The 55,292-nt window shown below is 64.6% G+C and carries 56 protein-coding genes, 1 other RNA gene and 3 pseudogenes (1 of these 60 running past the window's edge); 25 read left to right on the forward strand and 35 right to left on the reverse strand.

All coding sequences use genetic code 11. From position 1 onward, the window contains the following. Window positions 1-60: 60 nt before the first annotated feature. A complete protein-coding gene (locus tag AC54T3_RS08110; protein WP_496623864.1) occupies window positions 61-435 on the forward strand; it encodes a hypothetical protein in 375 nt (124 codons plus the stop codon). Between the two features lie 106 nt (window positions 436-541). After that, window positions 542-901, forward strand: coding sequence for a hypothetical protein (locus tag AC54T3_RS08115; RefSeq protein ID WP_496623866.1), 360 nt, complete (start codon window positions 542-544; stop codon window positions 899-901). Here AC54T3_RS08115 and AC54T3_RS08120 read toward each other — a convergent pair. Together AC54T3_RS08120 and AC54T3_RS08125 are read right to left on the reverse strand one after the other, a co-directional pair. Continuing rightward, window positions 854-1,516 carry a L,D-transpeptidase gene (locus tag AC54T3_RS08120; RefSeq protein WP_496623867.1) on the reverse strand — a complete coding sequence of 221 codons (663 nt, stop codon included), beginning with the start codon at window positions 1,514-1,516 and terminating at the stop codon, window positions 854-856. The genes AC54T3_RS08115 and AC54T3_RS08120 overlap by 48 nt on opposite strands. A 175-nt stretch (window positions 1,517-1,691) precedes the next feature. Further along, complete coding sequence (locus AC54T3_RS08125) at window positions 1,692-2,771, reverse strand: phospholipase A (protein WP_496623868.1); 1,080 nt, start codon at window positions 2,769-2,771, stop codon at window positions 1,692-1,694. Between the two features lie 285 nt (window positions 2,772-3,056). Here AC54T3_RS08125 and AC54T3_RS08130 point away from each other — a divergent pair, with 285 nt between their 5' ends. After that, on the forward strand, window positions 3,057-3,188 hold the full coding sequence (locus AC54T3_RS08130; RefSeq protein WP_496623869.1) for a hypothetical protein: 132 nt from the start codon (window positions 3,057-3,059) through the stop codon (window positions 3,186-3,188). Between the two features lie 10 nt (window positions 3,189-3,198). Next, window positions 3,199-4,098: a 5-bromo-4-chloroindolyl phosphate hydrolysis family protein gene (locus AC54T3_RS08135; protein ID WP_496623871.1), complete on the forward strand. Its 900-nt coding sequence runs from the start codon at window positions 3,199-3,201 to the stop codon at window positions 4,096-4,098. A 43-nt stretch (window positions 4,099-4,141) separates the two neighbouring features. On the opposite strand, the gene ssrA is transcribed toward AC54T3_RS08135, so the two are convergent. The 4 genes from ssrA to modA form a co-directional block, all read right to left on the reverse strand. Then, window positions 4,142-4,501: a transfer-messenger RNA gene (gene ssrA, locus AC54T3_RS08140) on the reverse strand. Between the two features lie 111 nt (window positions 4,502-4,612). Next, window positions 4,613-5,866 carry a molybdenum ABC transporter ATP-binding protein gene (gene modC, locus AC54T3_RS08145; protein WP_496623872.1) on the reverse strand — a complete coding sequence of 418 codons (1,254 nt, stop codon included), beginning with the start codon at window positions 5,864-5,866 and terminating at the stop codon, window positions 4,613-4,615. Then, complete coding sequence (gene modB, locus AC54T3_RS08150; RefSeq protein WP_496623874.1) at window positions 5,863-6,540, reverse strand: molybdate ABC transporter permease subunit; 678 nt, start codon at window positions 6,538-6,540, stop codon at window positions 5,863-5,865. The genes modC and modB overlap by 4 nt, the downstream gene beginning before the upstream one ends. Window positions 6,541-6,575: 35 nt before the next feature. Beyond that, on the reverse strand, window positions 6,576-7,328 hold the full coding sequence (gene modA / locus AC54T3_RS08155) for a molybdate ABC transporter substrate-binding protein (protein ID WP_496623875.1): 753 nt from the start codon (window positions 7,326-7,328) through the stop codon (window positions 6,576-6,578). Between the two features lie 131 nt (window positions 7,329-7,459). On the opposite strand from modA, the gene AC54T3_RS08160 reads away from it, so the two are divergent. The 3 genes from AC54T3_RS08160 (at window position 7,460) to AC54T3_RS08170 (ending at window position 12,797) form a co-directional block, all read left to right on the forward strand. Next, the gene (locus tag AC54T3_RS08160) at window positions 7,460-8,002 is read left to right on the forward strand and encodes a TOBE domain-containing protein (protein WP_496623876.1); all 543 of its coding nucleotides are present in this window, start codon (window positions 7,460-7,462) and stop codon (window positions 8,000-8,002) included. A 179-nt stretch (window positions 8,003-8,181) separates the two neighbouring features. Continuing rightward, on the forward strand, window positions 8,182-9,030 hold the full coding sequence (modD, locus tag AC54T3_RS08165; protein ID WP_496623877.1) for a ModD protein: 849 nt from the start codon (window positions 8,182-8,184) through the stop codon (window positions 9,028-9,030). Between the two features lie 239 nt (window positions 9,031-9,269). Beyond that, window positions 9,270-12,797 (forward strand): PPi-type phosphoenolpyruvate carboxykinase family protein, encoded by a 3,528-nt coding sequence (locus AC54T3_RS08170; RefSeq protein ID WP_496623878.1) that lies wholly within the window; start codon window positions 9,270-9,272, stop codon window positions 12,795-12,797. A 152-nt stretch (window positions 12,798-12,949) separates the two neighbouring features. On the opposite strand, the gene AC54T3_RS08175 is transcribed toward AC54T3_RS08170, so the two are convergent. The 11 genes and pseudogenes from AC54T3_RS08175 to AC54T3_RS08225 form a co-directional block, all read right to left on the reverse strand. Continuing rightward, entirely contained in the window at window positions 12,950-15,205 is a 2,256-nt protein-coding gene (locus AC54T3_RS08175) for a nitric oxide reductase activation protein NorD (protein WP_496623880.1), read from the reverse strand. Between the two features lie 6 nt (window positions 15,206-15,211). Beyond that, on the reverse strand, window positions 15,212-16,093 hold the full coding sequence (locus AC54T3_RS08180) for a CbbQ/NirQ/NorQ/GpvN family protein (RefSeq protein WP_496623881.1): 882 nt from the start codon (window positions 16,091-16,093) through the stop codon (window positions 15,212-15,214). Between the two features lie 61 nt (window positions 16,094-16,154). After that, complete coding sequence (locus AC54T3_RS08185; protein WP_496623883.1) at window positions 16,155-17,546, reverse strand: ribulose-bisphosphate carboxylase; 1,392 nt, start codon at window positions 17,544-17,546, stop codon at window positions 16,155-16,157. A gap of 236 nt (window positions 17,547-17,782) precedes the next feature. Then, entirely contained in the window at window positions 17,783-18,412 is a 630-nt protein-coding gene (locus AC54T3_RS08190) for a class I SAM-dependent methyltransferase (RefSeq protein ID WP_496623884.1), read from the reverse strand. Between the two features lie 5 nt (window positions 18,413-18,417). Continuing rightward, on the reverse strand, window positions 18,418-19,299 hold the full coding sequence (locus tag AC54T3_RS08195; RefSeq protein ID WP_496623886.1) for a TOBE domain-containing protein: 882 nt from the start codon (window positions 19,297-19,299) through the stop codon (window positions 18,418-18,420). 22 nt (window positions 19,300-19,321) lie between these two features. Further along, on the reverse strand, window positions 19,322-19,993 hold the full coding sequence (locus AC54T3_RS08200; RefSeq protein WP_496623887.1) for a histidine phosphatase family protein: 672 nt from the start codon (window positions 19,991-19,993) through the stop codon (window positions 19,322-19,324). A 456-nt stretch (window positions 19,994-20,449) separates the two neighbouring features. Then, window positions 20,450-20,881: a hypothetical protein gene (locus tag AC54T3_RS08205; RefSeq protein WP_496623889.1), complete on the reverse strand. Its 432-nt coding sequence runs from the start codon at window positions 20,879-20,881 to the stop codon at window positions 20,450-20,452. Further along, a complete protein-coding gene (locus AC54T3_RS08210; RefSeq protein WP_496623973.1) occupies window positions 20,874-21,116 on the reverse strand; it encodes a nucleotidyltransferase family protein in 243 nt (80 codons plus the stop codon). The genes AC54T3_RS08205 and AC54T3_RS08210 overlap by 8 nt, the downstream gene beginning before the upstream one ends. Window positions 21,117-21,133: 17 nt before the next feature. After that, window positions 21,134-21,679 (reverse strand): Uma2 family endonuclease, encoded by a 546-nt coding sequence (locus AC54T3_RS08215; protein ID WP_496623890.1) that lies wholly within the window; start codon window positions 21,677-21,679, stop codon window positions 21,134-21,136. A 119-nt stretch (window positions 21,680-21,798) separates the two neighbouring features. Continuing rightward, a pseudogene (locus AC54T3_RS08220) lies at window positions 21,799-22,170 on the reverse strand (class I SAM-dependent methyltransferase); the annotation flags it as partial. A gap of 81 nt (window positions 22,171-22,251) precedes the next feature. Continuing rightward, window positions 22,252-23,247 carry an aldo/keto reductase gene (locus tag AC54T3_RS08225; RefSeq protein WP_496623892.1) on the reverse strand — a complete coding sequence of 332 codons (996 nt, stop codon included), beginning with the start codon at window positions 23,245-23,247 and terminating at the stop codon, window positions 22,252-22,254. Window positions 23,248-23,584: 337 nt separating this feature from the next. Here AC54T3_RS08225 and AC54T3_RS08230 point away from each other — a divergent pair, with 337 nt between their 5' ends. From AC54T3_RS08230 to AC54T3_RS08250, 5 genes and pseudogenes are all read left to right on the forward strand, one after another. Further along, on the forward strand, window positions 23,585-23,914 hold the full coding sequence (locus AC54T3_RS08230) for a hypothetical protein (protein ID WP_496623894.1): 330 nt from the start codon (window positions 23,585-23,587) through the stop codon (window positions 23,912-23,914). Between the two features lie 171 nt (window positions 23,915-24,085). Continuing rightward, window positions 24,086-25,093, forward strand: a complete 1,008-nt coding sequence (locus AC54T3_RS08235; protein ID WP_496623896.1) for a YihY/virulence factor BrkB family protein — start codon at window positions 24,086-24,088, stop codon at window positions 25,091-25,093. Between the two features lie 135 nt (window positions 25,094-25,228). Further along, complete coding sequence (locus tag AC54T3_RS08240) at window positions 25,229-25,927, forward strand: META domain-containing protein (protein WP_496623897.1); 699 nt, start codon at window positions 25,229-25,231, stop codon at window positions 25,925-25,927. A 193-nt stretch (window positions 25,928-26,120) separates the two neighbouring features. Further along, window positions 26,121-26,564: pseudogene (locus AC54T3_RS08245) on the forward strand (protein adenylyltransferase SelO family protein); the annotation flags it as partial. Beyond that, the gene (locus tag AC54T3_RS08250) at window positions 26,545-26,700 is read left to right on the forward strand and encodes a hypothetical protein (RefSeq protein WP_496623898.1); all 156 of its coding nucleotides are present in this window, start codon (window positions 26,545-26,547) and stop codon (window positions 26,698-26,700) included. The pseudogene AC54T3_RS08245 and the gene AC54T3_RS08250, both read left to right, overlap by 20 nt. Window positions 26,701-26,787: 87 nt before the next feature. On the opposite strand, the gene AC54T3_RS08255 is transcribed toward AC54T3_RS08250, so the two are convergent. From AC54T3_RS08255 to AC54T3_RS08275, 5 genes and pseudogenes are all read right to left on the reverse strand, one after another. Further along, the gene (locus tag AC54T3_RS08255; RefSeq protein WP_496623900.1) at window positions 26,788-27,021 is read right to left on the reverse strand and encodes a hypothetical protein; all 234 of its coding nucleotides are present in this window, start codon (window positions 27,019-27,021) and stop codon (window positions 26,788-26,790) included. 72 nt (window positions 27,022-27,093) lie between these two features. Beyond that, window positions 27,094-27,609: a cobalamin biosynthesis protein gene (locus AC54T3_RS08260; RefSeq protein WP_496623902.1), complete on the reverse strand. Its 516-nt coding sequence runs from the start codon at window positions 27,607-27,609 to the stop codon at window positions 27,094-27,096. A gap of 132 nt (window positions 27,610-27,741) precedes the next feature. After that, the gene (locus AC54T3_RS08265) at window positions 27,742-27,993 is read right to left on the reverse strand and encodes a type II toxin-antitoxin system Phd/YefM family antitoxin (RefSeq protein ID WP_496623904.1); all 252 of its coding nucleotides are present in this window, start codon (window positions 27,991-27,993) and stop codon (window positions 27,742-27,744) included. An 89-nt stretch (window positions 27,994-28,082) separates the two neighbouring features. Next, window positions 28,083-28,205, reverse strand: a pseudogene (locus tag AC54T3_RS08270) (hypothetical protein); the annotation flags it as partial. 5 nt (window positions 28,206-28,210) lie between these two features. Next, entirely contained in the window at window positions 28,211-28,450 is a 240-nt protein-coding gene (locus AC54T3_RS08275) for a hypothetical protein (protein WP_496623977.1), read from the reverse strand. 13 nt (window positions 28,451-28,463) lie between these two features. On the opposite strand from AC54T3_RS08275, the gene AC54T3_RS08280 reads away from it, so the two are divergent. After that, window positions 28,464-29,894, forward strand: a complete 1,431-nt coding sequence (locus tag AC54T3_RS08280; RefSeq protein WP_496623906.1) for a cobyrinic acid a,c-diamide synthase CobB — start codon at window positions 28,464-28,466, stop codon at window positions 29,892-29,894. 5 nt (window positions 29,895-29,899) lie between these two features. Here AC54T3_RS08280 and cbiE read toward each other — a convergent pair whose 3' ends face one another. Then, window positions 29,900-31,156 carry a precorrin-6y C5,15-methyltransferase (decarboxylating) subunit CbiE gene (gene cbiE, locus AC54T3_RS08285; RefSeq protein WP_496623907.1) on the reverse strand — a complete coding sequence of 419 codons (1,257 nt, stop codon included), beginning with the start codon at window positions 31,154-31,156 and terminating at the stop codon, window positions 29,900-29,902. A gap of 62 nt (window positions 31,157-31,218) precedes the next feature. Further along, window positions 31,219-31,440 (reverse strand): putative motility protein, encoded by a 222-nt coding sequence (locus AC54T3_RS08290; RefSeq protein ID WP_496623909.1) that lies wholly within the window; start codon window positions 31,438-31,440, stop codon window positions 31,219-31,221. A gap of 176 nt (window positions 31,441-31,616) precedes the next feature. On the opposite strand from AC54T3_RS08290, the gene AC54T3_RS08295 reads away from it, so the two are divergent. Then, a complete protein-coding gene (locus tag AC54T3_RS08295) occupies window positions 31,617-32,009 on the forward strand; it encodes an aromatic amino acid lyase (protein WP_496623911.1) in 393 nt (130 codons plus the stop codon). On the opposite strand, the gene AC54T3_RS08300 is transcribed toward AC54T3_RS08295, so the two are convergent. The 3 genes from AC54T3_RS08300 to AC54T3_RS08310 are packed head-to-tail and all read right to left on the reverse strand — an operon-like array spanning window position 32,010 to window position 34,363. After that, window positions 32,010-32,819 (reverse strand): metal ABC transporter permease, encoded by an 810-nt coding sequence (locus AC54T3_RS08300; protein ID WP_496623913.1) that lies wholly within the window; start codon window positions 32,817-32,819, stop codon window positions 32,010-32,012. A gap of 12 nt (window positions 32,820-32,831) precedes the next feature. After that, entirely contained in the window at window positions 32,832-33,464 is a 633-nt protein-coding gene (locus tag AC54T3_RS08305; protein ID WP_496623915.1) for an ATP-binding cassette domain-containing protein, read from the reverse strand. Window positions 33,465-33,478: 14 nt separating this feature from the next. Further along, entirely contained in the window at window positions 33,479-34,363 is an 885-nt protein-coding gene (locus AC54T3_RS08310) for a metal ABC transporter substrate-binding protein (RefSeq protein WP_496623917.1), read from the reverse strand. A gap of 937 nt (window positions 34,364-35,300) precedes the next feature. On the opposite strand from AC54T3_RS08310, the gene AC54T3_RS08315 reads away from it, so the two are divergent. The 4 genes from AC54T3_RS08315 (at window position 35,301) to cobJ (ending at window position 38,926) form a co-directional block, all read left to right on the forward strand. Next, complete coding sequence (locus tag AC54T3_RS08315; RefSeq protein ID WP_496623919.1) at window positions 35,301-36,440, forward strand: OmpA family protein; 1,140 nt, start codon at window positions 35,301-35,303, stop codon at window positions 36,438-36,440. Window positions 36,441-36,637: 197 nt separating this feature from the next. Further along, the gene (locus tag AC54T3_RS08320) at window positions 36,638-37,261 is read left to right on the forward strand and encodes a precorrin-8X methylmutase (protein WP_496623975.1); all 624 of its coding nucleotides are present in this window, start codon (window positions 36,638-36,640) and stop codon (window positions 37,259-37,261) included. Beyond that, window positions 37,261-38,010 carry a precorrin-2 C(20)-methyltransferase gene (locus AC54T3_RS08325; RefSeq protein WP_496623920.1) on the forward strand — a complete coding sequence of 250 codons (750 nt, stop codon included), beginning with the start codon at window positions 37,261-37,263 and terminating at the stop codon, window positions 38,008-38,010. The genes AC54T3_RS08320 and AC54T3_RS08325 overlap by 1 nt, the downstream gene beginning before the upstream one ends. A 106-nt stretch (window positions 38,011-38,116) precedes the next feature. After that, entirely contained in the window at window positions 38,117-38,926 is an 810-nt protein-coding gene (gene cobJ, locus AC54T3_RS08330) for a precorrin-3B C(17)-methyltransferase (protein ID WP_496623922.1), read from the forward strand. 276 nt (window positions 38,927-39,202) lie between these two features. On the opposite strand, the gene AC54T3_RS08335 is transcribed toward cobJ, so the two are convergent. From AC54T3_RS08335 to tcuA, 3 genes are read right to left on the reverse strand one after another with little or no spacing between them, the layout of a single operon-like run. Continuing rightward, on the reverse strand, window positions 39,203-39,970 hold the full coding sequence (locus AC54T3_RS08335; RefSeq protein ID WP_496623924.1) for a cobalt-precorrin-6A reductase: 768 nt from the start codon (window positions 39,968-39,970) through the stop codon (window positions 39,203-39,205). Beyond that, entirely contained in the window at window positions 39,970-41,487 is a 1,518-nt protein-coding gene (locus AC54T3_RS08340) for a tricarballylate utilization 4Fe-4S protein TcuB (RefSeq protein ID WP_496623925.1), read from the reverse strand. The genes AC54T3_RS08335 and AC54T3_RS08340 overlap by 1 nt, the downstream gene beginning before the upstream one ends. After that, window positions 41,474-42,790, reverse strand: a complete 1,317-nt coding sequence (gene tcuA, locus AC54T3_RS08345) for an FAD-dependent tricarballylate dehydrogenase TcuA (RefSeq protein ID WP_496623927.1) — start codon at window positions 42,788-42,790, stop codon at window positions 41,474-41,476. Before tcuA ends, AC54T3_RS08340 begins: the two co-directional genes overlap by 14 nt. A gap of 257 nt (window positions 42,791-43,047) precedes the next feature. On the opposite strand from tcuA, the gene cobM reads away from it, so the two are divergent. Continuing rightward, window positions 43,048-43,833: a precorrin-4 C(11)-methyltransferase gene (gene cobM, locus AC54T3_RS08350; protein WP_496623928.1), complete on the forward strand. Its 786-nt coding sequence runs from the start codon at window positions 43,048-43,050 to the stop codon at window positions 43,831-43,833. A 29-nt stretch (window positions 43,834-43,862) separates the two neighbouring features. Here the strand turns inward: cobM and cobF are convergent, their stop codons facing one another. Further along, window positions 43,863-44,630, reverse strand: a complete 768-nt coding sequence (cobF, locus tag AC54T3_RS08355) for a precorrin-6A synthase (deacetylating) (RefSeq protein WP_496623930.1) — start codon at window positions 44,628-44,630, stop codon at window positions 43,863-43,865. Window positions 44,631-44,781: 151 nt separating this feature from the next. On the opposite strand from cobF, the gene hemP reads away from it, so the two are divergent. Further along, a complete protein-coding gene (gene hemP / locus AC54T3_RS08360; protein ID WP_496623931.1) occupies window positions 44,782-44,964 on the forward strand; it encodes a hemin uptake protein HemP in 183 nt (60 codons plus the stop codon). A 35-nt stretch (window positions 44,965-44,999) separates the two neighbouring features. On the opposite strand, the gene pssA is transcribed toward hemP, so the two are convergent. After that, entirely contained in the window at window positions 45,000-45,797 is a 798-nt protein-coding gene (pssA, locus tag AC54T3_RS08365; RefSeq protein ID WP_496623932.1) for a CDP-diacylglycerol--serine O-phosphatidyltransferase, read from the reverse strand. 248 nt (window positions 45,798-46,045) lie between these two features. On the opposite strand from pssA, the gene hoxE reads away from it, so the two are divergent. Next, complete coding sequence (gene hoxE / locus AC54T3_RS08370; RefSeq protein WP_496623933.1) at window positions 46,046-46,540, forward strand: bidirectional hydrogenase complex protein HoxE; 495 nt, start codon at window positions 46,046-46,048, stop codon at window positions 46,538-46,540. Further along, entirely contained in the window at window positions 46,537-48,165 is a 1,629-nt protein-coding gene (locus AC54T3_RS08375; RefSeq protein ID WP_496623934.1) for a NuoF family protein, read from the forward strand. The genes hoxE and AC54T3_RS08375 overlap by 4 nt, the downstream gene beginning before the upstream one ends. 1 nt (window position 48,166) lies before the next feature. On the opposite strand, the gene AC54T3_RS08380 is transcribed toward AC54T3_RS08375, so the two are convergent. Then, window positions 48,167-48,901: a lytic transglycosylase domain-containing protein gene (locus AC54T3_RS08380; protein ID WP_496623936.1), complete on the reverse strand. Its 735-nt coding sequence runs from the start codon at window positions 48,899-48,901 to the stop codon at window positions 48,167-48,169. 248 nt (window positions 48,902-49,149) lie between these two features. Here AC54T3_RS08380 and AC54T3_RS08385 point away from each other — a divergent pair, with 248 nt between their 5' ends. From AC54T3_RS08385 to AC54T3_RS08395, 3 genes are all read left to right on the forward strand, one after another. Then, window positions 49,150-50,091, forward strand: a complete 942-nt coding sequence (locus tag AC54T3_RS08385; RefSeq protein WP_496623938.1) for a hypothetical protein — start codon at window positions 49,150-49,152, stop codon at window positions 50,089-50,091. Window positions 50,092-50,254: 163 nt separating this feature from the next. Further along, window positions 50,255-51,352 carry an ATP-grasp domain-containing protein gene (locus AC54T3_RS08390; protein WP_496623939.1) on the forward strand — a complete coding sequence of 366 codons (1,098 nt, stop codon included), beginning with the start codon at window positions 50,255-50,257 and terminating at the stop codon, window positions 51,350-51,352. A gap of 13 nt (window positions 51,353-51,365) precedes the next feature. Beyond that, window positions 51,366-52,295 (forward strand): isoaspartyl peptidase/L-asparaginase family protein, encoded by a 930-nt coding sequence (locus AC54T3_RS08395; RefSeq protein WP_496623941.1) that lies wholly within the window; start codon window positions 51,366-51,368, stop codon window positions 52,293-52,295. A 14-nt stretch (window positions 52,296-52,309) separates the two neighbouring features. Here AC54T3_RS08395 and AC54T3_RS08400 read toward each other — a convergent pair whose 3' ends face one another. After that, complete coding sequence (locus AC54T3_RS08400; protein ID WP_496623943.1) at window positions 52,310-53,557, reverse strand: glucose-1-phosphate adenylyltransferase family protein; 1,248 nt, start codon at window positions 53,555-53,557, stop codon at window positions 52,310-52,312. Window positions 53,558-53,962: 405 nt separating this feature from the next. After that, window positions 53,963-55,292, reverse strand: the 3' portion of a protein-coding gene (gene gpmI / locus AC54T3_RS08405) for a 2,3-bisphosphoglycerate-independent phosphoglycerate mutase (RefSeq protein WP_496623945.1). Its footprint extends 266 nt past the window's final position; the window shows 1,330 of its 1,596 coding nt (coding positions 267-1,596); its start codon lies beyond the right edge, outside the window — the gene reads right to left on this strand; it ends in the stop codon at window positions 53,963-53,965.

Raw genomic sequence — 55,292 nt, forward strand, 5'->3', positions numbered from 1 at the left:
GCCTTTCCTCGGCGGAAAAGGGGCTTGGCTGAAGAAGCTTGCTAATCAGGTGCCGGCTTGATGGGTTCCGCCTCCTCGCAGCCGAGTGTTGATGACGCTCAGGGGTCAGTGTCGAGTCCACTTCCGCCTGAGTATGTGATCGACCAGGACGGATCCGTCACGCTGCGCATCTGCTATAACTGGTCCTGTGCGCACAGGCAGACCATGACCTTCACTCCGGATGACATGGCCCGCCTAGAACGGCGTATGGCGGCTTGTACGGGCACAAGTCTTCACGATCGATTACAGCGTGTGCGTATCGGCATCTGGCAAATGGAGTTGCTGGCACAACAGTATCAGCCATCGTTGGCCAACGACCTGGCCATTAACGAGTTCGAGGCGGGCGTTGAGGGGCGCATGGATTGCGTCGATAACGCCAGCCCTTTTAAGGTCTAGTTCTCGCCCTGTCGCAACTGTTTGATTACACAAACGTGTATCCTGGCTGAGCACCCACGTCAGTTCGTTGCTGCACACGGCAACGTTCGTAAACAACTGATCTTGAATGTTGTTTTTATGCACCTTAAAAGGGCTGGTCGATAACGCCAGCAATACCACGACTTATCTGCATATTCTCCGGGATATCCGGGAATTGTCCGGCTGGACGATCGCATCGCCCAAGGTACGCGCTCGTTTCGATCTCATTTCGGTTCACTGGACGGCGGTCATCATCGATACGAACAGCGGCGCCCCCTGGAGTGTTGACTCCTGGTATCGTCCAAATGGCCATCTGCCAATGGTCATGCCCTTGCCGAGCTGGAGCGACATGAAAAAGGCCTGGGAACCGCCTTTCGGCCGGCTCAATGCGACCCCGCACTCAATCAATGAACTCTGTCAGACGCAGCGTATCGCGAATTCCGGATGATGGTCTGACCGGCCTGGTTTCCGGCAAAACATAGACAAGGCCAGCCGTCCCGGAGAACGTGCTCTGTATCACGTTCTCGAAGAATGGCACTGGAACATTGATGCAGCCATAGGAAATACGGTTATCAAGCGGCGATGGCGTGGCCAAGCGGTGCGCTCGGCGCTGTTCGGGTCTGCTCGTGATGACCGGATGCAAGGAGATGGCATTTTCGTAGTCCACCCAGAGTATCTCCTTGCCACGGGCATTGCGGCCCATGGTCGCCAGGAAACGACCCGCCGGCGTTGTACGATCCGCAGGAGGGATCTGTGACATCGGCAGGTGACCAACGCCGGGGGCTGTGTCATCCCCTTGCGCTAGGCCCAGCAGCACGGGGGCTGCTCCTTGCAGCGTTCCATCAACGTCAAACACATACACCTTGGCGTTGACTTTATCGACAATCGCGAATGGCATGTTGAGATTGTCTCTTGAACCGACAACCCAATCGGCCATCTCCCGTGTCCTGCGCGATGCCCTCTTTGCCGCAAAGTTGGCCTGCCTGGAACCCTTTGCCATGGTCGTTTTGGATTCCACAGCGAACAAGATATCCGCGTCATCAGCATCATTTGCACGAAACATCGGGCTAGGCCCATGAGCGACAGTGTCCACCCGCGTTGCCAGGTCCGGGCTGCAACCGGAAACTAACGCAACAACGCACAGGGAGAGTGCCATGCTGATGATGTGGGTGTTCTGGCGGCTTCGCACTGGTTCAACTCGGTTTACGCAGCGGGGTCCAGTTCACTGGGATAGCGCTCTACAGCAGATCGTTCAAAACGAAACCGATGCCGACCGACGTCTGTTTCCAGTTGTAATCGATCAGACTGTCTCCGTAGCCGGTAAAGGCATGAACATAACCGCGCAGTGGGCCGAGGATCGGACGCGAGGTCCAGGTGAATTGGGCCGCGCCTTTATCGGTCGCTGGATTGCCACGCCCCATGAGCGCGAAGCTCTGCCCGCGCCATTTGTAGATAGCGGTGATGTCGCCGTAGCCGTAATAATCGAGGATGTCAGGATTGTCATCGTCGTCGGCGTCGACATCGATGCGATACCAGGGCCGGACCAGCAGGGCGACGTTGTCCCGTTCGATCCCGATCTCGGCGATGACACGGTTCCAGCCCCGCGAGATGGGGTCGGAGCGGCCGTTGGACTGGTGATTGATGCCGACATTCAACAGGTTCCAATTGAATCCGCCGAACGAGAGCCCGGGCCGATAGCTCAACATCAGCTCTGGCATATAGTTGGTCTCGCGAAACGGACGTGAAAGCTCTCCGTTGTAGACCTGCCACTGACTCTGCTGCGTGTAGCCCGCCCAGAGCCCCCACCGTCGATCGTCGGTGGTCCAGAGTCGCGCCTTGAAGCTGATCTGAAAACGCGCCTCGACCGGATCAAGATCCTGATGCTCAACCGCAGACGAATCGAACACGGAAGAGGACGGCTGCTCGTTGACCGAGTTGGTATAGCGCCCGAACAGCAGATAATTCGGGCGGTACAGAGTGATCGTATAACGGGTCGAGGCAGGGTCGAAGCCCCAGGCGGCGTCGATCAGTGACACCGGGGCGGCGACCGTCGCCGCCGACGGGTCGGACGGCTCAGGCACGGGCTGTGGAGGCGCCAGGGAGGCGCGCGCGGGCGCCGGCTTTGCGACGGTGCCCTGTCTGCTCGCCTGGTCGTAACAGGCCAGCCGCGCCCGGTCGGCCTTGATCGCCGAACAGTCGGCACCGCCCGACGGCGTCGCGTGCGCAAGCAGGGGGACACCGATGACGGAACCGATAACGATCGCGGCTGCGATCAATGGGGGCCGAGGCCAAGCATCTCGACGGACTTGAGTCAACATTGGTCGCTTTTCTCCGTTGGCGAACGCGTCTCAAAGCGGGTGCCAAGGCGCAGACATCCGCGAAGGCATCCCGGTCGACCGGGATGATGCAACGCAGCTCAAGCTACGCTTCCACTCAGGTCGATGTCCGTACGCTAACGCACAGAGCGAGCGGCCACCATGGAGGATCATCCAGGTATCCACCGATTCAGTCATCCCAGGTACACTCGCCAAGCCCACGCGACCAATGGCTGACGCGCTGCGGCTGAACCGACCACTTCGTCATCAACCCGGGAGATGTCCGCCATGTCGGATCGCCAGCGTCGCCTCGTCGGCTTATTGCTCTTGATCGTGGGGCTTGGTATCGCCTCTTCGCAGGCGCTGCTGGCCTCATGCAGTGGCTCGGCGGTGGCCGCTTCGGTCACGACGACGCGTTGAGGAGGCTAAGATGAAGCGCTTGCTACTGCTCGTCGTGTTCCTGGTCGTCGCCGTCACGATCCTTGTGTTGCTTTGGCGGCGACTGAGCGGACAGGGCAAGGCCGGGGACGACCTGGCTCGACTGACCGCTGCCCAACCGGACTGGCCGCTGTTCGTGTTGCCGCTGCCAGCAGCCGTCGCGGCGCTCGTGGCGCTCCTCGGCGGACAGCTCGGGATGCTGCTCGGCGACCTCATGGGCTACGGCTTGATGCTGGGTGGTGCATTGCTGGTCCGGCTGGGGTTAGGCGACGGACGGGCGGCGATCGGCGCCGCGCGCTGGCGGCACCTTCCGCCGAAGACCTTAGGCGCCCTGCTTCTCGCGCTCGGCAGCGGCATCACGGCCTGGCTCGGTGCCGGACATCATCCGGGCATTGCCCTAGCCTTCGCGCTGCTGACGCTGCTGGGCTTGCATCTCGCTTATGGTCTCGATCTCTCCTTCCAGCACCGGCGTCCGCCCGGCCTGGGCGCGCAGGGCGCGGCGTCGCTGCGGGAGGCCGCGCGTGCGATTGCCGCCATCGAGCAGGCGCGTCTGGAGATCCGCCAGCCGGAGCTGGACACAAGGCTCGCCAACATCTCGGCGTTGGCGCAACAGATCCTCGAACGCCTCGAGGATGATCCGCGCGATCTGTGGCAGGCGCGCAAGTTCCTGACGGTCTATCTGGAAGGCGTACAGCGAGTCGTCGAAGGCTACGCCAAGACCCACGACCGCGTCGCCGCCCCCGAGCTGGACCAACGCTTCCGCCATGCCCTGGAGACCGTGGAGGCTGCCTTCCGCAAACAACACCAGGTGTTGCTGGAGCGGGATGTCGAAGACCTCGACGTCCAGATCGAGGTACTGACCCAGCAGTTGGAGCGGGAGGGTATCCTTTAGGATACGGGCCTAGGGATGTTCTTGGTGTTGCTGAACAGTGTGTTGGTGGAGGCGGCGGGAATCGAACCCGCGTCCGCAAGCCCTCCGCCGTCGGTACTACATGCTTAGCCCGGTCTATTGTTTTTAACCTTCCAACGCCCGACGGGCAGGGCGATTGGTCGGCGATCCCGAATTAGGTTTTAGCGATCTCGGTCCAGGCCCCCGCGATCGCGATCCTGTGTGATGTTACCCCACGAATCCGCCGCCCACAGGCAAGAGACGGTGTGAGGCCCGCTGGGTTTAAGCAGCGAGAGCGTAGTTGTCGTCGTTGGCAACTATAGATTTGCGGATGGATTTACGAGGTAGCCCGCACCTCGGCATGCACCTAGGGTTTTGTGACCCACGTCGAAGCCATGTCGCCCCCAAGAGAACAGAGTAGACACGCTATCACCAGATTGGTTCCGTGGCAATCTCGGCGATCTAGCCGACTTCATCTACTGTCTTGAGAAGCACTGTCAACTGGTGCTGTCAACTGTCACAGCAGCGCGACCGCCTTGATCTGGGCATAGACCGATTGCGCAGGCGCCAGCGCCAACTGCTCGGCCGCGCGCCGGGTGACACGCGCTAGGATCGGCGAGCCGCTGACTTCGAGCTTGACCAGCCGTAGCGCCGGATGGCTGTCGTCGCCGAGCGACAGGACCCTGGCCGGTAGCGTGTTTTGGATGCTGCTCTCATGGGATGGCTCGCGGGTGATGCTGACATCGCGCGCGAGGATGCGCAGCCGCACATGGGCGCCGATCTCGGCACCGGTATCGCGCGTCCAAAGGCTGGCGCCGCAGCAGGCGACGCGCAGCAGATGCCACTGCTCATCGCGTTCGGCGACCTGGCCATCGAGCACCACGCCGGCATCCTCGCCGAGGCGGATCGGCAGATCGAGCCGCGATAGGGTCGCATTGAGTGGTCCGCTCGCCAGCACCCGGCCGTCGTCCATCACCAGGATGTGATCGGCCAGCCGCGCGACCTCGTCCGGCGAGTGACTGACATAGAGCACCGGAATCTCAAGCTCATCGTGCAGCCGCTCCAGATACGGCAGGATCTCCTGCTTGCGCTTGAGATCCAGCGCCGCCAGCGGCTCGTCCATCAACAACAGGCGCGGGTTCACCGCCAGCGCCCGCGCGATGCCGACCCGCTGGCGCTCGCCGCCGGAGAGCGCCGCCGGCTTGCGTTGCAGCAGATGACCAATGCCGAGCAACTCGATCGCCTGCTCAAGGCTGAAGCGGTCAGTGTCTCCCTGTCCCGGCGAGTTATCGCTGATGCCGGTGCTTGCATCCACGTTGGCGAAGAAGCGACGCCAGCGCCCAGATGGCTGCTGCTGCGCTTGAATGCGTCGCTGCCCATAGCGCAGATTGCCAAGCACGCTGAGATGCTCGAACAGGCTGGCTTCTTGGAACACGTAGCCGATCGGTCGGCGATGCGTTGGCACCCAGGTCTTGGCATCCTGCCACCTCTCACCCTTGAAGCTGAGCCTGCCAACCGCCGCCCGCTCCAGACCGGCGATGCAGCGCAGCAACGTCGTCTTGCCGGAGCCGGAATGGCCAAACAACGCCGTGACGCCGCGCGCTGGCAGCCGTTCATCCACATCCAGCGTGAAGCCGGGCCAGGCAACCTGAAAACGGGCTTCGATCAGTGATGGCGGCGGCGGCTCGGCTTGCGGGTTCTGAGCCTGCCGCGCAACCGGTCGGCCACCCTGCTGACCTGCTTCTGTCATCGTCGCTTGCCGATCGTTCATCGCTTCTTCGCTCCTGGATTCCAGACATACAGCACCAGCAACACCAGAAACGAGAACACCAACATGACGGCAGCGAGTCGGTGCGCGTTGCCGTATTCCAGCGCCTCGACATAGTCGTAGATCTGCACCGAGGCGACGCGCGTCACGCCCGGGATGTTGCCGCCGATCATCAGCACCACGCCGAACTCGCCGACAGTGTGCGCGAAGGTCAGGATGCCGGCGGTGACAAAGCCGGGCAGCGCCAGCGGCAGCGCGACGCTGAAGAAGCGATCCAAGGGCGATGCGCGTAAGGTCGCGGCGGCCTCCAGCGGGCGGTCACCGATGCCCTCGAAGGCGTTTTGCACCGGCTGCACCATGAACGGGAAGGAATAGAACACCGAGGCCACCACCAGCCCCCAAAAGGTGAACGGCAGAAGGCCGATGCCCAGGCGCTCGGTGAACTGCCCGACCGGCCCATTCGGCCCCATCGCTACCAGTAGATAAAAGCCCAGCACCGAGGGCGGTAGCACTAGTGGCAGCGCGACCACGGCGCCGATCGGTCCTTTCCAGCGCGAGCGGGTGCGCGCCAGCCACCAGGCGACCGGCGTGCCGACCACGAGCAGGATCAAGGTGGTGACGCCAGCCAGGCGCAGCGTCAGCCAGATGGCCTCGAGATCGGTGTCAGTGAGTCCCATGGGCGAACTCCGGGATGGCGTGTTGAGAGACCATGTCACTCGGTCTCATAGCCGAAGTCGTGGATGATCGCCCGAGCCGTTTCACCTTGCAGATAGGCGAACAGCTCGATCACCGCCGGGTTGTCCTGACCCCGCTTCAGAATCAGCGCATCCTGACGAATCGGCGTGTGCATCTCGCTCGGCACGATCCAGCCCGAGCCCTTGATGATCTTCCCGTCCTGCATGACCTGGGACAGAGCGACGAAGCCGATCTCCGCGTTGCCGGTATCGACGAACTGATAGGTCTGGGCGATGTTCTCGCCCATCACCAACTTAGACTCCACAGCGGTCTTCACGCCAAGCGCCTCCAGCGTCTCGATAGCGGCCTCGCCATAGGGCGCCAGCTTCGGGTTGGCGATCGACAGCCGATTGAAGTCGCCCGATCTCAGCAGCGCTGGGCCATCGCTCACCTTGTCGGCATCGGCGGACCAGAGCACCAGTGCGCCGATCGAATAGGTGAAGCGCGAGCCGGGTAGGCCCTTGCCCTCCTCCTCCAACCGCGCGGGGCGCGTCTGATCGGCGGCGAGCAAGACATCGAACGGGGCGCCGTTCTTGATCTGGGCATAGAGCTTGCCCGTAGAGCCGTAGGAGGCCTTGATGCGGTGATCGGTGTCTTCCTCGAAGCGCTCGATGATCACTTTCATCGGCGACGTAAAGTTACCGGCCACGGCGATCTGAGCATCCTCGGCGGAGACGCTGCTGGCGACCATGAAACTGAAGGCGACGAGGACTGGGCGGACAGGCTGCATTGAGTTCTCTCCTGAGACGATTGAAGAACCGGATGGGCTGCCGGGTCAGCGTTGTGCCAGATCGCTGAGCATACGATATCGCAATATACAAAACGACATAACGATAAGCGATCGTGCGAATGGTATGCAGAATGCATGCCGGCTTCGCGTCGCGCGATCCATCGGATGCGGATGCTCGCTGCTCCAGCCATCCGCATCTGCGGCGCGGCACACTCCGATTCCTTAAGCTCAGTGAGAAAAATGCTATGAAGATCAGTGCTCGAAATCAGTTCCACGGCAAGGTGGCGCAGGTCACCATGGGGGCCGTCAACGCGCAGGTTCTGGTGACGCTCGCCGGTGGTGAGCAGATTGTTGCCATCGTCACCAATGAGAGCGTCAAGTCGCTCGATCTGAAGGCTGACGCCGACGTCATTGCCCTAATCAAGGCCTCCTCCGTGCTCGTGATGACCGACGACACAGGCATCCGCCTATCGGCTCGTAACAGCCTGAGCGGCAAGGTAAACGCGCTGGAAAAAGGGCCGATCCATGCCGAGGTCAGCATCGGCCTGCCCTCCGGTGAAAGCGTCCATGCCACCATCACCCACGCCGCCTGCGATGCGCTCGGGCTCGCTGAAGGCGTCGACGCCACCGCCGTGATCAAGGCGCCGTCGGTCATCCTCGGTGTGCCCGAGTAGGCAGGCTTAGCCAATGCGCAGTATGCACTAGCATATACCGCTATCCTCGTTTCAGGGGTGACCGTTGCTCGACGACGGTGCGCCCCGTTTAGGCGGCCTTGGCTGTCGTCTTTCAAACAATCCTGAACAGGGGCAACGATGTTGTCCGGTTCTCAACCCGCTAGCGATCGATTCCGACCATGCCTAACCTCTACCCGCCGGTCCTCAGCGACCACGCGCTGCAGCAACTTCTGACCGAGGACGTGCCCTTTGGTGATCTCACCACCGAATCCCTTGCCATCAACCCCAAGCCCGGCAGCATCCGCTTCTTCGCCCGCGACGCGATGACCGTCTGCGGCGTCGAGGAGGCGGTGCGCCTGTTCCAGCTCTGCGGCGCCGAGGCCGAGGCACGGATCAGCTCCGGCACCGAGGCCGCGCCGGAGACGCTCCTGCTCGAGGCGCATGGCAGCGCCGGCGCACTGCATCAAGGCTGGAAGACGGCGCAGACGCTGATGGAATGGTGTGGTGGCATCGCCAGCAGTGCTGCCGCCATCGTCGCCGCCGCGCGACGCGGTGATCCGAACGCGATGATCGCTGGCACGCGCAAGAACGTTCCCGGCAACCGCCGGCTCGCGGTCAAGGCATTCAAGGCCGGTGGCGCGGTGATGCACCGCAATGGGCTCTCGGAGACGCTATTGATCTTTGCCGAGCATCGGCTGTTCCTCGCTGATGAGGCGCCCGCTGAAACGCTCGCGCGCTTGCGCCGGCAGTGTCCCGAGAAGCGGGTCGTGGTCGAGGTGGCAACACCCGAGGAGGCGCTGATCTGGGCCGACGCCGACGTGCTGCAGTTTGAGAAATTCAGCGCTGAGAAGGTGGCCGAGACCGTCGCGGCGCTCACCGCACGCGGCTCGCAGGCCGTGGTTGGTGCCGCAGGTGGCATCAACGCCAAGAATGCCGAAGCCTATGCTCGCGCCGGTGCGCGGCTGTTGGTGACGACAGCGCCGCACCTGGCGCCGCCAAGGGATGTGCAGGTGCGGTTCTACTGCTGAGCAAACCCCCTGGCGTGGCATGCTCTAGGTTTGAGAAGTTCAGGTCCGAGCTGGTGCCAAGGAGCCATTGTGCAGGTTAAGGTTACTTGAGGCACGAGCCTTTGTGACAGCAAGCGGTGGCGCGCACTTGGCGTGGATTGTGCAAGCCACGCGCTCAGAACGCCGCCTCGCGTGCTTATCGCACCAATCTGGGTCATGCCGTCGCGGCAAGGCCCCGCCCAACACTGCAGGTCACCACCATGATCGATCCCATTCGCGAGCTTGGCCTCCATACCGGGGCATCCGCCGATCAGCCCGACGGGTCCCGCGCACCGCTGTCGCCCGAAGACCGCCAGAAGCTGCATCTCTACATCAACTTCAAGCTGATCTCCTCCGGCCAGCCCCCCTGCGGCACGGCGGCGACGGCGGACTTCATGGAGATCGCCCATGATTTGCTGCTGAGCTATCGCGAGAAGAACCGGCTGCTGGCGTCCTACCATTGCCCGGTGGATCGACGCATCCAGGATTTCCTCGGGCGCTATTTCGAGGATCTGGAGCTGGATCGAGTCCCGACCCTGCCCTTCCAATCCTTCATCCTCGATCGTCACGGACTAGCCCGCGAACTCTCCGTCCCCGTCGATAGCGACGTCTTCACCTCGGACATCATCTCCAGCTATCGGGTGGCGCAAGGCGTGCTGCACAATCCGGCGAGCGACCGACGTACCACTGCGGGGTCGTTCCATGTCGCCGAGGGCGGGCTGCCCATCCCCGGCGACAAGAAGGCGGTGCCCAAGGCGGTCTTCGCCAAGCTGCTCGGCGCCGCGCTTGCTCCCCCCGAGGATCTGCTGACCATCCCTTTTACCGCCAATCACAGCGAGCCAGCACGGATGTTTGTCTCGCTCCTGTTGCGGCCCTTGGTCTGCCCAGAGGTGCCCGGTTTTCAGGCCGAGAAGAACATGGAGGTTCGCTTCTTCGCGCCGGGCAATCTGGTCTCCAACCTGGATTTCGTCGAGAGCATCTTCGGCAACGGCGGCAACCCCTATCTGGCCGACTTCGACGCCGCCTTGGATGTCGATCACTGGACCGGCCATACCGGCTGCGTGCTGCTCGCCCCGCACCTGACGCAGCTCACCAAGCAGGCGCTGGGTCTGCCGCACATCGACCAGGCCACTGAGCGCCAGCGCGCCGAGGGCATGTGCTGGACGGACCCGGAGGAACGCTACAACGACGGCAATGCCTTCAAGATCACCGCGCGCGATGCCTCGGGGGTCATCATCACCATCCTGGCGGACAACTATTTCGGCTACTGCAAGAAAGAGGTCAAGACCCAGATCAGCTTCGCCGCCAACCTCTTCGGCCTGGCCGAGGAGGAGCACTCGGGCGGCGCGCTCGCGTTCGCGCGCTTCAACCACGGCGAGGAATTCGGCGTCGATCCGGCCACGCGCGAGCCCGGTTACGACTTCGCCGAGGTCGCCGCGCGTTACGGCGCGATCATGGACCTGCAGCCAGAGGGCTATGGCATCGACAAGCGCTTCCCTCAGGTCGTCTATGTGCCGCAGAAGCTGCGCATGGATTTGCTCGCCCAGCGCATCACCTGGGAGCACGCCGGCGCAACCCGCTCCATCCGGCTGCGGCCGGACAGGATCTACATCCAGCCCAACGGCTACAAGGTCGAGATGCAGAAGCACCCGGGCGCGCCGTCCTGGCGGCTCATCGGCACCAAGCCGGAAGGCACCTTCTGTCACAAGCCCTGCACCGTCTCCGGCGGCGGCAAGTCGGAGATCTCCAAGTCGATGGAGGACGCGGTCCTCTATGGCCCGATCTTCGTCGACGATCTGAATCAAGATCTGGACCGGGTGCAGGAGATTTTCGATCGCGACTACCAGCACCGCTTCCGCCCCGGTTTCGAGCACGAGGACCACGACGCCGGGCGTAAACCCTTGTCGCCGGAGCGCAGTCTCGGCTCGCTGATCAAGCTGCTGACGCCCTCGCCCAGCCACACCCGCGAGTACAACACCTGGCTCAAGCTGATCCCGCCACGCTTGCTGGCGCTGACCTTCATGATCAAGCGCCTCTACCGGCCGAGCTGGGGCGAGGCCTGGCGCGAGCATTTCTCGGTCGACGAGATCGACGGCGCGCCCGGGCACGAGCTGAAGGCCTTCGGGCGGCGCATCGTCGCCACCTACCTGCGCGTCGGCTTTGATCTCGACAGCAAGTGGCGGACCTTCAAGCTGCGCCAGGACTTTATCGCCGCCGAGAAGATCCAGATGGAAGACGACATCACCGCCTCGGTGGTGGTGCCGCCGGCGGCGGTCAGCGGCTGCCGGGACTCGGCCTGCGCCGGCGAGCACAGCCTCAAGCTCGCCCGCAACTGCGAATACCGGCTGTTCCAACGCCCGGACGACGCCATCCTGCCCGGCTTCGATAAGCAAACCGAACGCGAGATGGCCCAAGATGGCAACTTCCTGGCCAACTACGAACCGCTGCGGGGACCGACACTGGATGCGGTGATCGACGACGTGATGACCTTCTCGACCTTCACTGCACCGATGCGCGAGCGTCTCGCGCAGGCGGCGCGCGACGGCGTCGCCGTGGTCTCCTCCGCACATCCGCGGCTGGTCGACGGCAAGCCATCGAAGAACCCGCGCTACCTGCAAGTGCGCCCGGATCTGGTCAACCCGGTGCGCCGCCATGTCGCCGAGATGGGCACGCGCCTGCACCGCAAGCTGCCCCTGGAAGTTCCGGTCTGCCACCCGGTCGATGCAGTGCTGACCGGACGCCGCAACAACCCGCCGGAGCCGGGCATCCGGGCGCTCGCGGTCTACAACCCGATCCACTATCAAGAGCTGCCCGAGCTGTTCATGGACTTCATCTGCTCGCTCACCGGCAAGTCGCCCTCGACCACCGGGGCCGGCAGCGAAGGGGCACTGACCAAGGCGCCGTTCAACGCCGTGCGCCCGACCGTGGATCTCAACAACGCCCTGGTCTCCTACATCCTCACCGGCTTCGCCGGGTTCTCCAGCTCCGCTGGTCATATCGGCCCGGATGTGAAGGTCGCGCATGACGTGTCCCTGTTGATCCCGGAGATCTGGGCGCGTCTCACCGAGCAGGAGCGCGATCCAGCGTATCTGATCGCCAACGACTATCTGGAGCCACTCGACGACTTTGAGCACCAGGGCCGCACGGTGCTCGCCAGCCGGCTTGGCTATCGCATCACCGAGCGCTTCGTCGCCCACTTCATGGGCAAGATCTTCGACAACCCGCACGCGGTCTTCACCTCAGCGATCCTGCGCCCGGAATCGCAGAGCCTGGAGGTCTTCGTCGACGGCATCGAGAACATCTGCGAGGCCCAAGAGCGCGTCGCCCGGCGCTATGTCGAGGACGGAAGCATTGAGGACGCCTGCCCGCCGCTTGAGGCCCTGCTGCACATCATGGCGTATGGCCACTATCAGGGCCGCTCGATCAATGATCCCGCGATCCGCAACCTGTTCACCCGCGAGTCGCTCTTGAACGCCGACTGGTATCGCGAGCGCCTCGAGGTCAAGCAGCAGCGCGACATCCAACTCGCCCGGCGCCTGGTGTTGAACCTGCAGCAGTTCATGGACCTACGCCACTACGCCGACGAGGCCGACCGGCTCGACGCCGCCGCGCGACTGGAGCGCGCCAAGGCCGAGCTGGCGCGGGTACAGGAGCCTGCTTACCTCGATGCCTTGATCGGCACCATCGGCGCGGATCCACTTGCGCCGGCACGGGAGATGATGGTCGAGGCCGAGCGCCGGGCCGCCTAGGGCTGTAGTCGCGGCTCACCGATACGGGCGAGCATCCAGGCACTGGGAGCAGCATCGGTGCCGAAGGCGACAATGCGCCTGTGGGTACCGCAGTTCCGGCGGGCAGCGGCATCGAATCGCGGATGGAGCACGGGTCGCGATCGGGCGCGGCGTTACCGCGTCAGCGTCATGAACAGCCGAGGCAGGCGTTCAGGCAGGCGCTCAACGCAGTCGATGACCGTGTAGCGCCGCCCGAAGATATCGCCGACATAGTCATCGGCACAGGGATCGAGGTTGATGCAGTAGCTGTAGACGCCCTCCCCGTCGAGTTCCTGCACGGCCTTGCGGGCATCTTCGATCAGGCGCTTAGGGTCGGCCTCGTCGATATCGGCGGGCTCGCCGTCGGTCAGCACCAGCAGCAGCCGCTTCTCGGCCTTGCGCCTGGCAAGCGCGCGGCCGGCGTGGCGCATCGCCGCGCCCATGCGGGTGGACCAACCCGCCTGCATGGCCGCGAGCCGCGCCTTCACCGGGTCGCCCCAGTCTTCGGAGAAGCCCTTGATGTGCTGATAGCGCACCTCGTGGCGGGTGTTCGACGAAAAGCCGGCGATGGCGAACTCGTCGCCCAGGGTGTCGATGGCCCAGCCGAGCAGGGCGACAGCGACCTGGCTCAGTTCTAAGATACTCTGGGTGCCGCCCTCGGGGGTCAGATTCACCGACTCCGAGAGGTCGATCAGCAGCGACACGGCGATGTCGCGACCATCGGTGCGATAGCTCATGTTGATGCGCGGGTCCGGCTGGCGGCCGGCACGCAGATCGGTCAGCGCCCGGATGGCGATGTCGAGGTCCAGCTCGCTGCCGTCCTCCTGATAGCGTTCCCGCACCAGGTGCTGGGGCTTCAGCAGGTCGAGCAGTTGCTTGAGCTGTTTGGCCAGACCGGCGTGCTGGGCCAGGAGCCGGTCGATCTCGGCGGCGTCGCCGGGCGGGTGCAGGCTCTCGTAGAGGCTCACCCAGTCGGGCCGGTAGAGCCGGCCCTGGTAGTCCCACTCCGGATAATGGCGCGGCGGCAGCCGGTCGGGCTCCGCCTCGTCGACTTGCCGGCGCGGCGCCTCGAAGCTCTTCTCCTCGTCGCCGGCCTCGATGTAGCGCCAGAGGTGGCGATTATCGTCGCGGTAGTCGATCTCGGTGTTGTCAAAATAGACATTGGCGGAGAGATCGGACTGGCGCCGGGTGCGGGCGATGTAGGCCACGGCCAGCGCGGCCACGTCTGCCGTACTGTGCCCCGGCTGCGCCATCAGTGCGAAGAACCTTGAGACGAAGTCGCAGAGGGCCGGATCACGATACTCATACTCGCGCGCAAGCACGGCGTAGGAGAACATCGCCAGCCGATGCCGGATGCAGGAGGCCTGTTCCGGGTCGCAGGCGTCCTCCACCGGTCGCGGGTGCAGCGCGAGCCAGAGCGGGCGCAGGCCGGCATACTGCTGCATCGCCAGGTAGTCGACGCGGCTGTCCTCGAAGGTCTCGATGGCCACGCGCTGAAACGGGCTGTAGTTGTCCGCGATCATCGGCGTGCTCCAGCGCCGGTGGGCAGCGATATGGGCGAGCAGCGCGCGGTAGCGGTCGAGCCCCGAGACCCCGGCCCGGGGCTCATAGACGTCCGGCAGCCGGATGCCGAGGGCGTCGTAGTACGGCATCGGCTTGCGCAGCAGATCGAAGGCCAGCGAATAGGGCACGAACTGGGCGCCGTCGCGCCACAACGCCCGCAGATACAGTGTCAGCCGCCGCTCCTGGTCGGCGAACAGCGTCCCATTGCGCTCGCGCTGGAAGATCGCCCGACTGTCCGCCGACTGCAGGCTGAAGTAGTCCTTCTGGCGCTCCGGGTGGGTCAGATAGTGTTGCAGGCCATAGTCGATCCAGTTCCGCAGGCCGGCCAGCGATAGCTCGGCGAGCAACAGCGGCATACGCTCCAGCAACAGCGACAGGCTGGGGCTTGGGATGGTCGCGGACTGGTTGCCATGGATCGAAGAGCTGGTGCGGCGCGCAAACCCCATCAGCAGGTCGATGTAGTGCTCGAACAGCGCATAGCTGCCGAGGCGGGCGGTGACGCCGACGATGCTCTGCATGAAGGCCGGGATGGCACCGCCGTTGGGGGTGCGCGACAGGCGCCAGACACTGCGCGAGACCAGTTCCAGCGCCTCCTCGCCGAGCCGCTCGGCGATCCGGGGCATCTCCTCGAGATAGATCAGCACCGGCTCGACCCCGCGACCGATCATGCAGACCAGCGAGGCGCCATCGAGATAATCGGTCATGCCCTGCTCGGACAGCCGGGTTTCGGCCTCGCGCAGGCAGTCATCGAAGACCGGCTCGATCTGCGGAAAGTTGCAGCCGAGCCGCGCACGATAGCCGGCCCGGCGGAGATCAAAACCTGGCATCGCCAATCAGCCTGCCTGGGTCTGAGCGGGGCTCGAGGTGCTGGTCTGTCCGCTGGCCTGATCGCTCGACGGATCACCGGCCTGGGCATCGAACAAGGCGTCGATGGCGTGATACAGCGTCGAGCGGATGTCCGCGTCGTCGGTGATCGGATCGACCAGCGCCATGCGACAGGCCGCTCGCGGTGCCACCCCACGCTTGAGCAGCCGCGCGGCATAGACCAGCAGACGCGTGGAGATGCCCTCGTCGAGTCCATGGCCCTTGAGGTTGCGCGCGGTCTCGGCCATCTTCACCAGCCGGCGGGCCAATGCCGGGTCAGTGCCAGTCTCGGTGGCGATGATACCGACCTCGGTCTCGGCATCGGCGTAGTCGAAGTGCAGCGCCGTGAAGCGCTGTTTGGTGGACTGTTTGAGGTCCTTCATCAGGGACTGGTAACCCGGGTTGTACGAGATCACCAGTTGAAAATCCGCGTGCGCCTCCAGCAGCTCGCCCTTCTTGTCGAGCGGCAGAACGCGGCGATGGTCGGTGAGCGGGTGGATCACCACGGTGGTGTCCTGGCGCGCCTCAACGATCTCGTCCAGGTAACAGATGGCGCCGATGCGGGCCGCCGTGGTCAACGGACCGTCGAGCCAGCGGGTGCCGCCGGTATCGAGTAGATAGCGTCCGACCAGGTCGGACGCGGTCATGTCCTCGTTGCAGGCAACGGTGATCAGGGGTCGGCCGAGCCGCCAGGCCATGTACTCGACGAAGCGCGACTTGCCGCAGCCCGTCGGCCCCTTGATCATCACCGGCAGGCGCTCATCCCAGGCCGCCTGATACAGCGCTACCTCCTCATGCAGCGGCTGATAAAAGGGTTCTTGCTGGATGAGGTACTGCTCGTGCTCGGTCATGGTCACCGCCAGATCGCAAATGAAAAGCCCCCGCTGGAGCGAGGGCGTCGTTGAGGCTGGATTATTTGTGCGCCGAAGCACCGAGCTTATCGCGCCAGCCGGGATAGATCTCATCGGCATCATGCGGGAAAGACTCGAAGGCGCGGGCGAATTCCTTGTGCTCCTTGGCCCATTCGATCGGGTCGGCGCCGGCCTTCCAGCATTCATAGGCCTGGCGCAGCGACTTGGCACCAGCCGCCGGGCTGTCGATATGGCCATAGGCGCCGCCGCCGGCGGTGTTGATCACGTTGCCATGGCCCAGGTTCTCGAAGAAGCCGGGCAGGCGCAGCGCGTTCATACCGCCGGAGATGATCGGCGTGGTCGGCTTCATGCCGAACCATTCCTGGTGGTAGGCCGGGCCGGTGTAGCTGTCGCGCTCGATGATATAGGCGATGGCGCGATCCTCCTTGCCACCCTCCATCTTGCCGTAGCCCATGGTGCCGACATGGATGCCGGAGGCACCCTGCAGGCGCGACATCTTGGCCAGTACGTAGGCGCTATAGCCACGCTTGGCGCTCGGCGAGGTCACGGCACCATGGCCGGCTCGGTGATAATGCAGATACTGGCCCGGATACTGCCGGCGGGCGGTCGTCACCATGCCGGGGCCACCCACATAGCCATCGACCAGGAAGGCCACCTTATCGGCATCTGGCCCGAACGCCTCCAGGATGAAATCCGCGCGCGCGCACATCTCGTAATGATCGTCGGCGGTAATGTTGGCCGAGAACAGCTTGGCCTCGCCGGTCTCGTCCATGGCCCGCTTCATCGAGTCATAGACCAGCGGATAGACCTTTCTGGCCGGACAGAACACCTGGTTGCCCTGCGGCTCGTCGTTCTTGATGAAGTCGCCACCGAGCCAGAACTGATAGGCCGCTGCGGCGAAGGGCTCCGGGCGCAGGCCGAGCTTGGGCTTGATGATGGTGCCGGCGATATAGCCGCCGTCCTGCATCGGGCGGCCGAGGATGCGCCACATGTCCGAGATGTCCTTGGACGGGCCATCGAACAACTGAATGGCGCGCGGCGGCATGAAGAAGTCGTACATCTTCGCGTGCTTGATGTCACCCATGCCCTGATTGTTGCCGATCGTCAGGGTCAGGAAGGACACCAGCATCATGCGGCCGTCGGTCATGTTGCGATCGAACAGGTCGATCGGATAGGCGATGCGCATCTCCTCAGTCGCCTCGTCGATCTGGTAGACGATGGCGTCGAAGTGCTTCGTGAAGTCGTCGGTGGTGGAGACCTCCACATTGGTGCCGGTGGAGGACTCGGCGGCAAAGTGGGCGGCGGACTCCAAGTAACCGTAGCCGGGCTGCGGGGTCATCTTGTAGGCGCACAGGATGTGGTTGCCGCCGGCGATCAGATCCTCTTCGCGCAGGCTCAGATCGGCATAACGGACGGATTGGTCAAGCGCCATGGTAGGGATATCCTCGGTGGTAGTCGTCGCTGCATCACGCGGCATGTTGTTGGCTGCCGTTCCCGACCGGACCGCTAAGTCGGGCTGGTCGGTCGGACCGCTAGGCTGGCATTCGAACCGATTGGCTCGCATGGAGAGAGGCCGCTAATTCCACACAAAGTATACGCCTTTAGCGATCCAGGACCAGGTGACGCTATCTATGCCGTCGATCATCAATTCTTGATAGGTGGCCTGCCCTACTCTCGACGCGAGCTTGCACGCCTTGCCACGGCAATGCAGAAAGCCCGACTGCCGTGGTGAGACAAGGTGGTGAACTCTTCCAGTTCCAGGCCGGCGGCGCGGATCTGCGCCTTGAACGCGTCTGCGTAGGTCACGCGCCCGAACTCAATGCTCGTCACCCGCTTCAGCATGGGCTTGAGGATCTCCATCCAGCGGTCGGGCTGCATCTGAATGGTCTGCGTGAAATAGAGCCTTCCGTCCGGGCGCAACAGCGCGGAACAATGCCGCAGCGCCTGCTCTGGCTCGGGCAGCAGCATGAAGCTGCTGGAGAAGTACACGGCATCGTATGGCCGGCCCTGGTGATCGTAGACGGATTCGAGACGGACCTCGGCACGATCTCCCAGCAGGGAATCTCGAAGCCTTCGCCGGGCCCGCTCGACATAGTCGGCATCGATGTCGATGCCGGTCACCTGGAGCCCCTTCTGCTCCACGAGGTCCGCGTTCGCCAGCAGGGCTCCGGCGGTACCGATGCCGACGTCCAGTAGCGCGGCATCATCGGGCAGGCGCCGAAGCACCTCCATGTACCAACGGGAGGTGAGTCTGAGGATCAGCGTGTCGTAGATGTAGCTTCTATAGCTTCGGATCATGGACGTCAGTCGCTCACACCAACAATCACACTCGCGGGCTGAAATAGCGCACAAGCCGGTATTTGCTCGCTAATCCCGAGCGGCTCTAGGCGCTCGGCATCGATCAGGCCGCGCACCGTGATGCCGGCCTCGAGCGCGATGACCACCTCGGCCGGACCGTCGCTGCGGGTGATGCGCTGAACCTGTCCACAGAGTCGATTGAGGCCAGGCTCGGTGCTACTGGTGTTGGGGCTGTTGCTGGAACTGGCGTTGTGGCTGGTGCGGACGGATTCAGGCTCAATACGCACGGCCACGGCCTTGATCAGCGCCCAGACATGGCGCCCCGGCTTGAGCCCGAGACAGTCGACGCTTTCATTGGTGACGCCAGCGCGGACCCGCGCACCGCCCTGGATCGCGATCTCGACCTCGGCATCGACCGGCCGCGCGGTGACCGAGACGATCTGCCCGATGAACTGATTGCGGGCACTGGTGCGCAGTGCCAAGCGCTGCAGCATCGCCACCCCGGCCTCGGGATCGCCGAGCACCGCGTTCACGCTCTCCAAGAAACGCCGGTATTCGGCCGAGATGGTGCGATAGGCTGCGATCAGCCGACGCCCTTCGTCGGTGAGCCGTGCACCACCCCCACCCCGCCCGCCCGTCGCCGTCGCGACCACCGGCGCTGGCGCCAGGTTGTTCATCGCGTCGACCGCATCCCAGGCGGCCTTGTAGCTGATTCCGGCGGCCTTGGCGGCCTGGGTGATCGAGCCGCGCTCGCCGATCTGCTCGAGCAGCCCGATCCGCCCCTCGCCGAGGAACGCCACCTCGCCGACGCTGAGCCAGAGTTCACCGCCAACGTTGACCGATGTCGCACGCGATGGCGCTGCGTCAGATGTCAGCGGCTTATCCATAGATCATCGAGAATCGTCAGGATCACCTTCTCGGCGACCACCAGCGCGATAGGCGTTGCGAGAAGGTGCGATCGGGAACACCTTCGTAGTGCGAGACATCGTTGAAGAGCCTGAGACGCGCCCGCACCGGGCTGACGAAATCGAGGATGTTCAACGCCGCCGGACTCTGATCCAGCCGATCCCGATAGCCGCGCGCGTCGAAGCCCAGCAGACTACTGATCAGAAGCCGGTTGGTTCCTTTGTGACAGACCACGAGCACTGACCCATGCTGATGCTGCTCGACGATTCGGCGCACCACCGGCAGTGCTCGCGCGAGCACCTGCACTCCGGATTCACCATCGCGCGGCGCCATCGTGAGTGGGTCTTCCTGCCAATCCTCGTACTCGTCGCCGTACTGGGCCTCGACCTCGGCGCGGGTCTTTCCTTCCCAGTGCCCATAGTCGATCTCGCGCAGCGCCGAATCGACGCGAACCTCAGCACCATGAGGTTTGGCCAGGATCCGCGCCGTCTCCACCGTGCGCCCCATCGGGCTCGCATAGATGGCATCAAGCGGCTCTGCAGCGAGGCGGCTGGCAAGACTCTCGACCTGCTTGCACCCCGTCTCGGAGAGCGACACGTCGGTTGCGCCCGAGAAGCGATCCTCGGCAGTCAGCTCGGTCGCACCGTGGCGAACGAGAAAAAGTCGCGTCGGCATGGTCGTTACTCGGTTGGTTCTTTGACATCCGCTAAATGCGGTCGCGGTCTCGGATCGCAAAGCCCAACACAGACTGTGCACACCATGCCCGGAACACAGTGCGTTTAGACCATGAAGCGAGGCCCGAGCGGACCTCGGCGTCGCTCAGGACGCACGCGGACCGGAGCAAAGTGGAAGTGATCCTGAGCCGTCATCGGATCCAAGTACAGATCCATCGGCACATAATCCCAGCCGCGCCGGCGCTCGAGCCGGCGCAACGGCATACTGTGCGCGTGGCGGCATGGCGGCCGCATCCAGCCCTCGGCTCTGGTTGGTTCTCGAATCGGGCTTCTGGCCGGCTGCCAGACTAACGCCCAGTATTTCGGTTGTACTGTCGCGGTCATGATGCTCCCTCCTCACGGTCATCGGCTCGGTGCTCGGTCATCGAGCACCGCTTACCGAATCAGTATAGTCGGTTCAACAGTCGGTATGGTGGCTTACGCATGAGACTCGGGCCTTGCCGGCGATTCGACCTGGCCAGACGCGATAGGTAGAATGAAGCGCCGTGCACAGCAGGAAGCAAACCATGAAAAAGCCTTTGTTTACGAAGCTTTTATTCTCTGTTGGGTTGGCATTCTCATGCCTAGCGCTGGCCCAGCCGGACGCTGCCACACAGAAAACGAACCGGCCCGATACCGAGATTCTACTGCGCGGAGCTGGGTCGAGCCCGACCGCCGCTTGCCGGCGCTGGCCATCGAGCGTGGCCTGGCTGTCGAGGCCATCCAGGACAGTCCTTTCCGCTTCCTGACCACGCACCGCGATTCGTTCGCCGTCATCGCGCTTGATCGCACGTTCGAGGGCTCCGGCGCCGCAGACCCACTCTCGCTTGCTGTTGCTGGGCTCAGACACGAACCGCCTCGCGCTCGACGTAAGTCGCCAACTCTCGGCGCAATGCCTTGCGAGTGGCCAAATCAACCGGGCGCCCGAGAAGGTCTTCGAGATAGAACTGCACGCCGAAGTAACGCTGCGAGGTCGACGGACCATCGAAGGACACGAGGATATCGATGTCGCTATCTGCTCGCTCATCGCCCCGAACGGTTGACCCGAAAAGCGCCAATTCGGCGACACCGAACCGTCGAGCCAGATCTGCGCACTATGGTTTTAGGCAGCCAGGATGTAGCCAAGATCGATCTCGATTTCGTCGAACGGTGGGATTCGCGCTCGCTGCTGATGGTCCATCGTGGCGATGACACGATAGCGGCCAGCCTCAAGTTGATGGGCAACAAGCTTGCGCTCCTCCGGCCAGATCAGCCAGTAGTAAGGCACCTGGTGGCGTTGCAAGAGCAGCGGAATCTGTTGTGTGTCCTTGCGCTCATGACCAGGTGAGACGATCTCGCAGACCCAATCCGGCGGCAGGTCAATCAAGCCACGGGGCAAGCTCGACAACCGTGATTTACGCCATCCGGCCAGATCGTGCGCCGGGCACTCGTGCGGCTCGTAAGCAACGCTGGCCTCGGTGAGAATCCACCAGCCATCGGGTCCGGAGCGGCGATTGAATGGCCCGAGTTCCTCACGCGCATTGCCTTGAGCCTGCGCGTGATAAGGCCGTGTCATCGGGCGCCGAACGATCTCTCCGTCGATCAGCTCAACCTGCTCGTCGGCACTGTGCAGCAGATCATCGACGGTTGCGAGCTTGAGAGCTTCCACGATTACACCTTGAGTCGATTGGTGCGCACTAGCACACCAAGTCCGCCAACACCTCACCGCATCCCAGCGCCCTACCCCAGCCCGGCCTTTAGGAGACCCAATTTGGCAGCGCAAATCGGGCGGCCTTGCGGTTTCAGCACCCGACGGATCTCGGCCAGGCCGCGTCCGGGATCGGACAGGCTGCAGAACACCAGGCTCGACACGACGGTATCGAAGAGCGCGTCGGGAAACGGCAGATACTCGGCCGAGGCGCACAACAGCTCGGCCTCGGGCGCGCGTCTCCGGGCGCGAGGCAGCGCATCCGCGTTGGGATCGAGTCCGTACAGTTCGACGCCATCGGGATAGAGCGGCAGCATCTGCCCAGTGCCGCAGCCCACCTCCAGCACCCGGCCGCGCGCCAGTCGGGCCAGCGATCGCCGCCAGCGCTGCACGCCCGGCATCAGCGTCATCGACAGGTCGTATAGCCAGGGAATTTGCTCGATTCTGCGCATTTGATCGATCCTATTGGCTGACCGATGCAGGATACCACTCGGCCCCGCCGGCAAAGATTGATTCTCTGCGGGATCAGCTCCTCAGTCGCGCGTTCCCGGTGCCATGAACTCAGGCCCGACGGGGTCGGTGACATGCTCCGCAATGATCGCGTCGATGTGCTCGCGCGCGCTGTCGTCGAGCTTCCAGCCGTCGATACTAGCGGCTGCGTCGAGCTGCGCCGGGTGGCGGGCGCCCCAGAGCGCGACGCTATGCCCGGGCTGGTCGAGCAGCCAACGCAGCGCCAAGGCCATGACGTCCTTGCCGGCGTACTCTCGGGCAAAGGAATCAAGCGCTGAGACAGCGGCGAGATACTGACCGAACCGGGGTTGTTGAAACTTCGGGTCCGACTGTCGCAGGTCATCGCCCTCGAACGCCCGATCCGGGGTCATCCGCCCACTGAGCAGCCCACGGCAGAGCGCGCCATAGGTCACGGTGCCGATCCCGTGCTCGGCGCAATAGGGCAGCACTTCATCGCCCAACTCACGCTCGAACAGGTTGTAGGGCGGCTGGTTGGCATGCAAGGGCGCGACGGCGCGGAAGGCCTCCATCTGCGTGCTGTCATAGTTCGACACGCCAATCGCTCGAATCTTGCCGGCCTGCAGCAGATCATACATCGCCCGTGCGGTTTCATCGATCGGCGTCTTTGGGTCCGGCCAATGCACCTGGCAGAGGTCGATGCGGTCCGTTTGCAGCCGGCGCAGCGAGTCATCGACCTCGCGCAGGATGCGATCGCGCGTCGCCTCGCGCCAGACCTGCTGATGATCAGCAGACCAGTTCAACCCGCATTTGGTCGCCAGGACGACCTTGTCGCGCAGCCCGTGGCGTTGCAGGGCGTCGCCGACGATCTCTTCGGAATGGCCCATGCCGTAGACCGCCGCCGTGTCGATGAAGCTGATGCCGAGTTCGACTGCATGCCGGATGGTGTCGACCGACTGTTCAAGATCGGTGCCGCCCCACATCCAGCCGCCGATGGCCCAGGTGCCGAGCCCAATGCGCGAAACCTCGATCCCGCTATCGCCGAGCGTGGTGTATTCCATCAGAACTGCCCTCTAGGGTTGGTGGAGACGGGGAGCCGCTTGCAGGCTGAGCGAAGGGCACCCTACGCAGAGGCGCTGGCAGCGGTCAAGGTCGCCGCCGTGCCATCTGTCAATCGCCCAGCACTGGAACGATGTCTGGTGCATTAGCACCTGCCATGGTTGAAATGAGCACCGTTTGCGAAGCCTGTGGCACCGGCTCGCAATGGGGTTGCATGGATGGCCGTCCAAAATTACCCGATCCCGCGATGCCCAGCCGGCCGAGACCCTCCGTAGTCACCCGCCCTTTGCCGTGCATGGCATAGACGTTGCTGCCCTCTTCGAGAGCCGGCGGTGCTCAATGCACTCCGGTCTTTCATCTCTTTCAACAAGCGGAGGCAGCAGTGGCAGAGGCAGCGCGGCCGCCGACACGATCTCGCTCTCAGGCACCCTCAGCGATCACTTAACCTTTGTCGAGGGTGATAGCCAGACCAAGGTTACCGGCAGCGGCAACTCCTTTGAACTGGAGCCCTTGGAGCGGCTGGAACCTGGCCAGAGTGCCGGCTGGACGATCACCGTCAAGGGCGAGTCCAAAGGCTACGGCCGACTCGACGTGAAGATGGACAGCTCGGCCACGAAGCGCGCGATCACCGCGCAAGAACCTGAGCAGAGACAGAACACCGGGGGCTAGGAGATCCCGACCGCGTCGGCGGTGGAATTCAAGGAGTAATGAGCGCCGCGCCTTCGGCAATAGGAATGCCGAAGGCGGCCTGTCTGGCTCAGCTAGCCAGCGCTCAGTCTAAGCTTTAGCATCGGCACCAACCAACAGAATGAGCGGACAGCCTCGGGAGACAAGCCGGTGATGGCGATGCAAGGCCCGGGCGGGGCCAGCCCACCAATTCTGACAGGGGCTCACTGCCTGCTGTGTTTCGCGCGGCGGGTGCTGCGGCATTTCAGCGACAATCGCGGGCTGTTGCTGGCCGGTGGTGTCGGCTACAACATCCTGCTGTCGATCATCCCGCTCTTTGCGGTCCTAGCGGTGACGCTGTCGCGGGTCGTCAGCGAGGAACGCCTGCTCGAGGTCATCGAGCTACAGGCGCGCCTATTAACGCCGGGCCGCTCGGAGCTGCTGATCGAGACCCTGCGCTCGCTGCTCGAACAACGGCAGCTGATCGGCTGGGTCGGCTTCGGCGTGATGCTGTTCTTCAGCTCGCTGGCGTTTCGCATGCTCGATGACGCGGTCGCGATCATCTTCCAGCGCCATCGCCGCACGGCCGCGCGCCGCCTCTGGGTCGCGGCGCTCTTGCCCTATGTCTATGTCGCCGTGCTCGGCGTCGCGCTGCTTGGCCTGACCGGCTTGGTCGCGCTCTTCAATACCATGGGCCGGCTCGATCTGAGCCTGCTCGGGGTGCATCTGCCCCTCTCCACCGCCGCCGTCTTTGGACTCTGGGCGTCCAGCTTCTTTGGCGTTGCCTTGTTGTTTGCATCGATCTACAAGATTCTCCCCGTGGTACCGGTCCACATCGGCCGGGCGCTGGTCGGCGGCTTGGTCGCCGCCGCACTCTGGGAGTTGATCCGGCTCGCGCTGGTCTGGTGGTTCGCCAAGGTCTCGATGGTCAACCTGGTCTATGGCTCGCTCGGCACCGTGGTCGTCTTGCTGCTCTACCTGGAGGCCGCCGCAGCGATCCTGCTGCTGGGCGCGCAGGTGATCGCCGAGCTGGAGCGTAGCGCCGAGGCTGGACTGCCTTGGCATCAAGAGCCAGACCTCCCCGCCTCGACATCAGAAAACGCCTGCACCGGGGCGCTGCCCGCAGCGGTGCCGAGCGCCCCTGAACCGGCCGCCGCCCAGCCTCCATCCGAGCCTCTTTAGAGAGGTCAATCGGGCTCCAGCGCCTAAAGTGACGGCCGGTGAGACTGGTGTGATGGCCGGCAAGCCTGGTCAGGCATGGCTCTCTGCGATTAGCATCGCCGGCTGTACTGCCACCCACAGCTTGAGGAGTTTGCCGTGATCGACCTGCGCGTGCTCGTTTGTCTTCCACTTCTAGTCGCCGCGCTCAACCCCGTCGCCGCCGAGCCGGCGACGGGCACGCTTTCCGCCTTCAAGGCGCGCGGCAATGAGCCCGGCTGGACGCTCGAACTCAGCCGTGAGCGGCTCCGGCTCTCGCTCGACTATGGCGCGCGTACACTCGAGGCCACGCTGCCAGCGCCGGTCAGCACCGACGACACGCGCGTCTATCAACTGCCCGAGCAGGATCTCAGCATCCGCATCAGCGATCACCTGTGCAGCGACAGCATGACCGGCATGCTCTATCCGAGCACCGTCGTGCTCGCGTTCGAGGATCGGCGCCTGAGTGGCTGCGGCGGTGAGCCAAGCACTCTGCTCGAAGGAGACGAATGGACGGTCCGCTCACTCGCCGGCGAGCCGGTGCCGGATGCCGTCTCGGTCACCATCGGCTTTCTCGATGACGAGCGCGTCGCGGGCAGCAGTGGCTGCAACCGCTTCATGGGCGGCTATGCGCTGACCGGCGAAGGGCTCTCGTTCGGCCAGATCGCCGGCACCATGATGGCCTGCCCCGAGTCACAGATGGAGACCGAACAGCGCTTCCTCACGCTACTGCAGGCCGTCAACCGCTTCGAGATCACGCCCGACGGCGGGCTGCTGTTGATCACGGCTGACGAGAAGCGCATCAGCGCCGAGCGCTGAAGCCGCTAGACTGGCGTTGATGGTGCCCGCCGTTGCCCGCACTTGGTCCATGAAACTTGACTGCGGAACTCGGGAACTAAGCCTTACCATGAACAGCCCCAGCGACCTTCATGCCGATCTCCATGCCGTCGACCCTCGCGCCGCCGAGAATGCCGCTGCGGCGCTATTCACCTTCGACAACAGCTACGCCCGTCTGCCCAAGCATTTCTATGCGCGCGTGCTGCCAACGCCCGTCGCCGAGCCCGGACTACTACGCCTGAACGAACCGCTGGCCGAGCAGCTCGGGCTCGCTCCCGCCGCCCTCTCCACCCCCGCCGGAGCGGCGATCCTCGCCGGCAATCTGATCCCCAACGGCGCCGAGCCGATCGCGATGGCCTACGCCGGCCATCAGTTCGCGCAGTTCGTGCCCAGCCTCGGCGATGGTCGCGCGATCCTGCTCGGTGAGTTGATCGACCGCGACGGGGTGCGACGCGACATCCATCTCAAGGGCGCCGGGCGCACGCCCTTCTCGCGCGCGGGCGATGGGCGCGCCGCGCTCGGCCCGGTGCTGCGCGAATATGTGCTGGGCGAAGCGATGGCCGCCCTCGGCATCCCGACCACGCGCGCGCTGGCGATGGTTGCGACCGGCGAGGAGGTCTGATGGCGATCTCGCGCCGCTCGATCGGCTGCTCGAGGTGGTCTCGCGTCCGTTCGAGGAGCAGCCGGAACGCGCTGAGTATCGCCAGCCGCCCCGCCCCGATGAGGTCGTTGAGCGCACCTTCTGCGGCACCTGAGAGGCTGTCAGCCATGCAAGCGCACAACGGAGGCGCCGAGATGCAGACTCGGCTTGCAACCGAGGATCGCCGCGAGGCCATAGCCGGTCACCGTGCTGAAGGCGGGTTCACATATTCGATCTGGCTCTGGGGATCGGTGATCAGCACTGCGGCGGGACTCTGCTCGATCACCCGCAAGAAGACGCGCAGCTCGCGCTCGACGGCCTTGCGTTCGGCGATCTCGCTCGCCAGCTTCCGATTCCACCAGAGCGCGGCGATGAGCAGGCTGCCGACCACACAGGCAATGGCCAGCATGAGCTGAAGATTCACCTCGAATGACATGGCCTAACCATTGCAGCAATCTGATGGCCGACCAACAACAGCGCTGGTCTGGTGGTTTATTCTAGCCTGACATCAAGCTTGGCGCGAAAGACCGGCCATGAGTCCAGAGCGAGCGTTGACATCGCTCCAAGCCACGGCAATGGTGACCCATTTGCCGTCCGCGCCTTGATGCGCCTGCTTGTCGACCAGCAACTGCGGCGAGTCGCCTGGCATGCCATTGGTTGCCACAGCATTGGCTGGTATGGCATTGGTTGCCGCTGCCAGCAAGGCTGCGGCTTCGGCAACCGATGCGGTACCGAGCGCGCGCGCCAGCGTCGGCGATGGTCGCGCGACCCGCACCGGTGCCAGCTCGGCGGCGCTAAAGAAGCGCAGCGCCCAGCCACGCGTGTGCGCCAGTTGCTGCAAGGCCGGTTCGTCACGCTTGCGCTCGATGCTGGCGAGTGCGATCACCGCGACTGGCCCCAAGTCGCGCAGTGCCGCATCGACGGCGGCCTCCAAGGTCGCCAGCGCCGTGCCGCGCATGCAGCCGACGCCAAGGGCGACCGCTGGGGCTCGCGCACGCGACCAAGATTCAGGTTTCTCCATCATGCCCAACATCGAAACACCCGATGTGTTGACCCTGTTAGGCCAAATAGGTGTTGGGCCGATAGTCCTGAAACAGCCTGTCATAGGTCTTGATTGGCGATCTCCCCCATCAGCCAATCGTAGACGATGCAGGTATCAAGCAGCAGGCGCACTGGGCTCCCCCAAAAAGAGTTGCTCGACACGCTGGTCGGTTTCAGGGGAGCGCCACTCGGTCACGTAAGGCACAAGCCCGCGCCAGGCGCCAGGTGGCTTGATTTGCACGGGCTGATAGGGAACGAGACGCGCCACGGGCACGCCATTGCGAGCGATCAGAACGTCTTCGCCGCGCTCTGCTGCAACGATCAAACCGGATAATTGGCTCTTCGCCTCGTGCATGTTGACTTGCATGGTTTTCGCTGCCCCTCAAATCTATTTAGCTAAAATTAGCCAGAATACTGCGTAGAGTCAATATCGATGCTCTCATCGTGAGTAGATCGTCACCACTGGCGTGCATCAGCTGCGTGAGGGCATGCGCGTGCATCCGCTCTCGGCGATGGCAGAGCGACCCGCACCAACGCCAATTCGGCGGCGCTGAAGAACCATAACGGCCAGCCATGGGAACGCGCTAGCTGCCATAATGCCGGCTCATCATGCTTGCGCTCGAGACATGCTTGCGCTCGAGACTGGCAAGCGCGATCACCGTCACCGGCCCTAAGCCGCGCAGCGCTGTGTCGACAGCGGCTTCCAAGGTCGCCAGCGCAGTGCCGCACATGCAGCCGATGCCGATGGCGACCCCCTGTGGTCGCTCACCAGGCGAGTACAGGGATGGAAACGGGATCGCGTCATGCGTCTTTTTGACCCTCAAACAGAACCTCATCATGCCTCACCTTGGCACAGCCGCTTGCCACTCCAGTCAGGTCTCCACTCGCAGCCCCGCGCCGCAGTCCAGTGCACGTCGCTCGGCTCAGCCCCATGCTGGCGCTCATGATCGCAGCCGGGATCATCAGTGCCCAGCGCTCTTCCTGAGTGCCACCTCCTCCGGTCAGGGCAAGACCACGCTGACCGCCGCCCTCGCCCGCCATCATCGCAACGCCGGTCGCCGAGTGCGGGTGTTCAAGACCGGCCCCGACTTCCTCGATCCGATGATCCTCGGGCGCGCAGCCAGCGCAGGCACTGAGGCTGAGCCGCTCGATCTGTGGATGGTTGGCGAGGACGATTGCCGGCGCGCCCTCTACCAGGCCGCAGGCGAGGCCGACCTGATCCTGGTCGAGGGCGCGATGGGACTCTTTGATGGCTCACCGTCTGGCGCGGATCTGGCCGAGACCTTCGGCCTACCGGTCGCGGCGCTGATCGACGCCCGCGGCATGGGTCAGACCTTCGGCGCTCTCGCGCTCGGGCTGATGCAGTATCGCCCAGGACTCTGCTTCGCTGGCATCGCCGCCAACCGCGTTGGCAGCGCGCGCCATGCCGAGATGATCCGCGCCGGGATACCCGCCGAGGTGCCCTATCTTGGCGCCCTGCCCAGGCTCGATGAGGCCGCCCTGCCGAGCCGTCATCTGGGGCTGGTACAGGCACAGGAGATCGCCGATCTGGAGCAACGGCTCGATCGATTAGCCGAGAACATCAGCACGACCGAGTTCGCGGCACTGCCGAAGCCAGTTCGTTTCCAAGCGCCAAAGGGAACAGCGACATCCTCAATGCCGGGTGCCAGAATGCCACTCGCCGGTCGTCGCATCGCCATCGCCCGCGATGCGGCTTTCTCATTTCTCTATGCGGCCAATCTGCGACTGCTCGCACAGCTGGGAGCTGACCTGGCCTTTTTCTCACCGCTCAACGACGTAGCACTCGATCCGGCCGACGCCATCTACTTGCCAGGTGGCTATCCGGAGCTTCATCTGGCGCAGCTTGCCGCCAACAGCGCCATCAAAGAGGCACTGCGTGCCCATGTCGACGCCGGACGGCCGCTCTATGCCGAATGTGGCGGCATGCTCTATCTGCTCGAGCATCTGAGCGACAAGCACGGCCAAAGCGCCGAGATGGCTGGTCTGCTGCCCGGTACAGGCCGTTTGCAGCCACGTCTGGCCGGGCTCGGCATGCAAGCGCTCGCGCATCCGGCCGGCGAGCTGCGCGGCCATAGTTTTCATCACTCAACCATGAGCACACCGATCGCCGCAGTGCAGTACGGCAGCCGTCAGCATGATGGCCAACCGGGCGAGCCCTTCTATCAACAGGGCCCGATCCGGGCGAGCTATCTGCATCTCTACTTTCCCTCGGCCCCGGCTGCCGCTGCCGCCCTGTTCCTACCTTGACGCCCTTAGCGGTCGGTGTCGGCCAGTGGCTTCTCAACGCTCAGCAGCGTGATCGGCCGCGCCGTGCGCCAGCCATCGAAACGCCCGAGCGGCTCGGCCTGGGCGACACTCACGCGCGTCAACTCGCCGCCGATCCGCTCTCGCCAAGCCACCAGTGCCGACTCGGTCTGCAAGGTGACGGCATTGGCCACCAGCCGCCCGCCTGGTCTCAGCGCCTGCCAGCAGTGCTCAACGACACCGTCGATGGTGAGGCCGCCGCCGATGAAGATGGCATCTGGGGTCGCGAGTCCTACCAGCGCTTCCGGCGCTCGCCCCGTCACCAACTCAAGCTCAGGCACGCCGAGCCGATCGCGGTTTCGCTCGATAAAGCCACATCGATCGGGGTGCGACTCGATCGCTATCGCCCGACAGCTGGATTCGGCGCGCAGCCACTCGATGCCAATCGAGCCACAACCGGCGCCAACATCCCAGAGTAGCTCGCCGGGCTGCGGGGCCAACCGCGCCAAGGTCAGTGCGCGCACATCACGTTTGGTCAGTTGACCATCATGCTCGAAGGCTGTATCGGGCAGCGCACTGCGACGCGACAGCGGGCGAGTGCCTGGATCGGCGTGGCAGTGCACCGCCACCAGATTGAGCACCGGATCAGGTGCGGCACGATCCCCATCAGCAGTACTCCCGAGCCAAGAAGCTGCGGTGCCGTCGCGACGCGTTTCATCCGGCCCACCCAGGCGCCCAAAAACGCTCAATTGGCTGGCGCCATAGCCGCGCGCAACCAAGAGTCGAACCAGCGCCGCCGGGGTGTCGCCATCGGCGCTCAGCACCAGCAATCGAGTCCCTTCGGCGAGGTAGAGCGCGACGCGCGCGAGCGGACGACCGTGCGCCGGCACCACCCGCACCTGCTGTAGAGGCCAGCCCAAGCGCGCCGCAGCCAGGCTCATCGAGGAGGGGGCCGGCAGGATGCGCAGTTCATCGAACGGCAGGCGCTCGGCCAGTTGCGAGCCGATGCCATAGAACATCGGATCACCGCTCGCCAGCACGCAAACCCGCTCGCCCCGGTGCGCGAGCACCTGGTCGTAAGCCTGCGTGAAGGGTCGCGGCCAGGGCCGGCGTTGCTGCCCGGCCTGGGGAGGTAGCAGTGCCAGATGACGCTCGCCACCGAAGATCAATGTCGCCGCTTCGATCGCGGCACGAGCCTCGCCACCGAGGCCGCTCTGCCCGTCGTCACCCATGCCGACGACCGTGAGCCAAGCTTGATCGATCATCGCATCACCGCCTGACCGCCGACCTAGCCCGCAGGCGATCGATGATTCAGGCGGGATAACGCTCAGGCGTAGGTATTGATTTGGGTGCCAAGGTGACCCTCGGAGGCGAGGTTAGAACCAGCGCCTGCACCTGAGCCGGCCATGGCCGATTCCATCAACGCAGCCACCTGCTGCTTTTGATTGTCGAGTGCGTCCTTAAAGATCTGCATCTGAGCCTGTTGTGCGGTCTGCACTTGGTTCATGATCATTGATGTGTTGACGGCATTGCCGACGGAAGCATCCATGACGAGCTCCTTTTTTCATGTGAATGTAGTAGTAACGCTAGCAGAAGATCACGAAACACGCAAAGCACGTAGTTCCTGGCTCGATGAGCGTCGCTTGACGCTAGGCGGGCGTTACGATGCGGTGATCTCGATCGGCGGCATCAACGTCAGCCCAACCCATGTCGCCCAACGGCTAAATGAACGCGACGGCACTGGTGGCGGAACTGCGCGCCGAGGCCATGCCGGCGTCGATTCAATCGATCTCGACCAACGCCAACAATCAGGACATCGTGCCGATGGCGACTCTGGCCGCGCGGCGCGCGGGTACCAGCCTTGAGCATCTTTATCGCATCCTGGCGATCGAGGCCATGGTGCTCGCGCAAGCAGCTGACTGGCGCGGCTGGGCCTCGCTCAGCCCGGCTTCGCGCGCCTGCTGCGCCTGGGTCCGCGAACGCGTCGCGCCGCTGGAGCAGGATCGGCCGCTGGCCGAGGCGCTCGCCGATCCCGAGGCCGTGAGCGCGTTGCTGGCCTGGCTGGCGGAGTACGCGGCGTTCGCTCGGCAAGGTTCCACGCCAGAGAGCGCGCTGTGATTATCTATGATGCGCCAATGCGGCCTTGGCTCGACCAATCAGACTGAACGGCGCCACCGCCAACATCAATGCCACCAACACTGGCGCGAACGGCTGATCGAGCAGCAACGCAAGGGTGAAGGCAAGCAGATAGCCGAGCAGCGAAACTAGGGTGGCGATGATCAGTGTCGCGCGCCAGTTCGAGCCGAGCTGGAACGCGAGCCAGGCCGGGATCAGCACCAGCACGAAGGTGCCCATGATGCCGATCGTCGCCGTGCCCACCGCCATGGCTGCGGCCACGAGCAGATCGAAGCCGACCAGCCAGTGCCAGGACGGGCGTTGGTTGGCGCGCTCATGGCAAGGAAAGAAGCGCGCGCGCAGCAAGCGCGGCGTCAGCCACGGCAGGGCGACGCCGGCGACCAGCCCTAGCCCCAGCGCCGCAATCAGGTCGGCGCGGCCGACGAAATAGAGCTGCCCATCGACCAGGGCGCGGGCAAGCTGCTCGCCCAGACCCGTATTGGCGGCCACTAGCAGCCCGAGCGACCAGCCGAGCAGGATCATCACCGCATAGATCGGGTTTCCGCTCGCCCCGGTGAGGGTCTTGGTCAGGCTCCCGGCAACCGCCGCGAGTAGCCCGCCGAGCACCGCTACGCTCCCCGCAGACAAGGCGATCAGAGCCCCGGCCCCGGCCAGATGCGCATAGCCGAGCGCGGCCAGCCATTCTTCGCGCAACAGCAGCAGACAGCCGAGCACTGCCAGAAGAACCGCGACCAAGACGCCAATGACCAAGGGCAGCAAGAACAGCTGATCGAGAAACAGTTCTGGATGCATACGCAGCTCGGCTCAGCTCAGGTCCAGTCGCCGGGTGCAGACACGCTCGAGGAAGCCGCGCTCATGGCTGACCACCAGCACGCCGCAGCGCCGGTCCTGGTGCCTATGCCTGTCCAGGAGTTCGGCGAGCAAGTGTTCGGCGGCCGGATCGAGGTTATTGGTGGGCTCGTCGAGCATGACCAGGTTGGCGTCTGCCGCCAGGGTCGCCCAGACCATGAGCAGTTGGAACTGGCCGCCGCTGAGCCGATCAAGACGCATACGCAGGAAACTCTGCAAGGGCGGGGGTGGATCGGCCGCAGCTGCGGCGCGCAGGAGATCCCGACCGGTCAGCGGCATCAAGGCCAAGCGCACGGGCTGCTGCTCCTGATAGGCGATGCGCAGATCGGGCGCGCGCGCGATCCGACCCGAGAACAGCGACGCGACGTTGGCGATGGCCTTGAGCAGGGTCGACTTACCGCTACCGTTCGCGCCCCAAAGCCCAAGGATCTCGCCGCTGGCGATGGTCAACGAAACCGGCCCGACGACTGGGTGCGTATAACCCGCCCGGACGTCTTCGAGTGTGAGCAGCGATGTGGCCGTCGCATCTGCATTCGCCGCTTCACCCGTGTCAGCACCAGGCCGCCCAGCCTCATCGACCGAACTCATCGTTCCATCCGACCTTATCGCCCAGCATCGATCGCAACGACCCACCGGCCGATATGGGTCAGATAACCTACACCGTCGGCGCCAAGCGGTGGCTCCAGCGGAAGCGGCTCATGCGGCCAGCCGAGATCCTCAGCCAGGCGCTTGGGCGCCTTGGGGGATTCATAGGGTGCGAACAGGATGATGCCGCGCTGCCCGATCAGCGCGTTGCGCAGGGCCTGCACATCACGTCCTGAGGGCGGCACGCCCGGAATCGCCTCGATGGTGCCGAGCAAAGGCACCTCGAGCCGATCTAGGAGGTAGATGGCATCCCGATGGTAGAGCACGACGCCGGGGGCGCCGGCCACCTGTTGTCGCCAACCTGGCATTCGCGCCTCGACCTGCTCGGCGAAGCGCTCGGCACCGCGCCGGTAGCTGGGCGCACTGTCCGGGTCCAGCAGCGCGAACCGTTCGGCGAGCGCGCCCGCGATGCTCGCCATGCGCACCGGGTCCATGTTGACGTGCGGATTGCCGGTCGGATGCACATCGCCTTGAGCACGATCTGCGGCCATGCCTTGGTCCAGCAGCGTGACCTGGGCGGCAGCCTCGAAATAGCCGGGTTGCCCCGGCTGAATCGCGCGGTTCGCGGCACTCTCGATCGCCAGCGGCAGCCACCCCACCTCAAGCTCGCCGCCGATGGCGACTACCAGGTCAGCACCGCGCAAGTCCCGGATTATCGTTGGCTTAGCCTGCAGAGAGTGCAAATCTCGGTCTGGGCCGACCAGCACGGTCAAGTCGGCGCGGTCACCGGCTACAGCCCGCACCAAGGCACCCATGCTAGGGCTGGTGGCCACCACATCTAGCGCCAGGATCGGCGTGCTCGCACTCAGCAGCAGTAGGGTCAAAAATAGGCGTCGAAACATCGCAGTCTCCGAGAACAATCGATTTGAGATGGGGGGCATGAGGCGCTTACAAGCGACAAGCGAGAGGGATTAGAAGGCATGCGCGCCGTGACTGCCCATGCTGACCAGGAACTGCAGGTAGAAGGCGTTGAAGCGCTCGCGCTCATCGGGACTGACCAGAATATCGTTGTAGGCATATTGGGCCCGAAGCTGCGAGAACTCGGTGAGGTTCCAGGTGAGGTCCAGGCTCCAGCGATCCGGCCGATGTCGGGTGCGACCTTGACGAATTCAGCCGTCGCGAGGCGGTTCTCGAGCTGCTTGATGCGTTGCTCGTACTCGACGCGCATGTCTTGGAGCGTCGCGCGTAACTCAGCGACATCACTGTCGCTGGCCATGGCATTGGTCGCGAACAACGCCGCCAAGAGCACGGCTAGCAGAAGGGAACGGATGCGGGGGGCGTTCATACGAGACTCCGGTGCGTCGGCTTGCCTGGGGATCAGTCGAAAACATAATGTTATGTCGTAACGCTGATCTAAGCTACCTAGCAACCTGATGTCTGTCAAACAGAGCCCTGATCCATGCACGGCGACGCCACCGCTGACCGAGCTTGGGCGTCAGGCCGGCGTACTGGTGTTGTTCTTCGTCTCCGGCGCCATTGGTTTGCTGTTGCAGACCCTGTGGATGCGCGAGCTGGCGCTGCTGTTCGGCAGCACGGCCTGGGCCAGTTCGACCGCCCTCGCCGCCTTCTTGCTCGGACTCGCGGCAGGCAGCGGTCTTGGGTCGCTTCTGTCAGCGCTTGCGCCAACCCTTGCGCCTCCGCAAAGAAGGTCAAACGACGGCGGAAAGTCTACAATCGTACCGTCGCGAACCGACCAACCTCCAGATGCTGGCTGTTAGCCGATTCGCGCGCGCCATTCATGCAAAACCGACTTTTCATCGTCAGGCCACAGGGGGAAAGATGATCACTGCCCGCACCACCATCCGCCCGTTGATCTCCACCGTGATCGCAACCGCCACCATCGCCATCGCGAGTATGGCCTTCCAGGCCAACAGCGTTGCCTCATCGGATGCCGAGGAGCTATCCACCGAGGAACGCGCCCGCTTAGAGCGGCAGCTCGCCATCGCCCGCGAGGAGCGCGATGCCGTGGTGCTCGAGACCGAGGCCCGGATCGACGAACTTACCGAGACGCTCGAGAGCGAACGCGCAGCGATCGCGACGCTGCGCGATGAGCTGGAGACCGCCAAGTCGGCCCAGGCTGATGCCGAGGCTCAGATCGCCGAACTCACCGAAACCCTCGAGGCCGAGCGCGCGGAGATGGCTGCGCTGCGCGACGAACTAGAAGCCGCCAAAACGGCCCTTGTTGAAGCCGAGACCGGTGGGGAAGACCGCGAGCGACTGCAACAACAACTCGCCATCGCCCGCGAGGAGCGCGATGCGCTAGTGCTCGAGACCGAAGCCCTTGAGGCCGAGCACACGAAGATGGCAACGCTGCGCGATGAGCTGGAGGCCGCCGAGTCCGCTCAGGCTGATGCCGAGGCCCAGATCGCCGAACTCACCGCAACCCTCGAGACCGAGCGCGCGGAGATGACCACACTGCGCGATAAGCTGGAAGCCACCGAGTCGGCCCTTGCCAAAGCCGAGGCCGACCCCGAACCCGAAGCTGAACTCGACTCCGAGGCCAACCGCTCAGTCAGCAACGAAGGTCTTTCACAAGAAGACGCCGCCGAGATTGGTGGACAGCTCACCGAAAAAGGCATCCTCGTCGATCTCGACAGTGATGAACTCAGTTTCGCCAGTGAAAGCGCGATCTTGCCGACGACGAACCTACCGACGCTCGATCGCATCGCAGCGTGGCTCGAGGACCGCCCGGAGCTCAGCGCCCGCATCGAAGGCCATACCGACAGCCTCGGTAGCCCCGAGATCAATCAGCCGCTCTCCCTGCAACGCGCCGAGGCGGTGCGTCAGGCCCTGATCGAACGCGGGCTGGCCGCCGAACGGGTGGTGGCGCACGGCGCCGGCTCCACCCAACCAATCGCCGATAACGCAACGGCGGCGGGCCGGCGCCAAAATCGCCGCGTCGAGATCTACCTGATGTAACAAGAAGCGGTCGGCGATGCGCTAACCGCCGAAGGGCACACTCAGGCTGAGCCGAACATCGCGCCCCGGACTCAGCGCATAGCCCTTTGCAGCTCGCCAACCTAGCCCCAGCGACGGGCAACGGTTAAGCTTGATCGTTTGGCCTTGCGACAGGTGCCGCTTCGCCCTGCTCGCCGTGCCACAGCGAACACTCAATGATGTACGACTATCAACGCGACGCTCACGCCATCTACCGCGAATCCTTCGCCATTATCCGCCGCGAGGCCGATCTCAGCCGCATTCCGCCCGACTTGGAGGCGCTCGCAGTGCGCGTCGCCCATGCCTGCGGCATGCCGGATGTGATCGATGAACTGTGCTTCTCGCCGGGCGCCGGCGCCGCCGGGCGCCAGGCGCTCGCGGCCGGCGCGCCGATTTTCTGCGACGGGCGCATGGCGGCCGAAGGCATCACCCGCGCGCGACTGCCAGCCGAGAACGAGGTGATCTGCACGCTCTCCGACCCGCAAGTGCCGGCACTGGCCAAGCAGATCGGCAATACCCGCACCGCCGCCGCGCTCGAGTTGTGGCGCCTGCGGCTCGGCGGCGCGCTGGTCGTCATCGGCAATGCGCCAACGGCGCTGTTTCGGCTGCTGGAATTGCTCGACGCTGGCGCCGCTCGGCCAGCACTGATCCTCGGCTTCCCGGTCGGCTTCGTCGGCGCCGCCGAGTCCAAGCAGGCACTTGCCGCCGACAGTCGCGGCGTGCCCTTCGTTACCCTGCAAGGCCGCCGTGGCGGCAGCGCCATGGCCGCTGCGGCTGTCAACGCGCTGGGGCAGGATCACTGATGGCGGCGATCGAACCGGTCAAGCCAGGCCGCCTGTTCGGGCTCGGGGTCGGCCCGGGCGACCCGGAGCTGATCACCGTCAAGGCGCTGCGGCGACTGCGTGAGTCGCAGGTGATCGCCTATTATGCCGGCCCGCACAAGCACGGCAATGCACTCACCAGCGTCGAGTCCTGGCTGCGCGACGATCAGCAACGCCTGGCGCTGATCTATCCGGTCACCGGCCGCCCGCCGCCGCCGCCGTTCGACTACGAGGCCACCATGCGCGCCTTCTACGACGCCTGCGCCGAGCGCGTCGCCGAGCAGCTCGGCGCCGGGCGCGATGTCGCCGCGCTGTGCGAGGGCGATCCGCTGTTCTACGGCTCCTTCATGTACCTGCATGATCGCCTCGCCGAGCGTTTCGAGACCGAGGTGGTGCCGGGCGTCTGCTCGGTGCTGGCCAGCGCCTCGGTGCTGCAAACGCCGCTGGTCTATCGCGATCAGACCTTCCTGGTGCTCGCCGGCACCCTGCCAGAGGCGGAGCTGGAACGCTTGCTGGCCGAGACCCAGGCGGCGGCGATCATGAAGCTCGGCAGCCATTTCGAGAAGGTGCGGCGGGTGCTCCTGCGGCTCGGGCTCGGTGAGCGGGCGCGCTACGTCGAGCGCGCGACCATGGCCAATGAGCAGATCCGCCCACTGGCCGAGGTCGACCCGACGCGGGTGCCCTATTTCTCGATGATTCTGGTGCCGGGCGAGCGTTGGCGGGGCGGATGAGCAGGCATCGCCTGCCGCGCGCCAAGCGCGACATCTCGTCCATCCCAGACCGTGCTAGCCCAGCCCAACGCCGATTGGAAAGCCACAGAGGAGCCCTACTAACAGGATGCAACCTGACCAGCACAGCAGTGCAACCCCTAAAACACGCGGCTGGTTGCGCGTGATCGGGCTTGGCCCCGGTGATCCAGCCCTGCTCGCCCCGGCCGCGCGCGCGGTGCTGAGCGAGGCCGAGGAGATCATTGGCTACCGCACCTATATCCAGCTCGCGGGGCCGTTCCGGCCCGATCAGCACGTTCACGACTCCGACAACCGCGTTGAACTTGAGCGCGCCCGCCACGCCTTCCAGCTCGCCGCCGACGGGCGCCGGGTCGTCGTGGTCTCCTCCGGCGATCCCGGCGTCTTCGCCATGGCTACGGCGGTGATGGAGGCGTTGGAGCAGGCCAAGAACCCGGCTTGGCGACAGGTCGATTTGGACATCATCCCTGGTATTTCGGCCGCGCAAGCCGCTGCGGCCCGCGTTGGCGCGCCGCTCGGGCACGACTTCTGCACCCTGTCGCTGTCGGACAACCTCAAGCCTTGGTCGGTGATCGCGCGCCGCTTGCAGTTGGTCGCCGAGGCCGATCTGGTGATCGCGCTCTACAACCCGAGTTCGCGCGCGCGGCCGCATCAGCTCAGCGAGGCGCTGGCGCTGTTGCGTGAGCATCGCGCGCCCGAGACCGTTGTGATCCTGGGCCGATCGATCGGCCGCGCCGACGAGCAGGTGCATGTCACGACCCTCGCTGAGGTCGATCCCGCGCAGGTCGATATGCGCACGGTGGTGATCATCGGCTCGTCGCAGACCCGCATCATCGAAGCCGCAGAGGGCCATGGCCGGCACTGGGTCTATACCCCGCGCTGGTATCCCGAAGATGGATAGCGGCAGACGATTGTCTGACAGATTGAAGCTGGATTCTTCAATTTGTCAGCTTCGCACAGGATTTTTCTTCACCATCTGTAAATCCAACTTACAATTCATGCACTCTGGTCTAAATTGAGTGCATGATTCCTCGCACGCTCGACCCTCATCTGCGCCAACTTGCGTTTCGCGGAACGATTTACAGACAGGCCGGCAAGCGATGACCAGAGGGCATTCCTGGTGTACGGTGGCGGCAGTACCCAGCAGCGCTCGGATGAAGTCCAATCCTCAACATCGCTACTCCGCCTCCAGCCGCCGCGCCAGCCAGTCCAGAGCGCCATCGACATCGGCTCGGCTCTGCAGCGCCGGGCGTTGCGGACGCTGCCTGATCACCACTGGAATCCCCCGCTCGCGCGCGGCAACTAGCTTGGCTGCCGTTGCCTCTCCACCGCTGTTCTTGCAAACGATGGCGTCGATAAGGTGCGTGTCGAGCAGTGCCCGCTCGCTGGCCAGGTCGAATGGGCCGCGCGCGAGCAGCAGCTCGGCCTGAGCGAAGGCCGGCAGCGGCTGTGGTGGGCTCACGCAGCGGATCAGGAAGCGGATCGCCGTCAGGCCAATGAAGGGCTGCAGATCCTGCCGCCCGACCGCGAGCAGCACACGGTGCGCCCCAAGCCGCTGCAGCATCGCGCACGCGGCCTCCCAATCACCGACCGCGTGCCAGCCATCGCCGGGCTCAGGCTGCCAGGGTGGGCGCTCCAGGCGCAGCAACGGCACGCCGAGCGCTTGGCAGGCCTCGGCCGCATGCCAGCCCATGGTCGAGGCGAATGGATGCGTGGCGTCGATCACGGCCGCGATCCGTTGCTCACGTAGATAGTCCATCAGACCGGCGACCCCGCCGAAACCGCCGATGCGGGTTTCTCCGGCCGCCAGCCGTGGGCTGCTGGTGCGACCGGCGAGCGAGCTGATCACGCGCCAGCGCGGAGTGGTTGACTCGCTCAAGGTTTCGGCCAGCGCATAGCCCTCGCTCGTGCCGCCAAGGATAAGAAGGGTCTGTAACTTAGCCATCAGCGTCCCGCCTGTGCTTGCGCTTGAGCCTGCGCTTGGGCTTGAGCCGGCGCATGAGCATGGGTTTGGCCTTCAGCTTGCTCTTTGGCCTGAGCCTGAGCCTGAGCCTGAGCTTGCATGTGTCGCTGGCGCTCCAGCGCATCGCGCCAGAGTGCGGCCAGCCGATACGGACCATGCACCAGTTTGCTATAGGGCAGCAGCAGGAATAGCGCCAGCACCAGCCCGAGGTGCAGAATCAGCAGCAGCGCCATGGCTGCGGTCTCGCGCCAGAGCAATAGCAGCAGCCCGCTCAGGGCAACGGCACCGAGCAGCCATAACAGCGCCTGATTGGCGCTTTGACTGTCGGGTGCAGTCGGCTCCGGATCAGCGCGCGCACCGAGCCATCCAAGGCCGATCACACCAACCAACATCAGGAGCCCGCCCACACTACCGAGCAGCACCGGCGCACTCCAGAAGGGATACGGCGCCAGGCGACCAAGCAGATGATGATAGAGCGTCGCGGCAACGGTGGCGGCGAAGCTGAGCAGGAAGCCATAAAAGAGTGCATGGTGCCAGCGACGACGCCAGTGTGAGGGATGCGCGTCGAGATCAGCACAGCCGGGACCGCTACCCTGTAGATGGCGCAGCGCCAGTGCCTCGCGCAGCGCGGTAGCCAGCGCTGGAAACACCAATCGTGGTGGCTGCAGCGCATCGGACTCGTCGGCAGGGTGAACTCCAGCGCGGTCCTGAGTGCTTCCTGAAACCCTTCCCTCAGAATGACTCCAGTGATTCCGAGCCTGGGTTTGATCCCGAACGGAGCCAGCAGCCTCGGCGGAACCAGCGCTCGCCCGCCAGAAGCGGCGCAGCCCGACGCCGAGCGCCAGCAGCGACCAGCCCAGCGAGAGGCCGGCGAGCAGCACCATCCAGCCCCAGGGCAACACCTGATAGAAGGCGCCCGGACCTTGGTGAACCGCCCACAGTCGCGTCACCGGCACCTCGATCAGCACCAGCGCCAGCAACGGCAGGGTCGTGATCAGCGAGGCCAACAGCGCTGTACGGTGCGGATGAGCGAACAATCGCGCGAGGGGCTGTGGCCAGGCATGGCGAGCGAAGCTATCGGCGCGGGTGCGCGCCAGCGCGCGCGGCAGATTGAGCGCGAATGGATGCGGCGAGGCGTACTGGCAGGCATAGAGGCAGCTACGGCAGTGATGGCAGAGGTTGGCGAGCTGGTCTAGGTCGCCGGCCGCGAGCAGCGGGCGGCGTTTTGCGGCATCGAACACCGGGCAGAGGCCATTGCAATAACCGCAGACGTTGCAGATGTGCAGCGTGCGCCGGGCCTCGGCCTCGCCAGTCTGCTGCGGCTGCTCGACGGCAGACCGCTGAGCGGACCAAGACGCTGCGGCTTGCCACTGTTCAACCGCAGGCCACCGGTTGGACCAGGGCGCTGGGTCGACCTCGGCGTTGGACATGAGCCGCGCGACCACTGGCCTTTGGGCACCGTCAACAGGCGCGTGACCATCGCGATCAGCCAAGGACATCGCGCGCCGCCTCCTCCCCAGCCGCACGCCCGGTCGCTAGCCCGATCATCAACGCCAAACCCGAGAGATAACCGCGACTGAGCAGATTCGGCGCCATCAGCATCCCAGCCGCGAACAGAGTACCGATTGATCCGCCCTCGCGGAGACGGACGCGCAGTGTCGCGTCGACCGCGACGCCGTGATAGGTAAAGGTGATCCCGGGGCGCATCGGATAGGCAAAAAAGGGTGGCTCGAGCGGACGTACCGCCGCATTGTACGCGTTTAGAGTCTGCTCGAGCGCCGCCGCAGGGATACTGAGCTGTCGTGCCAGATCGGCAATGCAAGGGGCGCTGATCGGCGGATAAAAAGACGGCGCTTCAACCTCCAGCCCGCGTCGGTCGAGGATCAGATAACCGATCTGCCCCGGGAAGCCGGCGAGCCGCTGTCCCCAAGCCGAGTAGCGCGTCGAAGCCGTATCCGCGCCTTCGTCGTAGCGCCGCTGGCCATCGCGATCGACGACTATACCGGCGTGCATTGAGCGCACCCGGGTGACGATGCCGCCATCATCGGCCGGTGAGCGGGCGTCGACCGCGACCAGATAGGCGGCGGCTGGATCGCCCGCCGCCGCGATACCCTGGCTCAGCAGGCTGCGGAGCACGGTGCTGGTGGCATGTGGGGTACCGCGGTTGATGAAGCCAGCAGCGCTTGCGCCCCAGCTCGTTCGCAGCCACTCCCGATCGGCCTGGGCACCGCCCGAGCAAAGGATGATAGCGCCCGGATTGACCCTGTGCAGACAGCCCTGAAGCGAATAATCAACCGATGGTACAGACCGTCCATCGAAGCGAAGCACCTCGACACTGGCCCCATAGCGAATCACGACACCCCACCGGGCAGCGGCTGCGTAGAGGGCATTGAGCATGGTCTTGCCACCGCCGAGCAGGAAGGCGGTCTTGCGCGAGCGTGGCAACCCACCGCCGGCGACCGGCTGCAAAGGGACGCCGAGATCGGCGAGCCACTCGGGAAGATCGGCGGAACGCTCGATCAGCATGCGCAACAAGGCAGGATCCTGATCACTGCCGGCCACCCTAGCTAGGTCGCTTCGAAACTCGGCCTCGGGATAAGGACCGGCCGAGAACGGTGACGGCCCTTCGTGCACATAGCGGAAGTTGCGCGAATGTCGGCTGTTGCCACCGCGCTCGCCAGCGGGCGCGCGCTCGAGCAGCAGCACCGAAGCACCCACGCGGCGCGCCATGATCGCGGCGCAGAGTGCCGCCGTGCCGCCACCGACGACCAGCACATCGGGCATTGGGGTTGACGAGTGCATGGATGAGAAGCACATGGGACAGGTTGAGGGCTCAGTCATGCGCCTGGTCGAGGCGCCCGCCGGCCTGTTCTGGTGCCCAGGCCTCCATCTGCTCTGTTTTGGTCCACTGCTGATGATTCACGCCTTTTTGTCCCCAACCTGCCCCGTCACGCTTGCTGTTGCCCGTTCCGCGCCGCGCCAAGCGCCTCCGCCTGTCTGGCGCGCGGACTCAGCCCTGCGCTCACCGAGCCCAGCCACGCCCACCGGAGACGACCAGCATGGGTAAGGTCTGGTTCGTCGGTGCCGGCCCGGGCGCACCGGATTTGATCACGGTGCGCGGCACCCGGCTGCTGGCCGAGGCTGGCGCCATTCTTTATGCCGGTTCATTGGTGGCCGAGACCGCGCTGCAATGGGCCGCCGCCGGGTGCGAGATCGCCGATTCCAAGTCGATGGACCTGGCGCAGGTCACCGACTGGCTGCTCGAGCGCGCGGGCCGGCATCACACCGTGGTGCGGCTGCAGACCGGTGATCCAACCCTCTATGGCGCGCTGGCCGAGCTTGCGCGGCCGCTGGATCGCGCCCAGATCCCGATCGGCATCGTCCCTGGCGTGTCCTCGGCGATGGCCTCGGCGGCAGCCGCCGGCGAGTGCCTGACCCTGCCGGAGGTCACCCAGAGCGTCATCTTCACGCGCCTGGCCGGGCGTACCAAGATGCCGGAGCGCGAAGCCCTGGCATCATTAGCCGCGCATCAGTGTAGCCTCTGCATCTTCCTCGCCATCGATCGCATCGCGCAGGTCGCCGAGACGCTGATCGGCGCTGGCTGGGCCGCCACAGCGCCGATCGTCGTGGTGTACAAGGCGACCTGGCCGGGCGAGGAACAGGTGTTGCGCGGCACCCTCGCCGACATCGCCGCGCACTGCCAAGCCGCCGGCATCGAGCGCCAAGCGATGATCCTTGCCAGTCCGGCGCTCGGCGCGCGGGCGCTGACCGAGGCCAAGACCTCGAAGCTCTATGATGCCGACTTTCCGCGCCGGTTTCGTCCCGCGCGCCCGAGCGGCACTTGAGAGGGCCACGGCCAATGGCGCTGGAGCGCTCAGTCGTCTCGCAGGCGGCGCCGCAGCAAGTAGGTATCCATGATCCAGCCCTTGCGCTCGCGGGCGCGGCGCCGGGTCTGCAGTAACGCCTCGAGCACCTCGTCCAGCGCGCCGGCGAGGCTCAGTTCGTCGTCGGTGCCGAGATACGCGCCCCAGTAGATGTCCATCTGTTGACCGGTGAAATGGCGAAAGGCCTCCTCGCCATCGAGCATCACGAAGGCGTTGTCGACGCTGCTCGGGTCGCACTGCGCGAGCCGCCGACCGGTGGTGATGCTGATCGCCTCGCCGACTCGATTGAGCGGGATGCCGTGATGGGCGGTGAGCGCCTGCACGGCGGTGATGCCGGGGATCACCTCCAAGGCGTAGCGCTCAGGTGCTGCGGCGACGATTGCGCTGATGAGGCTCACGGTCTGATCGTAGAGTGCCGGATCACCCCAGATCAGAAAGGCGCCGCGCTCGCCGGCGGCCAGTTCGCGCTCGAACAGCTCGACGAAGAGCGCGCGCTTGATCGCATGCCAGGCCTCGACACCCTGCTGGTAGCCCTCGGCGGCGCTGCGCGGCGGACTGCTGGCGGTGACCACCCGATAGCGACCTGGCTCAAGATAACGCTCCATGATCACGCGGCGAATCTGGAGCAGCTCGTCCTTGCCGCAGCCGTCTTTTTCCAGCATGAAAAAGACATCGACGCGGCGCATGGCCTCGATGGCTTGGACGGTCAGATACTCGGGACCGCCGGGGCCGATTCCGATGAGCGATAAGGTGTTCAAGGCAGATCCTCGGGCCGTTGAGTGTTTTTAATGCGAGTCGCTCTCATTTGTATTGCAAAAGCCTCCGAAGCCAGCTAGCATCACGATTGAAGCGCACGTCAACATGGCTGTCGGCAAACCGCCCCCATCGCTGCATCCACCGGAGGTGATCATGAGCCCACGTCTGCATACCCAGTCCCCCGAGAAGACGTCCGGCGGCACGGCCGCCGCGACGGAACGCCGTCTGCGGAGCCATCAGATACTGCAAGGCAGTCGCCGGGTGGTGATCGAGCATGGCGATGCCAGCTACACCCTGCTGCTGACCCGCAATGACAAGCTGATCCTCGTCAAATAGCGACCGGGACAAGCCGCGACCGAGCACCGAACAGCCTAGCCTGAACGGCGCCGCCGCCCTTCGCTCAAGCGCTGCCGCCGCCGGACCAGCGTGAAGATAGGGCCGGAGATCGCGTAGCTGAACGCCATCAAAAACAGCAGCACCGGTGGGTCGAGGACCACTAGCGCGAAGCCGAGCATCAGCAGCACGACGAACATGAAGGGCACCCGCCCCTGCAGGTCCAGCACCTTGAAGCTGTGGTAGCGGAAGTTGCTCACCATGAGCAAGCCGCCACAGGCCGTGAGCAGCGCCATGAGCAGGCTGACGCTCGCGCCGCTGATGCCATTATCCGTCCCGATCCAGACGGCGCCGGCAATGATCGCCGCCGCTGCCGGACTCGGCAGACCCTGGAACCACCGTTTGTCCGCGATCCCGACCTGGGTGTTGAACCTGGCTAGCCGCAGCGCCGCAGCTGCCGTATAGATGAAGGCGGCGAGCCAACCGAGCTTGCCTAACCCGGACAGCGCCCACTCATAGGCGACCAGCGCCGGCGCCACGCCGAAGGCGACCATATCCGAGAGACTGTCATACTCAGCGCCGAAATCGCTTTGCGTGTGCGTGATGCGCGCGATGCGCCCATCGAAGCCATCGAGCACCATGGCCGCGAAGATGCCCAGGGCGGCGGCCTCGAACTGCCCTGCATTGGCGGACAGGACCGCGTAGAATCCCGCGAACAGGGCCGCCGTCGTGAACAGATTGGGCAACAGATAGATGCCGCGATGACGGCCAGCGGGGGACGTCGGGGTGGATGGATCAATCGGGTCGGAATCGGAATCGAAATCGGAATCAGCCATGAGATTCGGCTCTTGCAGAGGCCCAGCGGTCGCATTGGGCGCGGGGCCAGTATAGACGTCCACCCTGACACAGTTGAAGGGCATCGACCAGGATTCGGATCACGCGCGGCGGCTGCGCGAAGCCTAGTTTAGGATTCTTCGCTTGGAGCTGAGCCGCGAGACGCGTTCTAATGGCGCGCGGCGATCGAACCAGACTGAAGCCGTACTGACCGAGGTCCATCCGCGGGCACTCAACACAGGGGCCAACCATGCAGAGACAACGACCCGACCTACCCAGCACCGACAAGCGCTGGAAGCTGGTCAACGCCACCATGCGGCGCAATGGCTATGCCGAGCATGCGCTGATCGAAGCCCTCCACAGTGTGCAGGATGCCTTCGGCTTCCTCGACACCGACGCCATGACCTTCGTCGCCGACTCGCTCGACCTGCCGCTGAGCAAGGTCTATGGAGTCGCGACCTTCTATCACCTGTTCATGCTCAAGCCCCAGGGCCGGCATACCTGCGTGGTCTGTACCGGCACGGCGTGCTATATCAAGGGGGCCGGAGCCTTGATCGAAGGCATCGAGCAGCGCTTCGCCGTCAACCCCGGCGAGACCACCGAGGACAAGTCCCTGTCGGTGATGACCGCGCGCTGCGTCGGTGCCTGCGGACTGGCACCGGCCGTGGTGATCGATGGCAACGTGATCGGCAAGCTCGGCACCGACAAATTGGTCGAGCGTATCGAGGAGGAGACCCGCGAATGAACCTCGACGAACTCGACGAACTGGCCCGCAGCTATACCGAGGAGGCCGCTGATGTCGCCCAAGAGGTGCGCGTGTGCATGGCGGCCAGCTGCCAATCCACCGGTGCGCAACCGGTGTTGGACGCGCTGCACAAGGCGCGCGAGGCCAAGGGCGCCGACAACTGCCGCGTCAAGGGCGTCGGCTGCATGGGCCTATGCTCGGCGGGGCCCTTGGTGAGCGTCGGTGAGCGCGATGCCGACCTCAACGCCTCCAACATCTACCGCGAGGTGACCGCAGATCATGCCGAGGCCCTGATCGAGGCGACCCAGAACCCGGCGGCCGCCGAGGCGACGCTCGCTGCGCTGCACTGCCCAAGCGACTTGCCCTTCTTCCAGCGCCAGCAAAAGATCGTGTTGGAGCACGCTGGCGTCATCGATCCCGATAGCTTCAAGGGCTATGTCGCCGTCGGCGGCTATCGCGCCATGGTGCAGGCGCTCTCCGAGATGACCCCGGCCGAGGTCATCGCCGAGATCACCACCAGCGGCCTGCGTGGCCGCGGCGGCGGCGGCTATCCGACCGGCCTCAAGTGGTCGACGGTGGCGAAGATGCCGGGCGAGCAGAAGTACGTGATCTGCAACGCCGACGAGGGTGATCCAGGCGCCTTCATGGACCGCGCGATCCTCGAATCGGACCCGCATCGCCTGCTCGAAGGCATGGCCATCGCCGCCTACGCGATCGGCGCCAACAAGGGCTACATCTACGTGCGCGCCGAGTACCCGCTCGCAGTCGAGCGGCTCAAGACCGCGATCCGCAAGGCCAAGCGCCAGGGCTTTCTCGGCCATCATATCTGCGAAACGCAGTTCAATTTCGATGTCGAGATCCGCCTCGGCGCCGGCGCCTTCGTCTGTGGCGAGGAGACCGCGCTCATGGCCTCGATCGAAGGCGGTCGCGGCCAGCCACGCCCACGCCCGCCCTACCCGGCCCAGTCCGGTCTGTTTGGGCGCCCGACCCTGATCAACAACGTCGAGACCTACGCCAATATCGCCCCTATCGTCAACGAGGGCGGCGACTGGTTCGCCGGTATCGGCACTGAACGCTCCAAGGGCACCAAGGTCTTCGCGCTCGCCGGCACCATCGAGAATACCGGCCTGATCGAGGTGCCGATGGGCACCCGCCTGCGCGACATCATCGAGGTGATCGGCGGCGGCATCCCCAACGGCAAGGCGTTCAAGGCGGTCCAAACCGGCGGTCCCTCGGGCGGCTGCGTGCCAGCCGAGCATCTCGACATCGGCGTCGATTACGACAGCCTCAAGACGCTCGGCACCATGATGGGCTCGGGCGGCATGATCGTCATGGACGAGACCTCGAACATGGTCGATGTCGCGCGTTTCTTCATGGAGTTCTGCATGGACGAGTCCTGTGGCAAGTGCGTGCCCTGTCGCGCCGGCACCCAGCAGATGCACGCCTTACTCGACAAGATCGCGAAGGCTGATGCCACGCGCGGCGATCTGGCGCTGCTCGAGGAGCTATGCGAGGTGGTGCAGGCGACCAGCCTGTGCGGACTCGGCCAAAGCGCGCCGAATCCGGTCATGAGCACGCTGCGCTACTTCCGTGCCGAGTACGAGGAAAAACTCGCCGGCGGTTGATTCAGTTGATCGGCTTGGGCGGCTCCAGCTTGAACATCGGCTGACTGTTCGGTCCGCTGCTATGCAAGCCAGGGTCCAAGGCACGATCGGACAAGGTCGGGCGAATCCGCAAGCGCAGCCGGGGAGGTCGGATCAGGTGCGAGCCACGCGCCGGACCGCTCGCCTTGGCCATCGCCGGGGTGAGGCTGATCCCGGTCAGCGCGCGCGCTTCCGGCGACTGTGGCGCGATGCCTTTTTTGCGCAGATAGCTCGTCAGCACTCGGTAGGTGTAGCGTTGCGTCTCCGGATAGGTGACGAAGCCATTGTGGCGGCTCAACGCGCCCTCGCCGGCGTTATAGGCCATCACCGCCTTGCCGATGCCGAACTGCCCGAGCAACCGTTTCAGATGCCGCACACCGGTGCGCACATTGGTCTGCGGGTCGAACAGGGCCTCGATCGAGTCGACACCGTAGTCCGCAGCCGTCTCCGGCATGACCTGCATCAAGCCGATCGCACCCACGCGAGACACGGCATGGGGATCATAGCCAGACTCCGCCATCACCACCGCATCGACGAGGTCGATCTCGACCCCGTATTGTTTCGCCGTGCGTTCCACCAGGGCCTTGAGCGCCGCGCGACTTGGCACCGGCCCGCTGGGTGGCGTCGGCAACGCGGGCGCGGCGGAGCTGACCGCCTTGGCCTGCGCGAGATCGGCAACGGCAGCGCTCGTAGCGAGGCCGATGACGAGAAAAAGCATGACATTGGAAACTAACCATCGCATTCCGACGCACCCTAATATGATGAGAGAAGACATCAACAGCCGCCTATGACTGGACATCGCACACTGGCAGCGAGGGGAGCGATGCTGCGATACTTCACCGCCGATGATACAGGCTGCGATGGCACCACCCTAGCACTCGCGGCAGCGCCGATCATCACCTGTGGCGGCTGTACAAGCGATGCCGCGCCATGCCCGGCCCTGACGCACAGCGCACGACAAGCACGATGAGCGACAAGATCCCGAACGCCACCATCGCCGAGGTGCAGGGCCAGCGCCGCATCCATTACGACGGTTACTGGATCAAATACTATGAGCCGCCGCCAGAAACCCTCGCCGCCAAGAAAGCCTTGATCGAGGCCTTGACCCGCCGTCTGTTCAACCATGTTGAGCATGGCATCAACATCCCCGGCATCCGCCTCGCCGAGGCGCGCGCGGCCTATGAGGCCGAGACCGATACCGAGCGCAAGCGGGTCAACGGCGCGATGCTCGCCGGTGCGCTCTTCAATCGCGCCGCGACCATCTTCACCAAGCTGGTCGAGCTGCAGGCCGACGGCGTCGAGATCGAGCCCGACGACGCCCTCATGCGCGAATGCGGCGACTACCTGCTCGAAGCCCTGGATCTCGGGCACATGGTGCGCCATCGCGGCGGCGACGAGGGCATCGATGAACTCTGGGGGGAGCCGTTCAAGGCCTTCAGCCAACCGATCTCTGCCTTCTATGACAGCCGCTATCTCAAGATCGCAATGACCATGCGCGATGTCGATCGCATCACCGCCACACTGACCACCACGTTCGAGGGCAGCACCCAGGTCAGCGGGCTGGCGCCGCTGCTGGCCGAACTTGGCGAGTCCGCCAAGCGCAAATGCGAGATCCTGCGGACCGATCCGGCCATCTTCGATGTCTGGCCCGCCTTCGTCGTCGCCGGCGATCGCCTGCGCAACATCCAACCCCATCTGCCGCCGGCCCCCTCGGCGATCGAGGTCCACGAGGCGCAGGAAGGCAATCGCATCCTGAAATCCAGCACCGACCTCGTGAGCCACATGGTTCGCGCACGCGCGCCGATGCCCAAGAGTTGCCGCGAGTTGATCGATACCTGCCATCAATTCCGACGCGCCTTCATCGAGCCTCGGCTGCGCCGGGAACAGCAGCCCGGCCGGTCCGGTTAAGCGCGCCAGCGGTCCACCTCAGCCGACCTGTCGAGAACATTGGTCTAGCGTTTGCTTCACTCCCGACGTCTCTCAGTCGCCACCCACTCGATGGACGGACATTATGGGCGTAAGCATCAATGACTCTGTTTGCAATCCAACCGCGAGTGCCGATCTGGCCGGCATGATCGGACCGGTTCGAGCGCCGAGGATTCTCAATCACGACATCATGGGCTGTACCGCAGAGGGGGTGCTCGGCAATCACCTCTACTCTGGGCGCGCCCTCGGCGCCAGCGACCCCGGCGATCTGATCCAACTACATCCGGATCTCATGCCCCACTGGCCGGTCATCTGCGGCCATTACCGGCGCATCGGTCTCAGTCACAGCAACGAGGTCATCTGGGACATCGATCCCGGTCGGCTCGCCGAGTATCCACAGCATATGCCCTCGGTGTTCTACTTTGGCGCCGCCGAGCAGCGCAAACGCCCGGATGAACGCTGGTATCGGACCGTTGATTACATCAACTCCAAGAATCAGTTCATGGCCCTGGCCGATGATCTCGGCGTGCCGGTGCCTCGCACCCTCTGCTTCGAGGCGGCTGGGCGGATCAAGGATGTCGATCTCCATGTCGCGCCTTATCCCTGCTATCTCAAGGCTGCGGTCTCGGTCTCGGGTGTGGGCATCTACCGCTGCGAGCATCAGGAGGCCCTGCGCGCTGCCATCGAGACCTTCGCACCCGACACGCCGGTGCAGATCCAGGACGAGGTGCCTACCGACAGCTTCCTCAATCTCCAGTACGAAACCATTGATGGCCGTGCCGAGCGGGTCGCGGCAACCGAGCAGGTCCTCGATGGCTGTGTCCATCAGGGCAACCGACATCCGGTTCCGGCGCCACCCTGGCCGGTCGTCGAGCCCATGGCCGACTGGCTCGTCGCGCAGGGCATGCAAGGGGTCTTCGCCTTCGATGTCGCCGTGGTCCATCGCGATCAAGGCCTCGAGTACCTGGCGATCGAGTGCAATCCGCGCTGGAATGGCGCCTCCTACCCAACCAAGATCGCGCACAAACTCGCGATCGAGCAGTGGCTGGCGCGCGCCTTCCCGACCCAACATCGAAGGCTCGCGGAGATCGACCTGACGGGGATCGAGTATGACCCGAGCACCGGTGAAGGGGTTATCCTGGTGAATTGGGGGCCGGTGCTGGTGGGCAAGCTGCTGGTACTGCTCGCGGGCCAGCCCGAGCGACAGCAGGCACTGGCGCAAGCCCTCAGCCAGCGCCTCTGAGTAGAGAGAGTACATGACGACCGATACCTATTCCCTGATGATCCACGGGGGCGCGGGCGCGCTCGACAACGTCGCCGATGAGCGCACCGCCGTACGCTACCTCGAGAGCATCCGTGTGATCCTCGAGCACGGGCGTACCATCCTCGAACGCGGCGCGAGCGCGGTCGAGGCGGTCGAGAGCTGCGCCTCGCAGCTCGAGGATGATCCGCTCTTCAATGCCGGCTGCGGCTCGGTGCTGAACGAGAACGGCAAGGTCGAGATGGACGCTGGGATCATGGACGGGCGCGATCTGGCCGCCGGCGCTGTCGCCGGTATCGGCAACATCGCCAATCCCGTGCAATTGGCACGCCTGATCATGGATGGCAGCGAGCATGTGATGCTCATTGGCGACGGCGCGCTGCAGTTCGCCAAGCATTGCCAGGTGCGTTTGACGCCGGATCACTACTTCTTCACCCCCGATCGGATCAAGCAACTGGAGCAGGCGCGCCTGCGCGGGCGGATGACGCTCGACCATGACGACGAGGGCGAAGATCAGAAATACGGCACCATCGGCGCCGTCGCGCGCGACCGCCAGGGCCATCTGGCCGCTGCCACTTCAACCGGCGGCATCGTCAACAAACGCATGGGCCGCGTCGGTGATTCACCGATCATCGGCGCTGGCGTCTATGCCGACAATGACAGCTGTGCGGTCTCCGCGACCGGCTACGGCGAAGACTTCATGCGCACCGTCTTCGCCAAGACGGTCGCGGACCTGATCGAACTCTGCGGCGGCAATGCGCGCTCTGCGGTCGATGACGGCCTCGCCTATCTCAGCCGTAAGGTCCAGGGTCGCGGCGGGCTCATCTGCATCGATCGCACCGGCCACTGCGCCAGTGGCATGACGACCAAGAAGATGATCCACGGCTGGATCGAGCACGGCGGCGAGACCATCTGCCGCTTCTGATCTGCGCGCTCGACTCAGAGCAACTGTCCCTTGCGGATCACCACGATGCCCTCGTCCGAGACCTCGAACCGCTCGGCATCGGCGCGGCGATCCTCGCCGATGATGGCTCCCGCCGGGATCACCACCTCCTTGTCGCAAATACAGCGCCTGATGCGCGCATTGGCCCCCACCCGAACACCCTCGAACAGAATCGCCTCGTCGACGATCGCGCCGTCCTCGACCTGCACCCGTGGATAGAGCACCGAATGGCTGACGCCGCCGCCACGGATCACGGTTCCGGCCGCAAGCATCGAGTTGACGAAGATGCCCTCGTTCCCCGAATTGGGTCCAGGCACGGTGCGCGCTGGCGGATACTGCCCCTGATAGGTCAGGATATGCCAGTCGGCCTGGTAGAGATCCAAGGGCGAGTCGGCCTTGAGCAGGTCCATGTTGGCGCGAAAGTAGGCGTCGGTGGACCCGAGATCGCTCCAATACCGATCCTGACTGACGCGCCCGCGCTCGCCGCCAAAGCCGTAGGCGACCGGCGGGCTCGGCGTGAACGCACGGCCATCGAGAAACGGTGTCAGGAGCTGGGTCACGAGATCCACGTTCGATTCCATGCCTGCTGCCATCCCCGCTTCCATTCCAGACTCACCGGCTTCGGCTAGGGTCTCGAGCCGTTCGAGCAGCAAGGTCTTGTCGATCAGGACCACGCCCATCGTCGAGCGGTAGGTGTCGCCTGCCTCCGGCGGTGGCCGCATAGCGATGATCCGTTCCTCGGCATCGACGTCCACCGCCATCCCACCGCTGGCGGTGCCGGGCCCGACCTGGCGCAGCGGGCAGCTAATGCCCCCGCCCTGCTCGCGGTGAAAGCGGATCAGCTCCGCATAGTCCATGCGATAGACCAGACCGCCATCGAGCAGCAACACGCTATCCGACGGGCTGCGCTCGATCAGGTAGCGGTTCTGACGCAACGCGTCCATTGCATTGCGATACCAATCGCTGTGATAGCGCATCTGCGGCGGTACTGCGGTGATGAACTCGCCCAGCTCGGCGTTGAACAGTGACCAGCCGTCGCGCAGGTGCTTGTGTAATGAGTGCGATTTGTACTGGGTCAGCACCAGCACTTGGCGCAGCCCCGAGTGCAGACAGTTGGCCAGCGTGAAATCGATCACGCGATATTTGCCGGCCACCGGCACTGCGGCCTTACAGCGATGCTCGGTCAGTAGTTTGGGCGTGCCACGCTCGGCGGCGAATACGAAGGTGAGTGTCTTCGAAGGCATTGGCGATTCTCGGGGTCTCCGGATCAACGACGATGGACAGGCCCGACCACGCTGACTCAACGCAATGATCCAGCCTCGCCGCTAGCTATCGCCTACCGGCGGTGGCTCATTGCGGCAACAGGTCATCGGCTCATCAGGCCAGCCCGGCCCGGACTCGCTGTTCATAATCCAGAATGCATTGTAGGCCAAGGCAACCCCTGCGAGCCCGAGCACGACAAATAACACACGACGATGCGGTGACATGGCGGCACCCCTGATCGACAGTGGACTGAAAGAGAGGCGACCGAACAGCATCGCCGGCTTATCTGCATCATCCTGGCGCATACAGGCGGGCAGACGCCCCACACTGGGGCAGGAAGTGGCACCGATCAGCCAGGAGCCAGGGCCGGGCTGATTGAAAGCAACTTAGCCCGTGCGCGCAAGCCCGATGCGATCGAGCGCGACATTCGGCTGCGAAGCCAGGGCCTCGAACAACAGCGAGCGCCCCGACATCGCGTCTGCGGCCGGCAGCCCCATCAGTTCAAGGACCGTTGGGGCCACATCGGCCAGGGTTCCATTCGGTCGCAGCACCCAACGCTCCTTGTCCACCACTAGCAACGGCACCGGATTGGTCGTATGCTGGGTGTGCGGTGCGTCCGTCTCGGGGTCCAGCATCATGTCGCAATTGCCATGATCGGCCGTCAGCAGCGCCGAATAACCGTTGGCCGTGGCCGCATCCAGCACGCGACCGGCCTGCTGATCAACCACCTCGACCGCCCGCACCACGGCATCCATATACCCGGTATGACCGACCATATCGCCATTGGCGAAGTTGACGACGATGAAGCCATAGCGCCCGCTCTCGATCGCTTCAACGACAGCGTCGGCCACCTCCACCGCGCTCATCTCCGGCTTGAGGTCATAGGTCTTGACCATGGGGGACGGAATCAATCGATGCACCTCGCCGGCGACCGGCTCCTCGCGTCCACCGTTGAAGAAGAAGGTGACATGGGCATACTTCTCGGTCTCAGCGCAGTGAAACTGCTCGATCCCCCGTACGCTGATCACCTGATTCAGGGTGATCGCCGGCACCTCGGGATCGAACGCATGCGGCAGCTCGAAGCGCTTGTCGTAGATCATCATGCAGGTCAGCGCAGCGCGCGGCGCCTGCCCCCGATCGAAGCCATCGAACGCGTCCAACGCGAGCGCTGCGGCGATCTGCCGGGGCCGGTCCTTGCGGAAGTTGAACAGCACCATCGGATCATCGGCCTCGAGCCCCCGCCAATCGCCGATGACGCTGGGATGGATGAACTCATCGCCCTCGCCCGCCGCATAGGCGGCATCGATCGCCGCGCGCGCGCTCGAGGCACCGCGCCCCTTGCCGAGCACGATAGCCCGCCAGGCGCGTTCGGTACGGTCGAAACGCCGATCCCGATCCATCGCGTAGTAACGACCGCTAACGGTGACGATGCGCCCGCCCGCCCCATCAAGCGCCTCCTCGATCTCGCCGAGGCCGTTGAGTACCGACTTTGGCGGTGTATCCCGCCCATCGGTCACCATATGCACCAATGGGGTCACGCTCTCGCGGCGGCACAGCTCAATCAGGGCCAGTAAGTGGCGCGCGTGGCTATGTACGCCGCCCTCGGAGACCAGCCCGAGCAGCTGCAGCGGTCGGCCCTTGGCCTTGGCCGTGTTGAGCGCCTTGAGCAAGGCCGCGTTCTCGAAGAAGCGACCGTCGGCGATCGCATCATCGATC

This window comes from Halochromatium sp. NSM3 (genome assembly GCF_059621085.1).

Coding starts and splice junctions, on each gene's coding strand:
- AC54T3_RS08110 (WP_496623864.1), top strand. CDS start 61: ATGGGTTCCGCCTCCTCGCAGCCGAGTGTTGATGACGCTCAGGGGTCA.
- AC54T3_RS08115 (WP_496623866.1), top strand. CDS start 542: ATGTTGTTTTTATGCACCTTAAAAGGGCTGGTCGATAACGCCAGCAAT.
- AC54T3_RS08120 (WP_496623867.1), bottom strand. CDS start 1,516: ATGTTTCGTGCAAATGATGCTGATGACGCGGATATCTTGTTCGCTGTG.
- AC54T3_RS08125 (WP_496623868.1), bottom strand. CDS start 2,771: ATGTTGACTCAAGTCCGTCGAGATGCTTGGCCTCGGCCCCCATTGATC.
- AC54T3_RS08130 (WP_496623869.1), top strand. CDS start 3,057: ATGTCGGATCGCCAGCGTCGCCTCGTCGGCTTATTGCTCTTGATCGTG.
- AC54T3_RS08135 (WP_496623871.1), top strand. CDS start 3,199: ATGAAGCGCTTGCTACTGCTCGTCGTGTTCCTGGTCGTCGCCGTCACG.
- modC (WP_496623872.1), bottom strand. CDS start 5,866: ATGAACGATCGGCAAGCGACGATGACAGAAGCAGGTCAGCAGGGTGGC.
- modB (WP_496623874.1), bottom strand. CDS start 6,540: ATGGGACTCACTGACACCGATCTCGAGGCCATCTGGCTGACGCTGCGC.
- modA (WP_496623875.1), bottom strand. CDS start 7,328: ATGCAGCCTGTCCGCCCAGTCCTCGTCGCCTTCAGTTTCATGGTCGCC.
- AC54T3_RS08160 (WP_496623876.1), top strand. CDS start 7,460: ATGCATGCCGGCTTCGCGTCGCGCGATCCATCGGATGCGGATGCTCGC.
- modD (WP_496623877.1), top strand. CDS start 8,182: ATGCCTAACCTCTACCCGCCGGTCCTCAGCGACCACGCGCTGCAGCAA.
- AC54T3_RS08170 (WP_496623878.1), top strand. CDS start 9,270: ATGATCGATCCCATTCGCGAGCTTGGCCTCCATACCGGGGCATCCGCC.
- AC54T3_RS08175 (WP_496623880.1), bottom strand. CDS start 15,205: ATGCCAGGTTTTGATCTCCGCCGGGCCGGCTATCGTGCGCGGCTCGGC.
- AC54T3_RS08180 (WP_496623881.1), bottom strand. CDS start 16,093: ATGACCGAGCACGAGCAGTACCTCATCCAGCAAGAACCCTTTTATCAG.
- AC54T3_RS08185 (WP_496623883.1), bottom strand. CDS start 17,546: ATGGCGCTTGACCAATCCGTCCGTTATGCCGATCTGAGCCTGCGCGAA.
- AC54T3_RS08190 (WP_496623884.1), bottom strand. CDS start 18,412: ATGATCCGAAGCTATAGAAGCTACATCTACGACACGCTGATCCTCAGA.
- AC54T3_RS08195 (WP_496623886.1), bottom strand. CDS start 19,299: ATGGATAAGCCGCTGACATCTGACGCAGCGCCATCGCGTGCGACATCG.
- AC54T3_RS08200 (WP_496623887.1), bottom strand. CDS start 19,993: ATGCCGACGCGACTTTTTCTCGTTCGCCACGGTGCGACCGAGCTGACT.
- AC54T3_RS08225 (WP_496623892.1), bottom strand. CDS start 23,247: ATGGAATACACCACGCTCGGCGATAGCGGGATCGAGGTTTCGCGCATT.
- AC54T3_RS08230 (WP_496623894.1), top strand. CDS start 23,585: ATGCACTCCGGTCTTTCATCTCTTTCAACAAGCGGAGGCAGCAGTGGC.
- AC54T3_RS08235 (WP_496623896.1), top strand. CDS start 24,086: ATGGCGATGCAAGGCCCGGGCGGGGCCAGCCCACCAATTCTGACAGGG.
- AC54T3_RS08255 (WP_496623900.1), bottom strand. CDS start 27,021: ATGTCATTCGAGGTGAATCTTCAGCTCATGCTGGCCATTGCCTGTGTG.
- AC54T3_RS08260 (WP_496623902.1), bottom strand. CDS start 27,609: ATGATGGAGAAACCTGAATCTTGGTCGCGTGCGCGAGCCCCAGCGGTC.
- AC54T3_RS08265 (WP_496623904.1), bottom strand. CDS start 27,993: ATGCAAGTCAACATGCACGAGGCGAAGAGCCAATTATCCGGTTTGATC.
- AC54T3_RS08280 (WP_496623906.1), top strand. CDS start 28,464: ATGCCTCACCTTGGCACAGCCGCTTGCCACTCCAGTCAGGTCTCCACT.
- cbiE (WP_496623907.1), bottom strand. CDS start 31,156: ATGATCGATCAAGCTTGGCTCACGGTCGTCGGCATGGGTGACGACGGG.
- AC54T3_RS08290 (WP_496623909.1), bottom strand. CDS start 31,440: ATGGATGCTTCCGTCGGCAATGCCGTCAACACATCAATGATCATGAAC.
- AC54T3_RS08295 (WP_496623911.1), top strand. CDS start 31,617: ATGAACGCGACGGCACTGGTGGCGGAACTGCGCGCCGAGGCCATGCCG.
- AC54T3_RS08300 (WP_496623913.1), bottom strand. CDS start 32,819: ATGCATCCAGAACTGTTTCTCGATCAGCTGTTCTTGCTGCCCTTGGTC.
- AC54T3_RS08305 (WP_496623915.1), bottom strand. CDS start 33,464: ATGAGTTCGGTCGATGAGGCTGGGCGGCCTGGTGCTGACACGGGTGAA.
- AC54T3_RS08310 (WP_496623917.1), bottom strand. CDS start 34,363: ATGTTTCGACGCCTATTTTTGACCCTACTGCTGCTGAGTGCGAGCACG.
- AC54T3_RS08315 (WP_496623919.1), top strand. CDS start 35,301: ATGATCACTGCCCGCACCACCATCCGCCCGTTGATCTCCACCGTGATC.
- AC54T3_RS08320 (WP_496623975.1), top strand. CDS start 36,638: ATGTACGACTATCAACGCGACGCTCACGCCATCTACCGCGAATCCTTC.
- AC54T3_RS08325 (WP_496623920.1), top strand. CDS start 37,261: ATGGCGGCGATCGAACCGGTCAAGCCAGGCCGCCTGTTCGGGCTCGGG.
- cobJ (WP_496623922.1), top strand. CDS start 38,117: ATGCAACCTGACCAGCACAGCAGTGCAACCCCTAAAACACGCGGCTGG.
- AC54T3_RS08335 (WP_496623924.1), bottom strand. CDS start 39,970: ATGGCTAAGTTACAGACCCTTCTTATCCTTGGCGGCACGAGCGAGGGC.
- AC54T3_RS08340 (WP_496623925.1), bottom strand. CDS start 41,487: ATGTCCTTGGCTGATCGCGATGGTCACGCGCCTGTTGACGGTGCCCAA.
- tcuA (WP_496623927.1), bottom strand. CDS start 42,790: ATGCACTCGTCAACCCCAATGCCCGATGTGCTGGTCGTCGGTGGCGGC.
- cobM (WP_496623928.1), top strand. CDS start 43,048: ATGGGTAAGGTCTGGTTCGTCGGTGCCGGCCCGGGCGCACCGGATTTG.
- hemP (WP_496623931.1), top strand. CDS start 44,782: ATGAGCCCACGTCTGCATACCCAGTCCCCCGAGAAGACGTCCGGCGGC.
- pssA (WP_496623932.1), bottom strand. CDS start 45,797: ATGGCTGATTCCGATTTCGATTCCGATTCCGACCCGATTGATCCATCC.
- hoxE (WP_496623933.1), top strand. CDS start 46,046: ATGCAGAGACAACGACCCGACCTACCCAGCACCGACAAGCGCTGGAAG.
- AC54T3_RS08375 (WP_496623934.1), top strand. CDS start 46,537: ATGAACCTCGACGAACTCGACGAACTGGCCCGCAGCTATACCGAGGAG.
- AC54T3_RS08380 (WP_496623936.1), bottom strand. CDS start 48,901: ATGCTTTTTCTCGTCATCGGCCTCGCTACGAGCGCTGCCGTTGCCGAT.
- AC54T3_RS08385 (WP_496623938.1), top strand. CDS start 49,150: ATGAGCGACAAGATCCCGAACGCCACCATCGCCGAGGTGCAGGGCCAG.
- AC54T3_RS08390 (WP_496623939.1), top strand. CDS start 50,255: ATGATCGGACCGGTTCGAGCGCCGAGGATTCTCAATCACGACATCATG.
- AC54T3_RS08395 (WP_496623941.1), top strand. CDS start 51,366: ATGACGACCGATACCTATTCCCTGATGATCCACGGGGGCGCGGGCGCG.
- AC54T3_RS08400 (WP_496623943.1), bottom strand. CDS start 53,557: ATGCCTTCGAAGACACTCACCTTCGTATTCGCCGCCGAGCGTGGCACG.